At 67.5% G+C, this 54,315-nt stretch carries 60 protein-coding genes (1 of these 60 only partly in view); 38 read left to right on the top strand and 22 right to left on the bottom strand.

Annotated elements, in window-relative coordinates:
• Positions 1-167: 167 nt before the first annotated feature.
• Positions 168-1,085: an AEC family transporter gene (locus JC881_RS30100; RefSeq protein WP_198789518.1), complete on the bottom strand. Its 918-nt coding sequence runs from the start codon at positions 1,083-1,085 to the stop codon at positions 168-170.
• Between the two features lie 119 nt (positions 1,086-1,204).
• On the opposite strand from JC881_RS30100, the gene JC881_RS30105 reads away from it, so the two are divergent.
• Together JC881_RS30105 and xerD are read left to right on the top strand one after the other, a co-directional pair.
• Entirely contained in the window at positions 1,205-2,179 is a 975-nt protein-coding gene (locus JC881_RS30105; protein WP_198789455.1) for a tripartite tricarboxylate transporter substrate binding protein BugE, read from the top strand.
• A 67-nt stretch (positions 2,180-2,246) separates the two neighbouring features.
• Positions 2,247-3,158, top strand: coding sequence for a site-specific tyrosine recombinase XerD (xerD, locus tag JC881_RS30110; protein WP_198789456.1), 912 nt, complete (start codon positions 2,247-2,249; stop codon positions 3,156-3,158).
• A 12-nt stretch (positions 3,159-3,170) separates the two neighbouring features.
• Here xerD and JC881_RS30115 read toward each other — a convergent pair whose 3' ends face one another.
• Positions 3,171-4,055, bottom strand: a complete 885-nt coding sequence (locus tag JC881_RS30115) for a LysR substrate-binding domain-containing protein (protein ID WP_198789457.1) — start codon at positions 4,053-4,055, stop codon at positions 3,171-3,173.
• A gap of 205 nt (positions 4,056-4,260) precedes the next feature.
• Between JC881_RS30115 and phnD the strand changes: the two genes are divergently transcribed.
• The 12 genes from phnD to JC881_RS30175 all read left to right on the top strand — a co-directional run bounded on the left by phnD (position 4,261) and on the right by JC881_RS30175 (position 15,808).
• Complete coding sequence (phnD, locus tag JC881_RS30120) at positions 4,261-5,124, top strand: phosphonate ABC transporter substrate-binding protein (RefSeq protein WP_269823226.1); 864 nt, start codon at positions 4,261-4,263, stop codon at positions 5,122-5,124.
• A complete protein-coding gene (gene phnC, locus JC881_RS30125) occupies positions 5,121-5,954 on the top strand; it encodes a phosphonate ABC transporter ATP-binding protein (protein WP_198789459.1) in 834 nt (277 codons plus the stop codon). The genes phnD and phnC overlap by 4 nt, the downstream gene beginning before the upstream one ends.
• Positions 5,951-6,772, top strand: coding sequence for a phosphonate ABC transporter, permease protein PhnE (phnE, locus tag JC881_RS30130; protein WP_198789460.1), 822 nt, complete (start codon positions 5,951-5,953; stop codon positions 6,770-6,772). Before phnC ends, phnE begins: the two co-directional genes overlap by 4 nt.
• Positions 6,769-8,037, top strand: coding sequence for a phosphonoacetate hydrolase (phnA, locus tag JC881_RS30135; protein ID WP_198789461.1), 1,269 nt, complete (start codon positions 6,769-6,771; stop codon positions 8,035-8,037). The genes phnE and phnA overlap by 4 nt, the downstream gene beginning before the upstream one ends.
• Before the next feature lie 10 nt (positions 8,038-8,047).
• On the top strand, positions 8,048-9,151 hold the full coding sequence (gene psrA, locus JC881_RS30140; RefSeq protein WP_198789462.1) for an iron-containing alcohol dehydrogenase PsrA: 1,104 nt from the start codon (positions 8,048-8,050) through the stop codon (positions 9,149-9,151).
• Positions 9,148-10,608, top strand: coding sequence for a phosphonoacetaldehyde dehydrogenase (gene phnY, locus JC881_RS30145; protein ID WP_198789463.1), 1,461 nt, complete (start codon positions 9,148-9,150; stop codon positions 10,606-10,608). The genes psrA and phnY overlap by 4 nt, the downstream gene beginning before the upstream one ends.
• Before the next feature lie 27 nt (positions 10,609-10,635).
• Positions 10,636-11,382: a DUF72 domain-containing protein gene (locus JC881_RS30150; protein WP_198789464.1), complete on the top strand. Its 747-nt coding sequence runs from the start codon at positions 10,636-10,638 to the stop codon at positions 11,380-11,382.
• A gap of 22 nt (positions 11,383-11,404) precedes the next feature.
• The gene (locus JC881_RS30155; RefSeq protein ID WP_198789465.1) at positions 11,405-12,385 is read left to right on the top strand and encodes a Bug family tripartite tricarboxylate transporter substrate binding protein; all 981 of its coding nucleotides are present in this window, start codon (positions 11,405-11,407) and stop codon (positions 12,383-12,385) included.
• A gap of 21 nt (positions 12,386-12,406) precedes the next feature.
• Entirely contained in the window at positions 12,407-13,399 is a 993-nt protein-coding gene (locus JC881_RS30160; protein ID WP_198789466.1) for a Bug family tripartite tricarboxylate transporter substrate binding protein, read from the top strand.
• Between the two features lie 51 nt (positions 13,400-13,450).
• On the top strand, positions 13,451-14,044 hold the full coding sequence (locus tag JC881_RS30165) for a TetR/AcrR family transcriptional regulator (RefSeq protein WP_198789467.1): 594 nt from the start codon (positions 13,451-13,453) through the stop codon (positions 14,042-14,044).
• A 96-nt stretch (positions 14,045-14,140) separates the two neighbouring features.
• The gene (locus JC881_RS30170) at positions 14,141-15,274 is read left to right on the top strand and encodes a thiolase family protein (protein WP_198789468.1); all 1,134 of its coding nucleotides are present in this window, start codon (positions 14,141-14,143) and stop codon (positions 15,272-15,274) included.
• A gap of 54 nt (positions 15,275-15,328) precedes the next feature.
• Positions 15,329-15,808, top strand: a complete 480-nt coding sequence (locus tag JC881_RS30175; protein WP_198789469.1) for a MaoC family dehydratase — start codon at positions 15,329-15,331, stop codon at positions 15,806-15,808.
• A gap of 11 nt (positions 15,809-15,819) precedes the next feature.
• Here JC881_RS30175 and JC881_RS30180 read toward each other — a convergent pair whose 3' ends face one another.
• Positions 15,820-16,509, bottom strand: a complete 690-nt coding sequence (locus JC881_RS30180) for a pentapeptide repeat-containing protein (RefSeq protein WP_198789470.1) — start codon at positions 16,507-16,509, stop codon at positions 15,820-15,822.
• The gene (locus tag JC881_RS30185; protein WP_198789471.1) at positions 16,506-17,324 is read right to left on the bottom strand and encodes a ferritin-like domain-containing protein; all 819 of its coding nucleotides are present in this window, start codon (positions 17,322-17,324) and stop codon (positions 16,506-16,508) included. Before JC881_RS30185 ends, JC881_RS30180 begins: the two co-directional genes overlap by 4 nt.
• A gap of 38 nt (positions 17,325-17,362) precedes the next feature.
• On the opposite strand from JC881_RS30185, the gene JC881_RS30190 reads away from it, so the two are divergent.
• A complete protein-coding gene (locus JC881_RS30190; RefSeq protein ID WP_198789472.1) occupies positions 17,363-17,887 on the top strand; it encodes a gamma carbonic anhydrase family protein in 525 nt (174 codons plus the stop codon).
• 38 nt (positions 17,888-17,925) lie between these two features.
• Complete coding sequence (hslO, locus tag JC881_RS30195) at positions 17,926-18,924, top strand: Hsp33 family molecular chaperone HslO (RefSeq protein WP_042579482.1); 999 nt, start codon at positions 17,926-17,928, stop codon at positions 18,922-18,924.
• Between the two features lie 12 nt (positions 18,925-18,936).
• Here the strand turns inward: hslO and JC881_RS30200 are convergent, their stop codons facing one another.
• The 8 genes from JC881_RS30200 to JC881_RS30235 all read right to left on the bottom strand — a co-directional run bounded on the left by JC881_RS30200 (position 18,937) and on the right by JC881_RS30235 (position 25,918).
• Positions 18,937-19,920 carry a hypothetical protein gene (locus JC881_RS30200; RefSeq protein ID WP_198789473.1) on the bottom strand — a complete coding sequence of 328 codons (984 nt, stop codon included), beginning with the start codon at positions 19,918-19,920 and terminating at the stop codon, positions 18,937-18,939.
• Positions 19,921-19,958: 38 nt separating this feature from the next.
• The gene (locus tag JC881_RS30205) at positions 19,959-20,639 is read right to left on the bottom strand and encodes an AAA family ATPase (RefSeq protein WP_198789474.1); all 681 of its coding nucleotides are present in this window, start codon (positions 20,637-20,639) and stop codon (positions 19,959-19,961) included.
• Positions 20,636-21,256: a nicotinamide riboside transporter PnuC gene (pnuC, locus tag JC881_RS30210; protein ID WP_198789519.1), complete on the bottom strand. Its 621-nt coding sequence runs from the start codon at positions 21,254-21,256 to the stop codon at positions 20,636-20,638. Before pnuC ends, JC881_RS30205 begins: the two co-directional genes overlap by 4 nt.
• A gap of 154 nt (positions 21,257-21,410) precedes the next feature.
• The gene (gene ftsB / locus JC881_RS30215) at positions 21,411-21,689 is read right to left on the bottom strand and encodes a cell division protein FtsB (protein ID WP_198789475.1); all 279 of its coding nucleotides are present in this window, start codon (positions 21,687-21,689) and stop codon (positions 21,411-21,413) included.
• Between the two features lie 98 nt (positions 21,690-21,787).
• Positions 21,788-23,071, bottom strand: coding sequence for a phosphopyruvate hydratase (gene eno / locus JC881_RS30220; protein ID WP_198789476.1), 1,284 nt, complete (start codon positions 23,069-23,071; stop codon positions 21,788-21,790).
• A gap of 26 nt (positions 23,072-23,097) precedes the next feature.
• Positions 23,098-23,388, bottom strand: a complete 291-nt coding sequence (locus tag JC881_RS30225) for a DUF1330 domain-containing protein (protein WP_198789477.1) — start codon at positions 23,386-23,388, stop codon at positions 23,098-23,100.
• Positions 23,385-24,242 (bottom strand): 3-deoxy-8-phosphooctulonate synthase, encoded by an 858-nt coding sequence (gene kdsA / locus JC881_RS30230; protein WP_198789478.1) that lies wholly within the window; start codon positions 24,240-24,242, stop codon positions 23,385-23,387. Before kdsA ends, JC881_RS30225 begins: the two co-directional genes overlap by 4 nt.
• On the bottom strand, positions 24,239-25,918 hold the full coding sequence (locus tag JC881_RS30235) for a CTP synthase (RefSeq protein WP_198789479.1): 1,680 nt from the start codon (positions 25,916-25,918) through the stop codon (positions 24,239-24,241). Before JC881_RS30235 ends, kdsA begins: the two co-directional genes overlap by 4 nt.
• A 123-nt stretch (positions 25,919-26,041) precedes the next feature.
• On the opposite strand from JC881_RS30235, the gene coaBC reads away from it, so the two are divergent.
• The 4 genes from coaBC (at position 26,042) to JC881_RS30255 (ending at position 28,842) form a co-directional block, all read left to right on the top strand.
• Positions 26,042-27,265, top strand: a complete 1,224-nt coding sequence (gene coaBC / locus JC881_RS30240) for a bifunctional phosphopantothenoylcysteine decarboxylase/phosphopantothenate--cysteine ligase CoaBC (RefSeq protein WP_198789480.1) — start codon at positions 26,042-26,044, stop codon at positions 27,263-27,265.
• Positions 27,265-27,708 carry a hypothetical protein gene (locus JC881_RS30245; RefSeq protein ID WP_198789481.1) on the top strand — a complete coding sequence of 148 codons (444 nt, stop codon included), beginning with the start codon at positions 27,265-27,267 and terminating at the stop codon, positions 27,706-27,708. Before coaBC ends, JC881_RS30245 begins: the two co-directional genes overlap by 1 nt.
• Positions 27,709-27,712: 4 nt before the next feature.
• On the top strand, positions 27,713-28,159 hold the full coding sequence (dut, locus tag JC881_RS30250; protein WP_198789482.1) for a dUTP diphosphatase: 447 nt from the start codon (positions 27,713-27,715) through the stop codon (positions 28,157-28,159).
• A 182-nt stretch (positions 28,160-28,341) separates the two neighbouring features.
• Complete coding sequence (locus tag JC881_RS30255) at positions 28,342-28,842, top strand: glycine zipper 2TM domain-containing protein (RefSeq protein WP_198789483.1); 501 nt, start codon at positions 28,342-28,344, stop codon at positions 28,840-28,842.
• A 63-nt stretch (positions 28,843-28,905) separates the two neighbouring features.
• Here JC881_RS30255 and JC881_RS30260 read toward each other — a convergent pair whose 3' ends face one another.
• The gene (locus JC881_RS30260) at positions 28,906-29,430 is read right to left on the bottom strand and encodes an FKBP-type peptidyl-prolyl cis-trans isomerase (protein ID WP_198789484.1); all 525 of its coding nucleotides are present in this window, start codon (positions 29,428-29,430) and stop codon (positions 28,906-28,908) included.
• A 14-nt stretch (positions 29,431-29,444) separates the two neighbouring features.
• Here JC881_RS30260 and JC881_RS30265 point away from each other — a divergent pair, with 14 nt between their 5' ends.
• From JC881_RS30265 to JC881_RS30275, 3 genes are all read left to right on the top strand, one after another.
• Positions 29,445-30,587 (top strand): cupin domain-containing protein, encoded by a 1,143-nt coding sequence (locus JC881_RS30265; protein ID WP_198789485.1) that lies wholly within the window; start codon positions 29,445-29,447, stop codon positions 30,585-30,587.
• Positions 30,577-31,080 carry a hypothetical protein gene (locus tag JC881_RS30270; RefSeq protein ID WP_198789486.1) on the top strand — a complete coding sequence of 168 codons (504 nt, stop codon included), beginning with the start codon at positions 30,577-30,579 and terminating at the stop codon, positions 31,078-31,080. The genes JC881_RS30265 and JC881_RS30270 overlap by 11 nt, the downstream gene beginning before the upstream one ends.
• A 94-nt stretch (positions 31,081-31,174) precedes the next feature.
• Positions 31,175-31,441: a hypothetical protein gene (locus JC881_RS30275; protein ID WP_198789487.1), complete on the top strand. Its 267-nt coding sequence runs from the start codon at positions 31,175-31,177 to the stop codon at positions 31,439-31,441.
• Between the two features lie 74 nt (positions 31,442-31,515).
• On the opposite strand, the gene JC881_RS30280 is transcribed toward JC881_RS30275, so the two are convergent.
• The 6 genes from JC881_RS30280 to JC881_RS30305 form a co-directional block, all read right to left on the bottom strand.
• Positions 31,516-32,292, bottom strand: coding sequence for an MBL fold metallo-hydrolase (locus JC881_RS30280; RefSeq protein ID WP_198789488.1), 777 nt, complete (start codon positions 32,290-32,292; stop codon positions 31,516-31,518).
• Between the two features lie 5 nt (positions 32,293-32,297).
• Entirely contained in the window at positions 32,298-33,389 is a 1,092-nt protein-coding gene (bamC, locus tag JC881_RS30285; protein WP_198789489.1) for an outer membrane protein assembly factor BamC, read from the bottom strand.
• 143 nt (positions 33,390-33,532) lie between these two features.
• A complete protein-coding gene (gene dapA, locus JC881_RS30290) occupies positions 33,533-34,459 on the bottom strand; it encodes a 4-hydroxy-tetrahydrodipicolinate synthase (RefSeq protein WP_443083382.1) in 927 nt (308 codons plus the stop codon).
• Positions 34,460-34,502: 43 nt separating this feature from the next.
• Positions 34,503-35,072: a class I SAM-dependent methyltransferase gene (locus JC881_RS30295; RefSeq protein WP_198789491.1), complete on the bottom strand. Its 570-nt coding sequence runs from the start codon at positions 35,070-35,072 to the stop codon at positions 34,503-34,505.
• A gap of 16 nt (positions 35,073-35,088) precedes the next feature.
• Positions 35,089-35,229, bottom strand: coding sequence for a hypothetical protein (locus JC881_RS30300; RefSeq protein ID WP_198789492.1), 141 nt, complete (start codon positions 35,227-35,229; stop codon positions 35,089-35,091).
• 17 nt (positions 35,230-35,246) lie between these two features.
• On the bottom strand, positions 35,247-36,470 hold the full coding sequence (locus JC881_RS30305; protein WP_198789493.1) for an MFS transporter: 1,224 nt from the start codon (positions 36,468-36,470) through the stop codon (positions 35,247-35,249).
• 155 nt (positions 36,471-36,625) lie between these two features.
• Between JC881_RS30305 and JC881_RS30310 the strand changes: the two genes are divergently transcribed.
• The 6 genes from JC881_RS30310 to JC881_RS30335 are packed head-to-tail and all read left to right on the top strand — an operon-like array spanning position 36,626 to position 43,801.
• Positions 36,626-38,614 (top strand): DNA topoisomerase IV subunit B, encoded by a 1,989-nt coding sequence (locus JC881_RS30310; protein WP_198789494.1) that lies wholly within the window; start codon positions 36,626-36,628, stop codon positions 38,612-38,614.
• Between the two features lie 34 nt (positions 38,615-38,648).
• Positions 38,649-39,107 carry a hypothetical protein gene (locus JC881_RS30315; protein WP_198789495.1) on the top strand — a complete coding sequence of 153 codons (459 nt, stop codon included), beginning with the start codon at positions 38,649-38,651 and terminating at the stop codon, positions 39,105-39,107.
• 19 nt (positions 39,108-39,126) lie between these two features.
• Positions 39,127-40,017, top strand: coding sequence for a lytic transglycosylase domain-containing protein (locus tag JC881_RS30320; RefSeq protein WP_198789496.1), 891 nt, complete (start codon positions 39,127-39,129; stop codon positions 40,015-40,017).
• A 13-nt stretch (positions 40,018-40,030) separates the two neighbouring features.
• On the top strand, positions 40,031-41,152 hold the full coding sequence (locus JC881_RS30325; protein WP_198789497.1) for a Kelch repeat-containing protein: 1,122 nt from the start codon (positions 40,031-40,033) through the stop codon (positions 41,150-41,152).
• A gap of 52 nt (positions 41,153-41,204) precedes the next feature.
• A complete protein-coding gene (gene parC / locus JC881_RS30330) occupies positions 41,205-43,610 on the top strand; it encodes a DNA topoisomerase IV subunit A (protein ID WP_198789498.1) in 2,406 nt (801 codons plus the stop codon).
• A complete protein-coding gene (locus JC881_RS30335) occupies positions 43,610-43,801 on the top strand; it encodes a hypothetical protein (RefSeq protein ID WP_198789499.1) in 192 nt (63 codons plus the stop codon). The genes parC and JC881_RS30335 overlap by 1 nt, the downstream gene beginning before the upstream one ends.
• Positions 43,802-43,827: 26 nt before the next feature.
• Here JC881_RS30335 and JC881_RS30340 read toward each other — a convergent pair whose 3' ends face one another.
• The gene (locus JC881_RS30340; protein WP_198789500.1) at positions 43,828-44,949 is read right to left on the bottom strand and encodes an MBL fold metallo-hydrolase; all 1,122 of its coding nucleotides are present in this window, start codon (positions 44,947-44,949) and stop codon (positions 43,828-43,830) included.
• 215 nt (positions 44,950-45,164) lie between these two features.
• Here JC881_RS30340 and JC881_RS30345 point away from each other — a divergent pair, with 215 nt between their 5' ends.
• The 3 genes from JC881_RS30345 to JC881_RS30355 are packed head-to-tail and all read left to right on the top strand — an operon-like array spanning position 45,165 to position 47,749.
• Positions 45,165-46,754, top strand: coding sequence for an esterase/lipase family protein (locus JC881_RS30345; RefSeq protein WP_198789501.1), 1,590 nt, complete (start codon positions 45,165-45,167; stop codon positions 46,752-46,754).
• A 40-nt stretch (positions 46,755-46,794) separates the two neighbouring features.
• A complete protein-coding gene (locus JC881_RS30350; RefSeq protein WP_198789502.1) occupies positions 46,795-47,208 on the top strand; it encodes a hypothetical protein in 414 nt (137 codons plus the stop codon).
• Positions 47,209-47,212: 4 nt separating this feature from the next.
• On the top strand, positions 47,213-47,749 hold the full coding sequence (locus tag JC881_RS30355; RefSeq protein ID WP_198789503.1) for a cysteine hydrolase family protein: 537 nt from the start codon (positions 47,213-47,215) through the stop codon (positions 47,747-47,749).
• A 3-nt stretch (positions 47,750-47,752) separates the two neighbouring features.
• On the opposite strand, the gene JC881_RS30360 is transcribed toward JC881_RS30355, so the two are convergent.
• The gene (locus JC881_RS30360) at positions 47,753-48,490 is read right to left on the bottom strand and encodes a metallophosphoesterase family protein (protein ID WP_198789504.1); all 738 of its coding nucleotides are present in this window, start codon (positions 48,488-48,490) and stop codon (positions 47,753-47,755) included.
• Between the two features lie 16 nt (positions 48,491-48,506).
• Positions 48,507-50,210 (bottom strand): hypothetical protein, encoded by a 1,704-nt coding sequence (locus JC881_RS30365; RefSeq protein ID WP_198789505.1) that lies wholly within the window; start codon positions 50,208-50,210, stop codon positions 48,507-48,509.
• 134 nt (positions 50,211-50,344) lie between these two features.
• On the opposite strand from JC881_RS30365, the gene JC881_RS30370 reads away from it, so the two are divergent.
• The 6 genes in view from JC881_RS30370 to JC881_RS30395 are tightly spaced (at most 52 nt apart) and all read left to right on the top strand, a layout consistent with a single transcriptional unit that may run on beyond the window.
• A complete protein-coding gene (locus JC881_RS30370) occupies positions 50,345-51,016 on the top strand; it encodes an amino acid ABC transporter permease (RefSeq protein ID WP_013540636.1) in 672 nt (223 codons plus the stop codon).
• A 25-nt stretch (positions 51,017-51,041) separates the two neighbouring features.
• The gene (locus tag JC881_RS30375; protein ID WP_198789506.1) at positions 51,042-51,695 is read left to right on the top strand and encodes an amino acid ABC transporter permease; all 654 of its coding nucleotides are present in this window, start codon (positions 51,042-51,044) and stop codon (positions 51,693-51,695) included.
• A 52-nt stretch (positions 51,696-51,747) separates the two neighbouring features.
• Positions 51,748-52,545 (top strand): transporter substrate-binding domain-containing protein, encoded by a 798-nt coding sequence (locus JC881_RS30380; RefSeq protein ID WP_013540638.1) that lies wholly within the window; start codon positions 51,748-51,750, stop codon positions 52,543-52,545.
• 27 nt (positions 52,546-52,572) lie between these two features.
• A complete protein-coding gene (locus JC881_RS30385) occupies positions 52,573-53,328 on the top strand; it encodes an amino acid ABC transporter ATP-binding protein (RefSeq protein WP_233102124.1) in 756 nt (251 codons plus the stop codon).
• Between the two features lie 32 nt (positions 53,329-53,360).
• The gene (locus JC881_RS30390) at positions 53,361-54,104 is read left to right on the top strand and encodes a sugar phosphate isomerase/epimerase family protein (RefSeq protein ID WP_198789507.1); all 744 of its coding nucleotides are present in this window, start codon (positions 53,361-53,363) and stop codon (positions 54,102-54,104) included.
• 7 nt (positions 54,105-54,111) lie between these two features.
• Positions 54,112-54,315 carry the beginning of a sugar kinase gene (locus tag JC881_RS30395; protein ID WP_198789508.1) on the top strand. The gene runs 750 nt beyond the window's last position, so only the first 204 of its 954 coding nucleotides appear in the window; it begins with the start codon at positions 54,112-54,114; its stop codon lies beyond the right edge, outside the window.

The following is a 54,315-nucleotide window of genomic DNA, read 5'->3' on the forward strand; positions in this document are numbered from 1 at the left end:
AAAAAGACACGCGATGGACCTTGAGGAATGACCTTCCAAAAAGTCTGAGGCCTGCATGCCCAGCACCATTGCAAACAATGGTCGCACGGCGCCTTTGGCCGGACAAAGCCGGCAAGAGTGCGAAGTAGTTTGCAGATCAGGGCGAGGGGCGCCGCCGCCCCGTCAGGCTATCGCGGCAACGCCAGCGCGAACGGCAGGCTCGCCACCCCCAGCACGGTCGACAGCGTCACCAGCCCCGCCACATACGGCCCGTTGTAGCCCATGCGCGCCGCGAGCACATAGGCGCTCGAGGCGGTCGGCACCGCCGAGAACGCCATCAGCACCGACGCCTGCACGCCGTCCAGGCGCAGCGCACGCGCCAGGCCCCATGCCACCAGCGGAAGGATCAGGTGCCGTATCGCCAGCACCGACACCGCCAGCACCTTGCCCCGTCCCAGCGTCGCGAACTGCATGCCCGCGCCCGCGGCCAGGAGGCCCAGTGCGAGCGAGGCGGCGCCGATGCGCGTGAGCGTGGGCGTGAGCCAGTTGGGCACCGTGAGGCCGAGCACGTTCGCGAGCAGTCCGGCCACCGTGGCCACGATCAGCGGGTTGCGCACCAGCTGCCGCACGAAGCCGGTCTGCGCATGGCGCGTCATCGGCCACACGGCCGCGATGTTGAACATCGGCACGCACACGCCGATCAGCACCGCGATGAGCAGGAGGCCCTCGGGCCCCGCGAGCCGGTCGGCCAGCGCGAGACAGATGAATGAGTTGAAGCGGAACGCGACCTGCGCGCTTGCGGCATGGTCGCGCCGGTCGATGTGCGGGCCGAGGCCCGGCACATAGGGCAGGGCGTAGGCCAGCGCGATGCCGCACAGGCCGATGCCCACGCCCGCGGTCAGCAGGCTGGAGGTGGCACCGAAATCGAGCGGGCTGCGCACGATCGAATGGAACAGCAGAACCGGAAATAGAAAGTAGTAGACCAGGCTCTCGACCTGGTCCCACACGCGGCGGTCCAGCGCGGTGTAGCGACACAGGAGCCAGCCGATGGCGATGAGGGAGAAGTCGGGGAAGAGCAGCTGCGCGTAGTTCACCGTTTCGAGCATAAACCGCACGGACCATGGGTAATCCAGAGCATGGGGCGGCGGCTGGAGCCGCTAGCATCCGGGCTTCGCTTTTTTTCGACATCCGCCGGGCGGAGTCAGTCAAATCAAGGAGTTATTCGATGCAACGTCGTCAATGGAGCGCCCTGATGGGGGCAGTCGCACTGGCCGCAGTCGCGGGCCAGAGCTTTGCACAGGGCTATCCCACCAAGCCGGTCGAACTGAGCGTGCCGTTCGCTCCGGGCGGCACGACGGACATCGTGGCGCGCGTGATCTCCGATCCGCTGGGCAAGATCCTGGGCCAGCCGGTGGTGGTGATCAACCGCGCCGGTGGCGGCGGCATCGTCGGCGCGGCCGAAACCGCACGCGCCACGCCCGACGGCTACAAGCTCGGTGTGGCCACCGTCTCGAGCACGGCCGCCAACCCGGCCATCAACCCGAAGACGCCGTACGACCCGATCAACGACTTCACGCCGATCACCAACATCGCGGCCACGCCGAACATCATCGCGGTGAACCCGAGCTTCCCGGCCAAGAACTACGCCGAGTTCGTCGCCGAGCTGAAGAAGAACCCCGGCAAATACTCGTACGCCTCGTCGGGCACCGGCGGCATCGGCCACCTCCTGATGGAGCTCTACAAGAGCCTGACCAACACCTTCGTCACGCACATCCCCTACCGCGGCGCGGGCCCGGCGCTGAACGACGTGGTGGCCGGCCAGGTGCCGATCATGTTCGACAACATCCCCTCGGCCATGCCCTTCATCACCAGCGGCCGGCTGATCCCGATCGTGGTGTCGGCGCCCCAGCGCCTGGCGGCGCTGCCCAACGTGCCGACGTTCAAGGAAGTGGGCCTGGAGCCGGTCAACCGCATGGCCTACTACGGCATCCTCGGCCCCAAGGGCCTGCCCAAGGACGTGGTCGACAAGGTCGCGGCCGGCGTGAAGAAGGCGGTGGAAGATCCGGCCGTCAAGAAGCGCATCGAAGACACCGGCTCGCTGATCGTGGCCAACACGCCCGAGCAGTTCGCAGCGCAGATCAAGGCCGAATACGAGGTCTACAAGCAGGTCGTGAAAAAGCAGAACCTGAAGCTGGACTGATCCGCCTCTGCCCCCCGAAAGCCGCCCGCACCCCGGGCGGCTTTTTCTTTTTGTTATCTTGCTCCGCATGACCGAGGCCGCCGCCGCACCCACCCCCGAAATCGACGAGTTCATCGACGCCCTCTGGCTCGAGGACGGCCTCTCGAAGAACACGCTGGCCGCCTACCGCCGCGACCTCGCGCTGTTCTCGCAGTGGCTCGGCAAGCAGCGCAGCGGCGTCGCGCTCGACAGCGCACAGGAGTCCGACGTGCAGGCCTACATGGGCGTGCGCCTCTCGACCAAGGGCAAGGCCACCTCGGCCAACCGGCGGCTCACGGTGTTCAAGCGCTACTACCGCTGGGCGCTGCGCGAGCGCCGCATCACGGCCGACCCGACGATCCGGCTCGCGCCCGCGCGGCAGATGCCGCGCGCCATCAAGACGCTGTCCGAGAAACAGGTCGACGACCTCCTGGCCGCGCCCGACGTCGAATCGCCGCTGGGCCTGCGCGACCGCGCGATGCTCGAGGTGATGTATGCCAGTGGCCTGCGCGTGAGCGAACTGGTGGCGCTCAAGGTCATCGACATGAGCCTGAACGACGGCGTGCTGCGCGTGCTCGGCAAGGGCAACAAGGAGCGCCTCGTGCCCTTCGGCGGCGAGGCGCGGCGATGGATCGAGCGTTATCTGGACGAGTCGCGCCCCGCGATCCTCGACGGCCAGCAGACGCCCGACCTCTTCGTGACCGCGCGCGGCGCGGGCATGACGCGCGTGATGTTCTGGATCATCGTGAAGAAGCAGGCCGCAGCGGCCGGCATCCACGTGCCACTGTCGCCGCACACATTGCGGCATGCGTTCGCCACGCACCTGTTGAACCACGGCGTGGACCTGCGCGCGGTGCAGTTGCTGCTGGGCCATGCCGACATTTCGACGACCACCATCTACACGCACGTGGCGCGCGAGCGGCTGAAGCAACTGCACGCGGCGCACCATCCGCGCGGCTGAGCCCGGGGGCGTTCAGCCCTTGCGCTTGCGCGCCTCGATGGCCGGCACCAGCGTGTCGAAGAAGGCGCTGACCATGCGCATCTCGCGCCGCTCGGCCAGGCACAGCACATGCGCGTACGTGAAGATCTCGGTGTCGCTGAAACCGACCATGCGCAGGTCCGGGCTCGGCACGAACTCCACGCTCGACACCGCCGCGATGCCCAGGCCCTGCGCCACGGCTTCGCGGATCACCTCGCGGCTGCTGATCTCCATCACCACATCGACCTCGACCTTCGCCCTGGCGAGCGCGAGTTCGAGCGCCTTGCGCGTGGTCGATCCCTCTTCTCGCATGATGAGCCGCTCGCCCTGCAGCTCCGCCAGGCGGATGTTGCGCCGCCGCGCGAAGCGGTGCGTTGAAGGCACGAACATCACGACAGGGTGCTGGCTGAACGGCACCGAGAGAAAGCGATCGTCGCGCACTATCTGTGCGAGCACGCCGACGTCGGCGCTGTAGTCCAACAGGCTGTCGAGTACGTCCTGCGAATTGCCGGTGCTCACCGTCACTTTCACGCCGGGGTAGCGCAGGCTGAAATCGACCAGCATCTTGGTCACGTGGTACGGCCCCACGGCCGCCACGCGCAGGTGGCCGGTGCGCAGCGTGCCGGCATCGCCCAGGAGCGCGACCGCATCGCCTTCGAGGCTGAAGATCTGCTGCGCGAGCTGCATCAGCTGCTCGCCGATCTCGGTGAGCTGCACGCGCCGGCCGCGCCGGTGGAAGAGCTCGACCTGGTAGGCCTCTTCGAGAAACCGCACCTGCGTGGTGATGGTGGGCTGGCTCACGTGCAGGTGCTCGGCAGCCTTGGTGAAGCTGCCCTCGCGGGCCACGGCATAAAAGGATCGCAGCTGTGTGAGGCGCATAGGGAAGACCCTTTGAATCTATAGGTTCAGCATATAGATTATCGAAAAAAATTGAATTTGTTCGATACCTGGCGCAATGATTTACTTCGCTTCAAGACGGACCAGGCAGCGACAGAAAACGCCGGACGTCCCGAATCTTCCAGCCGCCGCGACCCTGGGCGGCACCGAAGAATTCATGCAACACAGACCACTGGAGACAACCATGATGAAGCGCAGAAAGTTGCTGTTCGGCACTGCCGCCGTCACAGCGTCCGCCTTCGTGCCGATGGCACGGGCACAGCAGGTTCTCACTGTCGGGCTGATTCCTTCCGAGGATTCGCGCGCCATGATCGCCAACAGCCAGGCCATGATGGACATGCTGTCCAAGGCCCTCGGATTCGCGGTCAAGCCCTTCGTGGCGGCCGACTACAACGGCGTGATCGAGGCGCTGCGTTCCAAGCGTCTTGACGTGGCCTACCTCGGCCCGTTCTCGTACGTGCTGGGCGCGACGGTGGCCGACATCGAGGCCTTCGCGGTCGCCGAGACCAAGAAGGCCGGGCGCACCTTCTATTACAGCCAGATCGTCACGCACAAGGACACCGGCATCAAGACGGTGGCCGACCTGAAGGGCAAGACCTTCGCGTTCGTCGATCCGAGCTCGACCTCGGGCCACCTGTTCCCCAAGGCCGGGCTGATGAAGCTGGGCTTCAACACCGACAAGGACTTCGGCCGCGTGATCTTCTCGGGCTCGCACGACTCCAGCGCGATCGCGGTGCAGAACAAGAAGGTGGACGCCGCGGCCGTCGCCGACCGCATCCTGGATGCCGCCGTGGCCAAGGGGCTCGTCAAGCGCGAAGACCTGGTCGAGGTGTGGAAGTCGGACCCGATCCCCGAGTCGCCCACCGTGTGGCGCAAGGACCTCTCCGCGGACCTGAAGACGCGCGTGCAGGCGGCCTTCCTGCAGGTGAAGGACATCCCCTGGTCCGACCAGGGCGAGCTCAACGGTTTCCATCCGACCAACGACGCGGCCTACAACATCATCCGCGACACGGCCAAGGTGCTGAACCTGGACCTGAGGAAGATGAAATGATCGAAATCAGAGGCCTGTGCAAGCGCTACGGCGACTTCACCGCACTGCACCGCGTCGACCTCACGGTCGCCAAGGGCGAGTTCGTCGTCATCCTGGGCGCATCGGGTGCGGGAAAATCGACCTTGCTTCGCTGCATCAACCACCTGGCCGAGCCGAGCGAGGGCGAGATCCATGTGGACGGCGAGCGTTCGCGCGGCGACCGCAGCGGCCTTCGCAAGGTGCGCCGCGACGTGGCGATGATCTTCCAGCACTACAACGTGGTGCCGCGCCTGTCGGTGCTCAAGAACGTGCTGACGGGGCGCCTGGGCTCGATGCCGGCGATCGCCTCGTGGTTCCAGGTCTTTCCCGCCAAGGACATCGCCATTGCCCGCGAGTGCCTGCGCCGCGTGGAGCTGGACCACAAGGCGGACCTGCGCACCGACACGCTCTCGGGCGGCCAGAAGCAGCGCGTGGGCATCGCCCGTGCGCTCGCACAGCAGCCCAAGGTGATCCTGGCCGACGAGCCCGTCGCGAGCCTGGACCCCAAGACCTCGCGCAAGGTGCTCAACTACCTGAAGCAGGCCAGCAGCGAAGCGGGCATCACCGTCATCTGCAACCTGCACCAGGTGGACTACGCACGCGAATTCGCGCAGCGCGTGATCGGTGTCGCGGCCGGCCGCGTGGTGTTCGAAGGGCGGGCCGACGAGCTGACCGAAGAGGTGCTGCAACGCATCTACCCGGGCGGCCTGGAAGACGGCCCGATCGAAGCGCCAGCACCCGTCGCATCGCAAGCCGCTGTCCCCGCGGCCACGGTGCGTCCCGTCCAGCAACTCGCCATGGAGCAATCATGATCGCCATCGGACGCTACAACCTGCTGGTCGCCAAGAGCGGCGGCAATCCGGGCTGGTGGAAGTACGCGCTTGCCGCGCTGGCGCTGCTGTCGGTGATGTGGTGGGCCGCCATCGGCAGCCAGGTCAGCTTCAGCGAACTGGTCAAGGGCATGCCATGGATCGCCGATTTCCTCGGCCGCATGCTGCCGCCCAACTGGGAGTTCATGCAGCGGCTCGTGAAGCCCGCCATCGAGACGGTGCAGATCGCGCTCTGGGGCACGCTGCTGTCGGTGATTCTCGCGGTGCCGCTGTGCTTCTTCGCGGCGCGCAACATCTCGCCGAACCTCGCGGTGTTCCATGCGATGCGGCAGGTGCTGAACATCACGCGCGGCATCAACGAGATCATCCTCGCGCTGATCTTCGTGGCCGCCGTGGGCCTGGGGCCATTCCCCGGCGTGCTGGCCCTGGCGCTGCACGGCGCGGGCATGCTCGGCAAGTTCTTCGCGGAGTCGATCGAGGAGATCGACCAGGGCCCGCTCGAGGCATTGCGCGCCACCGGCGCGGGGCCCATACAGACCATCATCTTCGGCGTCATCCCGCAGGTCGTGACCGCGTGGATCGGCGTCATCGTCTACCGCTTCGAGACCAACCTGCGCCAGGCCACGGTGCTGGGCATGGTGGGCGCGGGCGGCATCGGCTTCGAGCTGGTGGGGAGCATGAAACTCTTCCAGTACCAGGACACCGCAACCTGCATCCTGGTGATCGTCGTCATGGTGATGACGGCCGACTACCTGTCGACCAAGTTGCGCGCATGGATTCAACAAGGAGCGCATCAATGACAGACAAGCCGACCCTCCCGGGCATCGCGGTGAACGGCCGCACCTACAGGTCGCCCTCGCAGCCCGTGGTCGTGGTGTGCGTCGATGGCTGCGAGCCCGACTACATCACGCAGGCGATCCAGGCCGGTGTCGCGCCCTTCATGAAGAAGATGCTGGCCGCCAGCAGCTCGGGCACCTCGCTGGTGGGCGATTGCGTGGTGCCCAGCTTCACGAACCCGAACAACCTCTCGATCGTGACCGGCGCGCCGCCCTCGGTGCACGGCATCTGCGGCAACTACTTCCTGGATACCGCGCAAGGCAAGGAGGTGATGATGAACGACCCCGCCTACCTGCGCGCCGAGACGCTGCTGGCGGTGTTCTCCAAGGCCGGCGCGAAGGTCGCGGTGATCACCGCCAAGGACAAGCTGCGCACGCTGCTGGGCCACCGCATGGAAGGCATCTGCTTCTCGGCCGAGAAGGCCGACCAGGCGACGCGCGCCAACGGCGGCATCGACGACGTGGTCGCGCTGGTCGGCAAGCCCGTGCCCTCGGTCTACAGCGCGGATCTGAGCGAGTTCGTGTTCGCCGCGGGCGTCAAGTTGATGGAGACGCAGCGGCCCGACTTGATGTACCTCTCGACCACCGACTACGTGCAGCACAAGTGCGCGCCCGGCACGGCCGGCGCCAACGACTTCTACGCGATGATGGACGGCTACCTCGCGCAGCTCGACGCGCTGGGCGCGATCATCGCGCTCACCGCCGACCACGGCATGAGCCCCAAGACCGATGCGGCCGGCAACCCGCGCATCGTGTTCCTGCAAGAGGTGCTCGATGCGCGCCTCGGTGCGGAGCGCGGCCGGGTGATCCTGCCGATCACCGACCCGTACGTGGTGCATCACGGCGCGCTCGGTTCGTTCGCGACCGTGTACCTGCAGCCGGGCGTGGACGTGCCCGCGCTGGTCGAAGCGCTGCGGGAAACCGACGGCATCGAAGAGGTGCTCACGCGCCAAGAAGCGGCCGAGCGCTTCGAGCTGCCGCCCGACCGCATCGGCGATCTCGTGGTGGTGTCCGACCACCTGGCCGTGATCGGCACGCGTGCCTCCGAGCACGACCTGAGCGGCCTCACGGTGCCGCTGCGTTCGCACGGCGGGCTCTCCGAGCAGAAGGTGCCGCTCTTGTTCAACCGGCGGCTGCAGGGCGTCGATCCGAAGCGGCGATTGCGCAACTTCGACATCTTCGACCTGGCGCTGAACCACGCTGTCCCCGCGGCACCCGCCGCCACCTGACGAGAAACCCATGAGCGCCAACTACCACAACCCCGTACAGAGCGTGTACGGGGCAGGGGCCCTGTCGTCCCTGCCGAAGCTGCTCGACGGCCGCCGCGCTGGTCTGGTGACCTTTCCGGAGGCCCGCGCCATCGGCCTGCTGGGCCGGCTGGAGTCGGTGCTGCAGGGCGCGCTGGCCTGCACCATCGACCAGACGCGGCCCAACCCCGACGTCGCCGAACTGGCCGGCCTCTACGAATGGTTCTGGAAGGAGCACGCGGATGTGGAAGTGCTCATCGCGGTCGGCGGCGGCAGCGCCATCGACACCGCGAAGGCGCTCATGGTCGCAAACGATGCGGCGAGCTTTGCCGACCTCGTGGCGGGCCTTGCCGGCGAGCGGCCCTTCGTGCCCACGCGCAGCAAGATGCTGATCGCCGTGCCCACCACCGCGGGCACCGGCAGCGAGGTCACGCCCTGGGCCACGGTGTGGGACCGCGAGCGGCAGAAGAAGTATTCGCTGCACCTGCCCGAGACCTGGCCGCGCTACGCGGTGGTCGACCCCGAGCTGATGCTCTCGCTGCCCGCGGCCGTCACGCTGCAGAGCGGGCTCGATGCGCTCTCGCATGCGCTGGAGGCGATCTGGAACGTCAATGCGAACCCGCTCTCGGACACCTTCGCCGTCTCGGCTGTGCGCGACACGCTCGAGGTGCTGCCGCTGTTGATGGGCCAGCTCGACAACGTCGAACTGCGGGGGCGCATGGCGCTTGCGGCGCTGAAGGCCGGCATGGCGTTCTCCAACACCAAGACGGCGCTCGCGCACTCCATCTCGTACGAGATGACGCTTCGCTACGGCCTGCCGCACGGCATCGCCTGCTCGTTCCTGCTGCCGATGGTGCTGGAGCGCGCCATCGGCCGGCGCGCCGACCGCGACGCGGTGCTGCAGGAAGCCCTCGGCATGCCGCTCGCGGAGGCTCCGCAGCAGCTGGCGGCCTTCATCGAATCGCTGGGCGTGAAGACGCGCTTCGCCGACTACGGCGTGGGCGACGACGAAGCCCGCGAGATGCTGCGGCACGCGCAGGGCGGCGCGCGCGGCAAGAACTTCATCGGCAACGACCTCGCGGAGAACCAGGCATGACGAACGTTTCGACACCCCACCGCGACAGCACCGGCTTTCGCGCCGAAGCCCTTCGCATCGGCGGCGAGCGCGTGCGGCGCGAGCGCACGCTCGACGTGTTCAACCCGTACAGCAACGAGCGCGTGGGCACGGTGCCGCTCGCCTCGGTTCAGGATGTGCGCGAGGCCTTTCGCATCGGCCATGCGTACCACTCGACGCTCTCGCGCTACGAGCGCGCGAGCATCCTGCAGCGGGCCTGCGCGCTCTTGCGCGCACGCGCCGAGGAGGGCGCCGCGATCATCACGATGGAATCGGGCCTGTGCAAGAAAGACGCGCTGTATGAAATCGGCCGCGTCGCCGACGTGCTGACCTTCGGCGCGACCGAGGCGCTGCGCGACGATGGGCAGGTGTTCTCGTGCGACCTCACGGCGCACGGCAAGAAGCGCAAGGTCATCACGCTGCGCGAGCCGCTGCTGGGCGTGATCACCGCGATCACGCCGTTCAACCACCCGATGAACCAGGTCGCGCACAAGGTGGTGCCCAGCATCGCGACCAACAACCGCATGGTGCTCAAGCCCTCGGAGAAGGTGCCGCTCTCGGCCTTCTACCTGGCCGACATCCTTTATGAAGCGGGACTGCCGCCGGAGATGTTCCAGGTGCTGACGGGCGACCCGCGCGAGATCGCCGACGAACTCATCACGAACGCGCAGGTGGACCTGGTCACCTTCACCGGCGGCGTGGCCATCGGCAAGTACATCGCGGCGAAGGCGGGCTACCGGCGCATCGTGCTGGAGCTGGGCGGCAACGATCCGCTGATCGTGATGGAAGACGCCGACCTGGACCGCGCCTCCGACCTCGCGGTGCAGGGCTCGTACAAGAACTCGGGGCAGCGCTGCACGGCGGTCAAGCGGATGCTGGTGCACAAGGACGTGGCGAGCGAATTCACCGAGCGCGTGGTCGAGAAGACGAAGCGCTGGAAGCACGGCGACCCGGCCGATGCGAGCAACGATATGGGCACGGTGATCGACGAGGCCGCTGCGCGCCGCTTCGAGCTGCTGGTGGACGAGGCCGTGGCGCAGGGCGCGCGGCTGCTCGCAGGCAACCGGCGCGAAGGCGCGCTCTATTCGCCGACCGTGCTGGACAACGTGCGCCCCGAGATGACGGTGGTGCGCGAGGAAACCTTCGGCCCCGTCTCGCCGATCATCCGCTTCGGCAGCATCGACGAGGCGATCGCCATCTCGAACGGCACGGCCTACGGCCTCTCGTCGGGCATCTGCACCGATCGCATGGACTACGCCACGCGCTTCGCCAACGAGCTGAAGGTGGGCACGGTCAATGTGTGGGAGGTGCCGGGCTACCGCATCGAGCTCACGCCCTTCGGCGGCATCAAGGACTCGGGGCTGGGCTACAAGGAAGGCGTACAGGAGGCGATCAAGTCGTTCACCAACGGCAAGACCTTCACGATGCCCTGGGGCTGAGCCCGACGCAGTGCTTACGATGCGGGGATGACGCCGATCATTCCCGCAACGCCGCGCATCGGGTGCGCGGGCTGGAGCCTGCCGCGTGCCCTGTGGCCGGCGTTTCCGGCCGAAGGCTCGCACCTCGCGCGCTATGCGCAGCGCTTCGATGCGGTCGAGATCGATACCTCGTTCTACCGGCCGCACCGGCGCGAGACCTACGAGCGATGGGCCGCGAACACGCCCGAGGGCTTCCGCTTCGCGGTCAAGCTGCCGAAGACCGTCACGCATGAACTGCGGCTCGTCGCCGCGATGCCGGCTTTCGATGAATTTCTTGCGCAGGTGGCGGGGCTGGGCGACAGGCTCGGGTGCCTGGTCGTGCAATTGCCGCCGAGCCTTGCCTTCGACGCGCCCGTGGTCCGGCGTTTTCTCGCCGATGTGCGCACGAGGCACGCCGGTCCTGTGGCGCTGGAACCAAGGCATCGCAGTTGGTTCTTGCCCGAAGCCGAATCGCTGCTGTCGCGCTTCCAGGTCGGGCGCGTGCTGGCCGATCCGGTGCTGTTCGATGAAGCTGCGGCGCCCGGCGGGTGGCCCGGTCTCGTCTATCTGCGATTGCACGGCTCGCCGCGCCGCTACTGGTCGGCCTACGACGACGCGCTGCTCGAGCGGCTCGCATCGCGTCTGCGCCTGGCGCGCGAGGAGGGCGCCGCGTGCTGGTGCATCCTGGACAACACGGCGGGCGGCGAGGCGGTCGGCAACGCGATGACCCTGGCGCGGCTGCTTCAGAATCGCTGATTCATTCGAGGAGACAAACACCATGAACTTCCACCGACTCTGTGCCGGCATTGCGCTGGCGACCGCCGCGGGATTCGCTGCGGGACTCGCCGCGGCGCAAGGCTTTCCCACCGCCAAGCCGATCCGCCTGATCGTCGGCTATCCGCCCGGCGGCGGCATCGACTTCGCGGCGCGCACGGTGCAGGTGCCGCTGCAGGAGGCGCTCAAGCAGCAACTGGTGGTGGACTACAAGCCCGGCGCGAGCGGCATGATCGCGGCCACCGAGCTCACGCGCCAGCCGGCCGACGGCTACACGCTGCTGCTGGCCAACACGGGTCCCTTTGCCATCGCGCCGTACCTGCAGAGCAAGCCGCCGTACGACCCCATCAAGCAGTTCACCTACATCGGGCAGATCAGCCAGGGCAGCTACATCGCGGTGACGCGGCCCGACCATCCGGCCAAGAACCTCAAGGAGTTCGTCGCCTGGGCCAAGGGGCAGCCGGGCAAGGTCAATTTCGCCTCGGGCGGCAACGGCACCTCGACGCACCTGAACGGCGAGCTGATGAATCAGGTGACGGGGCTGGACATGACCCATGTGCCCTACAAGGGCAGCGCGCCCGCGGTGCAGGACCTGCTGGGCGGGCAGACGCAGATCCTCATCGATGCTGGCAGCGTGCTGCTGCCACAGGTCAAGGGCGGCAAGCTCAAGGCGCTGGCGGTGACCGGGCCGGTGCGCGATCCGCAACTGCCCGACGTGCCGACAGTGAAGGAGCTGGGCCTTGCGGGCATGGAATCGGTCGGCTTCCAGGGGCTGGTGGGGCCGGCCAACATGCCCAAGGACGTGGTCGATCGGCTCTCGAACGAGCTGGCCCGCGCGCTCGCGCAGCCCGACATCAAGGCCAAGTTCGCGACCGCGGGCGCCGAGGTGCATCCGCTCGGGCCGGCCGAGTTCGCGGCCTTCGTGAAGGCCGACAATGAGAAGTGGTCCAGGCTCATTCGTGAGCGCAAGCTGCAACTGGACTGATCCTCGACCGATTCCTTTCTCATGACAGACATGCATTTCAAGTTCAAGCCGTCGTGGCACCTCGCTGCTGCTGCTGCCGCGGCTGCGCTCTGCGCCGCCGCCGGCGCGCACGCACAGACCGTTCCCAAGACCATCCGCCTCATCGTGGCGTACCCCGCCGGCGGCGTGAGCGACGTCGTCGCGCGCGCGCTCGGCGACCGGCTCGCCGCGCAACTGGGCGCGACGGTGGTCGTCGACAACCGCGCCGGCGCGAGCGGCGCCATCGGCATGGATGCCGTGGCCAAGGCCGCGCCCGACGGCGCGACGCTGGGCTTCTCGGCCATCAGCCCGCTGGTGCTGAGCCCGCACCTGGGCAAGCTGCCGTTCGATCCGCTGAAGGACATCGCGCCGGTCGCGAGCGTGATGTATTCGCCGGTGCTGCTGATCGCCACGCCGGCGAGCAAGGCGAAGGATTTCCGCGCGCTGCTGGCCGATGCCAAGGCGCAGCCCGGTGCGGTGCGCTGGGCCACCTCGGGGCCGGCGTCGCTCGGGCACATCGTGCTGGAGCAGGTGAGGGCGGCGACGGGCGTGGACATCACGCACGTGCCCTACAAGGGCGGCGGCCAGCAGCTCAACGACGCGCTGGGCGGGCAGTTCGAGATCCTCTCGACCAACGCGAGCCCGACGCTCACCTCGCACATCCAGTCGGGCAAGTTGCGTCCGCTCGCGGTGGGCGCGCCGGCGCGGCTGGAGAGCCTGCCGCAGGTGCCCACGTTGGGCGAGCTGGGCTACAACGCGGCGAACATCAACTCGCTGTTCGGCGTGTTCGCGCCGGCCGCCACGCCGCCCGCGCTGATCGCCAAATACAACGCCGAGATCAACAAGGCCCTGGCCAGCCCCGAGCTGCGCGCCAAGCTCACGGCCACCGACAACGTGCCCACGGGCGGCACGTCCGCGGCCTTCGCCAAGGAGATCGCCTCGGAGTTCGAGAGCAACGGGCGCATCGTGAAGGCCGCGAACATCAAGGCCGATTGATGATTGACCCTTCGGCTTGCGGTTCGAATTTCCCTACCTTATAGTAGGTAGATGACCAACGCCACCGCCACCCCTGCCGCGCTCGCTGCCGGCAGCACCCGGGACCAGATCCTGGGGGTGGCGCGCGGCCTGATCGAAACGCGTTCGTACCTGGGCTTCAGCTTCCAGGACGTGGCCGACGCGGTCGGCATCCGCAAGGCGAGCCTGTACCACCACTTTCCGACCAAGGAAGCGCTGGGCATCGCGGTGATCCGGCAGGCCACCCAGTACTTCAAGGACTGGGACGCGGCCCGCGAGCGCAAACCCAAGGACGCGCTCGACTCGTATTTCCGCATGTACCGCAACACGCTGAGGGCCGGCTCGGGCATGTGCCCCGCGGGCTCGCTGGCGCCGGGGTGGGACTGCATCAACGACGAGTTGCGCCAGGCCGTGCAGGAGCTGCGCCACACGCAGGTGCTGTGGCTCACCGGCGTGCTGGGCGCGCTGTCGCCTGTGGGCGCGCGAAAGAAGGGCGCCTCGGTCGCTTCGCAGGCGAGCTACGTGTTCTCGGTGTGCCAGGGCGCGCTGCTCGCCTCGCGCATGACGGGGCGCGTGGAGGACTTCGACGAAGCCATCGCGCAACTCAGGAGTTCATTGCCCGGCTGACGGCCGGGCGGCATCGCAGGCACGCATCGGCGTGCTTATTTTTTGACCCGATAGCCTACCGATTGGATGGTAGGTTTTGCCTCAAGGAGCATCTTCATGAAAGCCGTCATTTCCGCCTACGCCCGCTCGCCGTTCCACTTCGCCAAGAAGGGCGCGCTCGCCGAGGTGCGCCCCGACACGCTGGCCGCCGGCGTGGTCAAGGGCCTGCTGCAGCGCACCGACCTGGACCCCGTGCTGCTCGAAGACATCATCCTGGGCTGCGCGTACCCCGAGGCCTCGCAGGGCAACAACGTCGCGCGCATCGTCGGCCTGCTGGCAGGCCTGCCGCACGAGGTGGGCGGCATGACGGTGAACCGCTTCTGCGGCTCGTCGATGCAGGCCGTGCACATTGCCGCGGCGCAGATCGAGGCGGGCATGGGCGAGGCCTTTCTGTGCGTGGGCGTGGAGTCGATGACGATGGTGCCGCAGGGCGGCTTCAACTTCTCGCCCAGCCCCGAGCTGCTGGCGAACACGGATGCCTATATCTCGATGGGCGAGACGGCCGAGAACGTCGCGCAGCGCTGGAACGTGAGCCGCGCCGACCAGGAGGCGTTCGCGGTCGATTCGCACCGCAAGGCCGCGGCTGCGCGCGCGGAAGGGCGCCTGGCGGGCGAGATCGTGCCGGTGCGCCTGGCCTCGGGCGACATCGTCGATGCGGACGGCTGCATCCGCCCGAGCACCTCGGCCGAAGCGCTGGCCAACCTCAAGCCCGCGTTCCGCCCCGATGGCGTGGTGACGGCTGGCACCTCGTCGCCGCTCACCGATGGCGCGGCCGTGGTGCTCGTGACCAGCGACGCCTTCGCCGCGAAGCACGGCCTGCAGATGCTCGCGCGCATCAAGTCGTTCGCGACCGTGGGCGTGGACCCGGCCATCATGGGCATCGGGCCGATTCCCGCGACGCGCAAGGCGCTGGCACGCGCCGGGCTGACCGCGGCGGACCTCGACGTGATCGAGATCAACGAAGCCTTCTCGTCGCAGGCGCTCGCGTGCATCCGCGACCTGGGCCTCGACCCGGCGAAGATCAACCTGGACGGCGGCGGTCTTTCGATCGGCCATCCGCTGGGCGCGACCGGCGCGCGCATCACGGGCAAGGCGGCGTCGCTGCTGGTCCGCGAGAAGGGCCGCTACGCGCTGGCCACGCAGTGCATCGGCGGCGGGCAGGGCATCGCGACGATCCTCGAACGCGTCTGACCCAAGCAAAGTTCGAGAATGCGCTCATGCGCGAACCCACCACAAGGAGACCCCATGACCGCACCCACTGACACCGGCGCCAGGCGCGCGCTGTACCTCGAAGACCTGTCGGTCGGCGACCGTTTCCAGAGCGGCGAGCACACGCTGGACGTGGCGCAGATCAAGGCCTTCGCGCTGCAGTTCGATCCGCAGCCCTTTCACACCGACGAAGAAGCCGCAAAAAACACCTTCTTCGGCGGCCTCGCGGCGAGCGGCTGGCACACGGCCGCGCTCACGATGAAGCTGCTGGTGGAAAGCGGCGTGCCGCTGGCCGACGGCATCATCGGCTCGGGCGGCGAACTGCAGTGGCCCAAGCCCACGCGCCCCGGCGACGTGCTGCATGTGGTGAGCGAGGTGCTCGACATCACGCCCTCGCGCTCCAAGCCCGGCCGCGCGATGGTGACCATGCGCTGCCAGACGCGCAACCAGCGCGGCGAGGTGGTCCAGTACTTCACGCCGAAGCTGGTGGTGCACAGCCGGTCCCCGGCGGCCTGAAGCCCGGCTTCTCAGACCACGCGCAGGCCCAACTCCTCGACCAGCGACGCGGCCTGCCGGTGCGAGATGGTCGCGCCCTTGAACTGCGCCGCGTTCGCCAGGCGCAGGCCGCCCAGGTCGGCATCGCGCAGGTCCGCGCCCTCGAAGCGCGCGAGCTTCAGGTGCGCGTTGCGCAGGCTCCCGCCTTGGAATACGGCCTCGCGGAAATCGCAGCCCGAGAGGTCGGCTTCGGAGAAGTCCAGCTGCGAAAGCGTCTGTTTGCGGAACGACAGGCTGCGCAGGTGCGCATCGACCAGCAGCGAGTCCTTGAAGACGATGCCCAGCGCCGAGACTTCGGCGAAGTGCGCGCCCGTGAGCTTCACGCCCGCGAAATGTGCGGAGGCCAGCTTGGCGCGCGTCCACTGGGTGTTGTTGAGGTCGCAGTCCTGGAAGCGCGCATTCGTGAGGTCGGCGAGGCCGAAGTCGGCCTGGCGTGCCCGGCATCCGGCCCAGCGGGTGTCCGACAGCAGCGCCCGTTCGAACGAGGCTTCGGCGAACTGGCACAGCGTGAACTGCGCGCCGCGCAGGTCGAGTCGGGAGAGGTCCGCGTCGTCGAAGTTGCAGCGCTCGAAATGCACGGGAGCGTCGCGCTCTTGCAGGCAGGCGAGCAGGTCGGCGCGGGACCAGGTCTGGTCGGAAATGACGGAGGCGCTGGGGGTCATGTCGGTGTGTCGGAGCCGGCTGCCAGCATGCGCAGTTCTTCGGCGGTGAAGCCGGCGCGTTCGCGGGCCTCGATGTTGAAGGGCGGCCGGATGCGCGGCGCGTCGTAGCGCGCCACGAGCGCCGGGTAGTTCGCTTCGGCGTCGAGCCCCGCGCGCGCGCAGAGCCAGCGGTACCAGTGGTTGCCGATGGCGACGTGGCCCACCTCGTCGCGCAGGATGATGTCCAGGATCTCCACCGCGCGCAGCGCATCGGGCGTGTTGACGCGCCTGAGCTTGGCCTGGATCAGCGGCGTGGCGTCCAGGCCGCGCGCCTCCAGCGTGCGCGGCACCAGCGCCATGCGGGCGAGCACGTCGTCTTTCGTTTTCTCGCACATGTTCCAGAGGCCGTCGTGGCCGGGGAAGTCGCCGTAGCGCCAGCCCATGTCCTGCAGGTGCGCGTGCAGCAGCGTGAAGTGCAGCGCCTCCTCGTCGGCCACGCACAGCCAGTCGCGGTAGTAGGCCTCGGGCATGCCGTCGTAGCGCCAGACCGCGTCGAGCGCGAGGTTGATCGCGTTGAACTCGATGTGGCAGATCGAATGGATCAGCGAGGCGCGGCCTTCGGGCGTGAAAGGCGAGCGCTTTTGCACCGCGGTGGCCGAGACGCGCACGGGCCGTTCGGGCCGGCCGGGCACGCCCTGGTCGTCGCCTGCGGTGCGGATCGGCTCGGTTGCTATGGAATCGGTAGCGGTCAGCGCCGCGATGGCGTGCGTTGCCGCCACCTTTTGTTCAGGATCGGTCAGTCGCAGCGCGGCGAGCGCGCTCAATCGGGGGTGCATCCCTACAATTCTAGTTTTTGCCCCCGGAGACTCCTGCGATGGCCCTCTACGAACTCGACGGCATTGCGCCGCAACTCGCCCCCGGCGCCTGGGTGGCCGACAGCGCCGAGGTGATCGGCAACGTGAAGCTGGGCGAGAACGCGAGCATCTGGTTCGGCGCCGTGCTGCGCGGGGACAACGAGACCATGACCATCGGCCGCAACAGCAATGTGCAGGACATGTCGATGCTGCATTCGGACCCCGGCAGCCCGCTCACCGTGGGCGAGAACGTCACCATCGGCCACCAGGTCATGCTGCACGGCTGCACCATCGGCGACAACTCGCTCATCGGCATCCAGGCGGTGGTCTTGAATAACGCCAAGATCGGCCGCAATTCGATCGTTGGTGCCGGCAGCGTGGTGACCGAGGGCAAGGAGTTTCCCGACAACTCCCTCATCTTCGGCTCGCCCGCCAAGGTGATGCGCACGATCAGCGACGAAGACGCTGCGCGCCTGCGTCACGGCGCCGAGCACTATGTCGAAAACGCCATTCGCTACGCGAAGGGCCTGAAGAAAATCGCCTGACCCCGCGCAGGCCCAACACAGCGAAAGAAGAATCCGTTTTGAGCGAGCTGCACAAATTCCTGTTCGATGGCCTGCCGGTGCGCGGCATGATCGTGCGCCTGACAGATGCGTGGCAGGAGATCCTCGCGCGGCGCGCCTCCAACACCGCCACCGGCGCCTACCCGCCGCCCGTGGCCGAGCTGCTCGGCGAGATGACCGCCGCGGCCACGCTGATGCAGGCCAACATCAAGTTCAACGGCGCGCTGATCCTGCAGATCTTCGGCGATGGCCCCGTGAAGGTGGCCGTGGCCGAGGCCAAGCCCGACCTGAGCCTGCGTGCCACCGCCAAGGTGATCGGCGACCTGCCGGCCGATGCGCGCCTGCCCGACATGGTCAATGTGAGCAACAAGGGCCGCTGCGCGATCACGCTCGACCCGAAGGACAAGCTCCCGGGCGCCACGCCGTACCAGGGCGTCGTGCCGCTCTTCGGGGACGAAGGCGAGAAGCTCGGCAAGCTGAGCGACGTGCTGCAGCACTACATGCTGCAGAGCGAGCAGCTCGACACCACGCTGGTGCTCGCGGCCGACGACAAGGTGGCGGCGGGCTTGCTGATCCAACGCCTGCCGGTGAAGGGCGAGGGCAACCTCGAAGGCACGTCGGACAAGGATCGCGACCAGGCCAACGAAGACCAGATCGGCCGCAATGAGGACTACAACCGCATCTCGATCCTGGCCTCGAGCCTCACGCGCGACGAGCTGCTCACGCTGGACATCGAGACCATTCTTCGGCGCCTCTTCTGGGAAGAAAAGCTGCTGCGCTTCGAGCCGCAGGCGGGCTTGCTCGGTCCGCACTTCGCGTGCACCTGCGGCCGCGAACGCGTGGCGCAGATGATCCGCGGGCTCGGCGTCGAAGAGGCCGAGGAGATCCTTGCCGAGCGCGGCGACATCGAGGTGGGCTGCGATTTCTGCGGCAAGCAGTACCGCTTCGATGCGATCGATGCGGCGCAGATCTTCAGGCCGCCCACGGACCAGATTCCGGGCAGCCCGATCGTCCAGTAAGGCGCGCCGCGCCTAGCGGGCTTCGTCGTCGAAGCCGCTGAACGCGATGTCGGGCGCGCTCGTGTTGTGCTTGGACGGCAGGCTGCGGCCGAAGCGCACCTGCGTGGCGTTGAGCGACTTCACCTCGGGCAAGGGCATGGCTTGCGGCGCGGCGTCCGGCGATGCCTGCCAGCGCACTTCGCTCATGTCGGCGTTGTCGGCCGCGACGTACATCGAACGCAGCACCGCGAAGGGTTGCGCGCTCGCGGTGGGCTTGGACAGGCTGACGTCCAGCGCGGTGCGCTTGCGGCTGATCTCGTCCACGCGCGCGACGGCGCTGCCGCCGTTCGTGAAGCGCAGGTGGATCGCGAGCGGCTTGGGCACCACGCGGATCGACGCGATGTTCACCACCGGCCGCCCGGCCTGCTCGACCGGGCCGAGCAGGAACGACGAGCCGTACACGCCGTCGCCGAAGCGCGCCTCGGGCAGCGGCTTCAGGCGCCAGTAGCCGTCGGAGGGATACAGCACGATCGCCTCGAGCGCCTTGCCGTTTTCCTTCTTGAACACCTGCAGCAGGTGAAAGCCGCGATCGCTGCGCGCACCCACCTGCACCGGCACGCGCTGCGGCCGCCAGAAGGTCGGCAGCGTCATGCCGACGATGCGCCAGTCGGCGTTGTCCAGCAGCACGACGGTGCGTTTCTTGAAGCGGTGCGCCGGGTCGGTGGGGTGCGCGCCGCCGTCGAAGTTGCAGCCCGAGAAATCGGGCGCGGTGACGTCGTTGCCGATCTTCTCGAGGTAGTCGGGCTGCAGCGCCTCGATGCGCAGGTGGCGGATGCCCTCGCCGCGCAGCACCATGGAGACGTTGTCCTCCTCGGCGCAGGCGGTGGTCGTGGTGCCGTTCTCGACGGTGGCGGCGACGGGGGCCGCGAGGGCCGGGCCAGCCGACAGCAGCGCGGCGACGAACAGGGGCAAGAGGGGCAGGAGGGAGGCGGTGCGCGGGGTGGGGTGCAGGGGCATCAGGTCTCCGTGAATCTCCGTGAAGAACGGCGGCTTGCTTATTCGCGCCGCCCGATCAGGTCTGTGAAAAGGCGATGTTCGCATTCCGGGTCGGAGCATTTCTCGCAAGGCCATGTCCACGCGGCGGGCTTTGCGTCGGCCTTGCCGCGCGCACGCGTGCGGCGTTCGCGGTCTTCGCCGCTGGCGATCGAATTGATGGCGTTCCATGCGTTGGCCAGGCGCTCGCCGCCGGTGCCGTGCACGACGGTGAACGAGAGCTTCGCGCCCGTCAGCGCGGCGCGCACGAGCGTGTCGGTCGGCTGGCGCGCATGGGGGCCGTCGCGCAGGTGGTCGCCGACCCAGGGGATGTCCAGCGCGGTAAGCAGCGTGATGGCGCAGCGCCGCTGGGCCGCGAGGGCCTCGGCGTAGAGCGAGCGGTCGTCGAAGAGCTGCTCGCTGTAGACCGCGGTCATGAGGGCGGTGGTGTCGGCGATCACCACGCCCGCTGCCGCGGCGGCATCGATGCGGCGCGTCTGTTCGTCGGCGATGGCCTGCTGCTCGTCGGGGCGCGGCGTGCGGCCTTCGCGGTCGCACCATTCGCGCAGGTACTCGCCCACCAGCGTCGCCGGAATGCCGCGCTCCTGCAGGCGCTGCGCGATGGCGCGCGCCAGCTCGGTCTTGCCCGTGCTCTCGGCGCCGAGCACGGCGATGACGCAGCCGCTGGGCAGCACCGGTGTCATGCGCGCTCCGCCGCGGGCAGGCGCTGGCGCCACGCCAGGTAGCCGGCCACGCTGAGCACCGCGAACACCGCGTACAGGCCGACCGTGAGCCACAGGCCCTTGTGGATGAACAGGCCCACGCTCACGACGTTCACGGCCAGCCAGACGAGCCAGTTCTCGATGAACTTGCGCCCGAGCAGGAACTGGCCAACGAGGCTCAGCCCCGTGGAGAAACCGTCCCACCACGGCACGTCGGTGTCGGTGAAGCGGTGAAGGAAGAGGGCGATCGCGGGCCACGCAATGGCGCAAGCCGCAAAGGTGAGCATGATGCCGCGCTGCGACAGCCGGCTCACGTGCAGCGCGGTGCCATCGCTGCGATGGCCGCGCAGCCACTGGGACCAACCCCAGAGCGCCACGAAAGCGAAGAACACCTGCAGCGACGCATCGCCATAGATGCGCGCCTTGGCGAAGACCACCACGTAGAGCAGCGAACTGGCGATGGCCAGCGGCCAGCCCCAATGGATCTCTCGCATGTTGCAGCCGACCATGGCGAGCGCGAGGACGGCGGCCACGAGTTCGAGCCAGCTGACAGGAGAGCCCCAGAGCGCAAAAGCGGGGGCCGAGAGAAGCTGGGGAATAAGGCTCACCCCCAGGCTACGCGCACTTCGTGTCGCTTCGCCAACCCCCTTCCGGGGGCAGTACTGGCGGCCCGGCAAAGCCGGTTCCGCGGTACTTCTCGAATGAGCGGGGTTCGGTTGGCCGAGGCCTCGCGAAGGTGGGAGTTCATCCTGTTCAGTGCGCGATCTGCACGAACACTTCGTTCGGCTTGACCATGCCGAGTTCCGCGCGGGCGCGTTCTTCGACCATCTCGAGCCCGTCCTTGAGGTCGTTGACCTCGGAGGCCAGGCGCTCGTTGGTGATCGTGGCCTTGGCGTTCGCTTCCTTCTGGTCGGTCAGCTTGGTCTGCAGTTGCGTGACGTCGCGCACGCTGCCGCGCCCGTTCCACAGCTGCCACTGAAGAACGGCCAGCAGGAGCAGCAGGACGATGGGGGGAACGAAGCGCGCGCGCATGGGCGTCTCTGTCTACGCCACCCGCACGCCGAGGCCGCCGCGCTGCCGTTCCGAAGGGAGCGGCGAAGTACGCGGCCTGGCGAGCCGGGTGGCTGGCATCACTTGAGGTTGTAGAACGCGCCGCGGCCGGGGTAGCTGGCGATGTCGCCGAGGTCTTCTTCGATGCGCAGCAGCTGGTTGTACTTGGCGATGCGGTCCGAACGCGAGAGCGAGCCGGTCTTGATCTGGCCGGCGTTGGTGCCCACGGCGATGTCGGCGATGGTGCTGTCTTCGGTTTCGCCCGAGCGGTGCGAAATGACGGCGGTGTAGCCCGCGCGCTTGGCCATCTCGATGGCGGCGAAGGTCTCGGTGAGCGTGCCGATCTGGTTGATCTTGATGAGGATCGAGTTGGCGATGCCCTTGTCGATGCCCTCTTGCAGGATCTTGGTGTTGGTGACGAACAGGTCGTCGCCCACCAGCTGCACGCGCTTGCCCAGGCGGTCGGTGAGCAGCTTCCAGCCGTCCCAGTCGCCTTCGTGCATGCCGTCCTCGATGCTGATGATCGGGTACTTGTCGACCCAGGTGGCCAGCATGTCGGCCCAGTTGCCGGCCGACAGCGTGAGGTTCTCGCCCGACAGAACGTAGTTGCCGTCCTTGTAGAACTCGCTCGCTGCGCAGTCCAGGCCCAGCGCGATCTGCTCGCCCGCGGTGTAGCCGGCCTTGTCGATGGCTTCCAGGATCAGCTGGATCGCTGCTTCATGGCTCTCGACGCTGGGGGCGAAGCCGCCTTCGTCGCCCACCGCCGTGCTGATGCCGCGGTCGCCCAGGATCTTCTTCAGGGCATGGAACACTTCGGCGCCGTAGCGCACGGCCTCGCGGAAGCTCTTGGCGCCCACGGGGATGATCATGAATTCCTGCAGGTCCAGGCTGTTGTTGGCGTGCGCGCCGCCGTTGATGACGTTCATCATCGGCACCGGCAGCTGCATGCCGCCCATGCCGCCGAAGTAGCGGTACAGCGGCAGGCCCGACTCTTCGGCCGCGGCGCGGGCCACGGCCATCGAGACGGCCAGGGTGGCGTTGGCGCCCAGGCGGGCCTTGTTGTCGGTGCCGTCCAGGTCGATCATCGTGCGATCGAGGAAGGCCTGTTCGCTGGCATCCAGGCCGAGCACGGCTTCGGAGATCTCGGTGTTGATGTTCTCCACCGCCTTGAGCACGCCCTTGCCCAGATAGCGGCTCTTGTCGCCGTCGCGCAGCTCGATGGCTTCGCGCGAGCCGGTCGATGCGCCCGAGGGCACGGCCGCGCGGCCCATGGTGCCCGACTCGAGCAGCACGTCGCACTCGACGGTGGGGTTGCCTCGGCTGTCGAGAATTTCGCGGCCGACGATGTCAACGATTGCACTCATCTTTTGTCTTTCTCAAATAAAACGGATCACAGACCTTCGACAACGATCATGCGCATGATCGCGGCGCCCTGGCGCGAGGCGCGCGCCTTGCCGTATTCGGGCGATTCATTGAATTTTTTGGCGGCTTCCACGCTCGGGAACTTGAGGACAACGATGCGCTGCGGGGCCCAGTCGCCTTCGAGCACTTCGATCTTGCCGCCGCGCACGCACACCTCGGCACCGTGCGCCTTCATGGCTTCGGTTGACCACTTCTTGTAGTCCTCGTACTGCGCGGGGTTGGTGACTTCGATGTTGGCGATGATGTAGGCGCTGCTCATTGCTGAAAGATGTCCTCGAGGAAAGCGTTTTTCTTGGTGACCCGGTCGAGCGCCAGGAGCGTCTCGAGCAGGGCCTTCATGTGCTTGAGCGGCACGGCGTTGGGGCCGTCGCTCAGGGCCTTGGCCGGATCGGGGTGCGTCTCCATGAAGAGACCCGCCACGCCCACGGCCACGGCCGCGCGCGAGAGCACGGGCACCATCTCGCGCTGGCCGCCCGAGGTCGTGCCCTGGCCACCGGGCAGCTGCACCGAGTGGGTGGCGTCGAACACCACGGGCGCCTTCGTCTCGCGCATGATCGCGAGGGAGCGCATGTCCGAGACGAGGTTGTTGTAGCCGAAGCTCGCGCCGCGCTCGCAGGCCATGAAGCTGTCTTCGTCCAGGCCCGCTTCCTTGGCGGCCGCGCGCGCCTTGTCGATCACGTTCTTCATGTCGTGCGGCGCGAGGAACTGGCCCTTCTTGATGTTGACCGGCTTGCCCGACTGCGCCGCGGCGTGGATGAAGTCGGTCTGGCGGCACAGGAACGCGGGCGTCTGCAGCACGTCGACCACCTTGGCGGCCTCGGTGATGTCTTCGGTGGTGTGCACGTCGGTCAGCACCGGGAGGCCGAGTTCGCGCTTGACCTTGGCCAGGATCTCCAGGCCCTTGTCGCGGCCCGGGCCGCGAAAGCTCGTGCCCGAGGAGCGGTTGGCCTTGTCGAAGCTGCTCTTGAAGATGAACGGAATGCCCAGCGCCGAGGTGATTTCCTTCAGCGTGCCGGCGGTGTCCATCTGCAGCTGCTCGGATTCGACCACGCAGGGGCCTGCGATCAGGAAGAAGGGCTGGTCCAGGCCAATGTCGAATCCGCAGAGTTTCATGCCACGGCCTTCAGGCTTTTCGCGCCGCCCGCGCTCTGGGCCTTGTGATCGAGCGCCGCCTTGATGAAGGCGTTGAAGAGCGGGTGGCCGCCCCACGGCGTCGACTTGAACTCGGGGTGGAACTGCACGCCCATGAACCAGGGGTGCACGTCCTGCGGCAGCTCGACGATTTCGGTCAGGTGCTCGCGCTGCGTGAGCGCCGAGATCACGAGGCCGGCGGCGCGCAGCTCATCGAGGTAGTTGACGTTGGCTTCGTAGCGGTGGCGGTGGCGCTCGGTGACCACGTCGCCGTAGATGCTGTGGGCGAGGGTGCCGGGCGAGACGTCGGAGCTCTGCGCGCCCAGGCGCATGGTGCCGCCGAGGTCGGACTTCGCGTCGCGCGTCTTCACGGTGCCGTCGCTGTCCTTCCACTCGGTGATCAGCGCGATCACGGGGGTGGGCGTCTCAGGGTCGAACTCGGTGCTGTTGGCGTTCTTCAGGCCCGCCACGTGGCGCGCATATTCGATGGTGGCCACCTGCATCCCGAGGCAGATGCCCAGGTAGGGCACCTTGCCTTCGCGGGCGAAGCGGGCGGCGGAGATCTTGCCCTCCACGCCGCGCTGGCCGAAGCCGCCGGGCACGAGGATGGCGTCGTACTTCGCCAGGCGCGAGACGTCCTGCGCGGAGATGGTTTCCGAGTCGATGTAGTCGATCTTCACGCGCGCATGGTTCTTCATGCCGGCGTGGCGCAGCGCCTCGTTGAGCGACTTGTAGCTGTCCGAGAGGTCCACGTACTTGCCGACCATGGCGATCGAGACTTCCTGCTGCGGATGCTCGACTTCGTAGACCAGGTCGTCCCAGCGCTGCAGCTTGGCGGGCGGGGTGTTGATGCGCAGCTTGTCGCAGATGAGGCCATCCAGGCCCTGCTCGTGCAGCATGCGGGGCACCTTGTAGATGGTGTCCACGTCCCACATCGAGATGACGCCCCATTCGGGCACGTTGGAGAACAGCGAGATTTTCGCGCGCTCGTCGTCGGGAATCGGGCGGTCGGCGCGGCACAGGAGCACATCGGCCTGGATGCCGATGGCGCGCAGTTCCTTGGCGGTGTGCTGGGTGGGCTTGGTCTTGAGCTCGCCGGCGGCGGCGATCCAGGGCACGTAGGAGAGGTGCACGAAGGCCGAATTGTTCGGGCCGTTGCGCAGGCTCATCTGGCGGACGGCCTCCAGGAAGGGCAGCGATTCGATGTCGCCCACGGTGCCGCCGATCTCGACGATGGCCACGTCGACCTCGTGCGAGGTGCCGATGCCGGCGCCGCGCTTGATGTATTCCTGGATCTCGTTGGTGATGTGCGGGATCACCTGCACCGTCTTGCCGAGGTAGTCGCCGCGGCGTTCCTTCTCGAGCACGGTCTTGTAGATCTGGCCGGTCGTGAAGTTGTTGGCCTTGCGCATGCGCGTGTTGATGAAGCGCTCGTAGTGGCCGAGGTCGAGGTCGGTCTCGGCGCCGTCATCGGTGACGAACACCTCGCCATGCTGGAACGGCGACATCGTGCCGGGGTCGACATTGATGTACGGATCGAGCTTGATGAGGGTGACTTGGAGGCCGCGCGATTCGAGGATCGCGGCGAGCGAGGCGGAGGCGATTCCCTTGCCAAGGGAAGATACGACACCACCGGTGACGAAGACAAATTTGGTCATGCCAGTTCCGGACTTTGCAATCCGGGCAGTGGGAAATTCCGATTATAGGTGTGCCCTTTGCGACACCGGCCGCCATAGGCTTGTTCGCATTGGTTCGACGGCCCATGAGCAACAATACGGCCCATGCAAGATCTCGCCGGAAAACACATCGTCCTGGGCCTCACGGGCGGCATCGCCTGCTACAAGTCGGCCGAGCTGTGCCGGCTGTTCGTGAAGGCGGGCGCCACGGTCCAGGTCGTGATGACCGAGGCGGCCGAGCAGTTCATCACCCCGGTGACGATGCAGGCGCTGTCGGGCCGCACCGTCTACACCTCGCAGTGGGACACCCGCGAGCCCAACAACATGCCGCACATCAACCTGAGCCGCGAGGCCGATGCGATCGTGCTGGCGCCGTGCAGTGCCGACTTCATCGCGCGGCTGGTGCAGGGCCGCTCCGACGACCTGTTGAGCCTCATGTGCCTCGCGCGTCCCATGGACCGCATTCCCCTCCTGATCGCCCCGGCCATGAACCGCGAGATGTGGGCCCACCCGGCCACCCAGCGCAACCTGATGCAGGTCTCGGCCGATGGCGCGACCGTGCTGGGCGTGGGCAGCGGCTGGCAGGCCTGCGGGGAAACCGGCGACGGGCGCATGCTCGAGCCGGCGCAACTGCTCGAGGACATCACCGCGTTTTTCCAGCCCAAGCTGCTGGCAGGGCAGAAGGTGCTGGTCACCGCGGGGCCGACCTTCGAGGCGCTCGATCCGATTCGCGGCATCACCAACCACTCGTCCGGGAAAATGGGCTTTGCCATCGCGCGGGCGGCGCGCGAAGCGGGCGCCGAGGTCACGCTGGTGGCCGGCCCGGTGCACCTGGCCACCCCGCGCGGCGTGACCCGCGTCGATGTGCTGTCCGCGCAGGACATGCTCGAAGCGACCGTCCGAGCGGCGCAGAGCGCTAGCATTTTTGTAGCGACGGCCGCCGTCGCCGACTGGCGCCCGGCGACGCACAGCGACCAGAAGATCAAGAAGGACGGCAGCGGCAAGACGCCGGTGCTCGATTTCGTCGAGAACGCCGACATCCTGCTCACCGTTGCCAAGAGCGAGCGGGCGCAGGCGAAGAAGCTGTTCTGCGTCGGCTTCGCGGCCGAGAGCGAGAACCTCGTCGAGCACGCCAAGGCCAAGCGCGAGCGCAAGGGCATTCCGCTCCTGGTCGGCAACATCGGACCGCTGACCTTCGGTCAGGACGACAACGCACTGCTGCTCGTGGACGCCCAGGGCGTGCGCGAGCTTCCCCGCGCATCCAAGCTCACGCTGGCGCGTGAACTGATGACCGAGATCGCCGCGCGACTTCCCGACTGGAGGGTCTGATGAACACCGAATCGAACACACCGCCCAATGGCGACTTTGCCCGTTACGTGGAGCAGCTCTCGGCACGGGCCGCGCAGCCGGGGCGCGTGGCGCAATCGGGCGAGCACGGACTGGACGTCGGCATGACGCCAGGCCCCGGCGCCCAAGGCACCGCGGCCACGGCCGCCCAGCGGCGCGAGTCGTCGAACGGCGAAGGGGCCAAGCCCCTGATCGGGCCCACCATGCTCAAGGTGTTCGGCGGCGTGGGTGCGCTGCTGTTCCTGGTGCTCTGGGCGGCCGGCGTGCCGTTCTTCGTGCTGGTCCTGGCGGTCGGCGCAGCGCTCTGGCTCGGCAAGAGTTTCTTCAAGGGGCTGAAGCTGACGCCGGGCGTGGCCAAGTGGCAGCAGGTGCTCGAAGAGGCGGCCCGCAGGCAAAGAGAACAGCAACAAAAGCAAGGCAAGTAAACAAGTGAAAGTCGACGTTCGTATCCTCGATCCGCGCATGGTGGATCAATTGCCCGCGTATGCCACCCCCGGAAGCGCCGGCCTCGACCTGCGGGCCTGCCTCGACGCCCCGATCACGCTGGAGCCCAACGGATGGCAGCTGGTGGGCACCGGCATCGCGATCCACCTGGCGGACCCGGCGTTCGCGGCGTTGATCCTGCCGCGCTCGGGCCTGGGCCACAAGCATGGCATCGTGCTGGGCAACCTGGTCGGCCTGATCGACAGCGATTACCAGGGCGAGCTCAAGATCAGCGCCTGGAACCGCAGCGACACGCCCTTCGTGCTGGAGCCGATGGAGCGGCTCGCACAGCTGGTGATCGTGCCGGTGGTGCAGGCCCAGTTCCGGGTGGTCACGGAATTCGAGGCGTCGCAGCGCGGCGAGGGCGGCTACGGCTCCACGGGCAAGCACTGAGCGCCCAAGCTGAAGCGAACCTGAGTAACCGCGAGGTAAGCGAGGGGTAAAGAGCGGAACCCGGCTGGCATGGCGTTCTCGAAAGTTTCAGCATGTGTCTTGCGTCATCGCGGCGAAAGCTGTGGCGTTATTCACAGGCAGCGCACTTTTCTCGCGCAGTTTTATTCGAAGAGCCTCTCAACATGAAGATCTCAATGCGCTTCGTATCCGTCACCGCCTCCGTGCTGGCCCTGGCCACGCTCACCGCTTGCGTTGCACCGGCGCCGATCTACCAGACCTCGCGCTACCCGTACCAGGCACCGCCGCAGGCCATCCAGTACCGCGAGGCCGCCTACGTCGAATATGGCCACGTGGCCAACATCGAGGTGCTGCGCAGCGAAACGGCCGGCACCGGCACCTCCGGCGGCGGTGCTGTCGCCGGTGGCGTCATCGGCGGCGTGGTCGGCAACCAGTTCGGACGCGGCAACGGCCGCGCGGCGGCCACCGCGCTGGGCATCGTGGGCGGTGCCCTGCTGGGCAACACCATCGAGGCCCAGCAGAACGGGCCGCGTGCCTATGAAAGCTATCGCGTGTCGGTGCAGACCGACCGTGGCGGTTTCCGGGCCTTCGACGTGCAAAGCCCGGGCGACCTGCGCATCGGCGACCGCGTGCGCATCGACAACGGCCAGATTTCGCGCATGTAGGCTGCCCCTGCGGGCACAAACAAAAAAGCCGGGCACTGCCCGGCTTTTTGACGTCGGCAGTCCTCAGTGCAGCATCTGGTTGCCCGGGGCCATCGGCGGCACCTTGAAGAAGGCCGTACCGGCCGTGCCGCGGCCGACTTCTTCTTCCGTCGCCTCGCGCACCGAGCGCACGGTGATGTCCAGGCGGATCGCGATGCCGGCCAGCGGATGGTTGCCGTCGAGCACCAGGTGGTCGGGATAGACCTCGGCCACGGTGTAGATCGCATCCTTGGGGATGGCGTCGCTCACACCCTTGGGCAGCGCCGAGCCGTCGAAGGTCATGCCTTCTTCCGTGCCCTCGGGAAACAGCGAGCGCGGCTCCAGGAAGAGCAGCTGGTCGTTGAAGTCGCCGAAGCCCTGTTCGGGCTCGACCTGCAGTTGCACACGGGCGCCGGGCTCATGGCCCTGCAAGGCCGCCTCGATGACGTCGAAGAGATCGTCGCCGCCCACCATGAATTCGACCGGCTCGTCGAGCACGTCCAGCACGTCGCCGAGCGTGTCTTTCATCGTCCAGGTCAAACCGACCACGCATTGTTCAGAGATTTCCATTGCAGAATTCTCCCATGGAGATTACACAACCGCTGCCGTTGCTCGGCGGCCTGAGCGCCGCGCAGTTCATGCGGCGGTACTGGCAGAAAAAGCCGCTCTTGGTCCGCCAGGCCATTCCCGCCATGGTGCCACCGATCGACCGCAGCGCCCTGTTTGCGCTGGCCGAGCGAGAAGAGGTGGAATCGCGCCTCATCCGCCACGGCAAGGCCGGCTGGTCGCTCAAGCACGGCCCGCTGCCAAGGCGTGCCCTGCCGCCCCTGAAGCAACCCGCCTGGACGCTGCTGGTGCAGGGCGTCGACCTGCACCACGGGGGCGTGCACGACCTGCTGCGGCAGTTCCGCTTCCTGCCCGACGCGCGCCTGGACGACCTGATGATCAGCTATGCGAGCGACACCGGCGGCGTCGGCGCGCATTTCGACAGCTACGACGTGTTCCTGCTGCAGGCGCAGGGCCGGCGCCGCTGGTCGATCGGCAAGCAGGGCGACCTCAGCCTGCAGCCGGATGTGCCGCTCAAGATCCTCGAGAACTTCGAGCCCGAGGAAACCTTCGTGCTCGAGCCCGGCGACATGCTCTACCTGCCGCCGAAGTACGCGCATGAAGGCGTCGCGGTGGGCGACGACTGCATGACCTTTTCCATCGGCCTGCGTTCGTCCGCCATGGGCGAGCTCGGCGCCGACCTGCTCGCGCGCATGGCGCAGGCCTATTCGGAAGACCTCGAGGACGCCGGCCCCGCGGAACTGGCCCGCTACCGCGACCCGGCGCAGCCCGCGGTCGACGCCCCGGCCGCGATGCCCGCCGCACTGCGGGATTTCGCGCGCAAGGCCGTCGAGGCCGCGCTGCGCGACCCGGACGCCATCGACCGCGCCCTCGGTGAATCGCTGACCGAGCCCAAGGCGAACATCTGGTTCGACGAAGGCGGCAACATGCCCGGCGCGATGCAGCACGTGGCGCTCGACCGCCGCACGCGCATGCTCTACGACACGCGCCACATCTACATCAACGGCGAGAGCTTCCGCGCAGGCGGTGCCGATGCGACGCTGATGCGAAAGCTGGCCGACCAGCGCGCGCTCGGCGCGCGCGAACTGGCGCGGGCCAGCGAAGGCGCACTGGCGCTGCTGGGCGAGTGGTGCGAGGCGGGCTGGGTCCATGCCGGCTGATGACACTTCGCCACTGCTGCTGGAAGGCCGCTTCGACGGCCGCGAGGCGTTCGGCGAGATCGTGCGCAATGCACTGTCGGCCGCGGCGCGCGAAGGTTGGAAGGAGATCGTCTTCAGCGACACCGATTTCGCCGACTGGCCCCTGGGCGAGCGCGCCAGCATCGAGGCGCTGCAGGCCTGGTCGGCCAGCGGCCGGCGCTTCGTGCTGCTGGCGCAGCGCTTCGACGTGATCGAGCGCGGCCACGCGCGCTTCGTGCCGTGGCGCCGCATGTGGGACCACATCATCGAATGCCGTGCCACCGGCAAGGCGCCAGGCGCCCAGGTGCCCAGCGCGATCTGGACGCCCACGTGGTTCGCGCACCGCATCGACCCCGAGCGCAGCCGCGGCGTCTGCGGCGCAGATCCGCGCGCGCGCCGCGAATTGCGCGAAGCCATCGACGAGAGCTGGCGCCTCGCGCGGCCGGCATTTCCGGCATCGACACTCGGCTTGTAAGCCAATGCCGCGAATGCGGCCGCGAGACACATTCAGGCGGAGATGCGGGTCTAGAATTTTTTCGTTCCAGACATTCTTTGCCAAAGGAGTTCTCATGAAGAAGTCGTCGTCCGTCCTGATTGCCTCGTTGATCGCCGCTGCCGCACTCGTTGCCTGCGGCAAGAAAGAAGACGCCGCACCGGCAGTCGTGACCCCGCCGCCCGCGCCCGTGACCGAGCCCGCGGCACCGCCCCCCGCCGCCGCACCGGCACCTTCCGCAGATCCGGCCGCAAGCGCGCCGTCGCCTGGCGCTTCGTCGGCCCTGGACAACGCGAACGCAGCGACGGAAGCCGCGAAGAAGAACGAAGCACCCAAGCAATAAGCCGGGTCTTCACACAGCAGAAAGCCGCCCCAGGGCGGCTTTTCTATTTGGATCTTTGACCGGTCAGCTGGCGGTCAGACATCCAGCCAGGGCGAGCCCTCGGCGGCGGTGGCGGTAAGCATTTCCGCCTCATGTCCGCCGAGCGCCTCGGCCATCAGGCGCCGCACGATGTCGGGCCGGTTGTTCTGCTCGCTCAGATGCGCCGCGACCACGTGGCGCAGGCCCTCATGACGAATCGCGCGCGCGATGTCGGCTGCCGCTGAGTTCGACAGATGACCATAGTTGCCCCCCACGCGCAGCTTGAGGAAGGGCGGATAGGCCGAGCCGGCCAGGAGGTCGCTGTCGTGATTGAACTCGAGCAGCAGCGCATGCACGCCGGCCAGGCGGTTCAGGACGTGCGCGGTGGCATGACCGAGATCGGTCAGCACCCCGAGCGTGCGTGCGCCATCGGTGCAGCGCAGTTGCAGCGGCTCGCGTGCATCGTGCGGCACGGTGAAGGGCTGCACGCCGATGTCGCCGACCGCGAATTCCGCATCATCGCGCGCCAGGTTCAGCCGGCCTTCGAAATCACGTCCGCCCGTGGCGAGCCAGGTGCCTTCGCTCATCCAGACGGGAATGCGGTTGCGCCGCGAGAGCGTGTGGGCGCAGCCGATGTGGTCGCCGTGCTCGTGGGTGATGAAGATCGCGTCGATGTCGGCGGCGGCGAGGCCCGCCAGGGCCAGCCGCTGGTCGAGCTGCCGGATGCCGAAGCCGCAGTCCACCAGGAGCCTGGAGGTGCGGCCGCCGCTGGTCGCTTCGACCAGCGCGGCATTGCCCGTGCTGCCGCTGCCGAGGCTTCGGAAGCGGAGCATGCGGGTTACTTCAGGTCGTCGGCGATGACCTTGACGATGCGCTGCGCGTTGGCCGAGCTTTCGGGCGCGCCGGCTTCATTGAGCACCGAGACGGTGGTCGATTCGCCCTGGCTCTTCACGAGGATGCGGAACTTGATCGGCTTTTCGTCCTTGGACGAGCTGCTGAACAGCTTGCCGAAGAAGCCTTCTTCCTTCTTGTCGGGGTTCGGCGTCACGTAGCGCACGAAGTAGATGCCGGCGCTGCGGTCGCGGTCTTCCACGGTGAAGCCGGTGCGGTCCAGGGCGAGGCCGACGCGGCGCCATGCGCGGTCGAACCCTTCGCTGATCTGCACCACGGGCTGGTTGCCCACGCTGGCGATGGTGGCGGTCTTCGCCGGTGCCGAGGTGGCGGCCAGGATCTTCGACTGCTCTTGCGAGACGCCCAGCTTGACCATCAGGCGGCGCAGGAACTCGGTTTCCAGTTCGGGGTCGCTCGGGCGCGGCTGCCACACGGTCTGGTCCTGGCGCGAGTTGTTGTAGACCTCCTGCATGCCGCGGTGGCTGATGAAGATCTCGGTGCCGTTCGTCGTGCGTTCGATGCGGGTGCGGAAGCGGTCGAGTTCGCCGGTCGAGTAGACCGAGTCGACCAGCTTGCCCAGCGTGCCGCGGATGATGTCCTGCGGCAGCTTGGCTCGGTTCTCGGCCCAGTCGGTTTCCATGATGCCCAGGTTGCGCTGCTCGGTGGTCAGGAGGAAGCCGCTTTCCTGCCAGAAGTCCTTCACCGGGTCCCAGAGCTGGTCGGGCGTGCGGTTGACGACGATCCAGCGCTGCGTGCCTGCGCGCTCCATGCGCACGTCGCCGATGTTGGAGACGGCGGTGGGAACACCTGGTGCGTTCGCGACGCCGGCCTGGTAGGCGTTGGCGGTGACTGCGCCGCCGGGCACTGCGTAGCGGTTGTCGCGCGAGAGCTGCGACAGGTCGGGCGGGACTTCGAGCGTCGGGGCCTTGCCGGCGCTCTTGTAGTCGATCTTGTCGCTCTCGAGCACGGAGCAGGCGGCGAGGCTGGCAACCAGGGTGGCCAGCAGTGCATATCGCGAAAGTTGCGAAAGGTTCTTCAACGTCGTCTTCCTTGTTGGAATGGTTCGGTCAATCTATGGGCCGCAGTGCCCGCCATCTCTGAGCACAGTTCGGGCAAAAGGTTGCTTAACCTTGTTGCGGCCAGGGAAACATCAAATCGCGAGGCGTGTGTCGGGGAGGGCGCTCAGTCCTTGAGCAAGCCGGTGGCGCGCAGCGCACCCTCGACCGCCGGACGGCTGGCTTCACCGAGTTCGGTGAGCGGCAGGCGCAGGGTGCCACCGCACAGGCCGAGCCGGGCCATGGCCCACTTGAGCGGAATCGGATTGGGCTCGACGAACAGGTTGCGGTGCAGCGGCATGAGCTCGAACTGGATCTGCATCGCGCGCTTCACGTCGCCGGCAAGCGCCGCCACGCACAGCTCGTGCATCTTGCGCGGCGCGATGTTGGCCGTGACGCTGATGTTGCCCTGGCCGCCGCAGAGCATGAGCGCGACGGCGGTCGGGTCGTCGCCCGAATAGACGGCAAAGTTCTTGGGCAGGTCGCGAATGAGCCACTGGGCGCGTTCGATGTTGCCGGTGGCTTCCTTGATGCCGATGATGCCGGGCACTTGCGCCAGGCGCAGCACGGTGTCGTGCGCCATATCGGCGACGGTGCGGCCGGGCACGTTGTACAGCACGACGGGCAGGTCGCCCACGGCCTCGGCGATGGCCTTGAAGTGCTGGTACTGGCCTTCCTGCGTCGGCTTGTTGTAGTAGGGCACGACCTGCAGCTGCGAATCGGCGCCCACGCCCTTGGCGAACTTGGCCAGCTCGATCGCTTCCTTCGTCGAATTGGCGCCGCAGCCGGCCATCACGGGCACGCGGCCCTTGGCTTGCTCGACCGAGACGCGGATGATTTCGCAGTGCTCTTCGACGTCGACCGTCGGCGATTCGCCGGTGGTGCCGACCACGCCGAGGCAATCGGTGCCTTCGTCGATGTGCCAGTCGATGAGTCGCCGCAGGGCGGGGTAGTCGACACTGCCGTCGTCGTGCATCGGCGTGACGAGCGCGACGATGCTGCCTGTCAGTTGCTCCAAGGGGGAATCTCTTTGTCGGTGGACGAAAGCGCCGATTCTACTTACTCCGGGCCCCGCCAAGACAGCCGGCCCTGTCCCCTCAGTTTCCCTTCAGGAGGGCGCGCGGGGGCTGGCCGGTCACCGGGGCCGACGGGCGGATGGCGGCAATACGCTGCACGAAGCGGGCCGGTTCGGCCAGGAACCCGTCCTCGTAGGCCACCACGCGCAGACCCCGGCAGGCGGCCAGCAGCTCGCCGGGCTGCAGCAGGAAGTCGGCCCGCGACGGCTTGCCCACGGTTTCGTTGCCCGCGGCGAAGGTCTCGTAGAGCAGCACGCCGCCAGGGGCCACGGCGGCCACGATGTCGGCCATGCGGTCGCGCCACAGGTAGTTGGTGACGACCACTGCGCCAAAGGTCTGGCCTGTGAAAGGCCAGGGGCCGGACTCGATGTCGGCCATGACGGTCTGCCCGAAGGCGCGTGCTGCCCCAGTGGCTTCCGGCGACCGGTCGACGCCCGTGACGGGATGCCCGCGCCCGGCAAACCACTGCATGTGCCGGCCCGAGCCGCAGGCCACGTCGAGCACGGTCGCGTCAGTGGCCAGCAGGTGCGACCAGCGCACGATCCATTCCGAAGGCGCACCCGTTCCGTGCAGTGGCGCTGCATCTTTCATGGCAGATCGACCCGCCTCAGAAGCACGACCACACCTGGTCGACCAGCGTCACGAGAAATTCCGGATGGGTATAGAGCATGAACACGCCCCCCAGCGCCGCCAGCACGGCCGCGAGCCAGCCGGCGTGGGCGAGGTGGTGGCGCATTTGCGAGGTCATGGTCCGATTGTCCGCAATCAGCCCGGCACCGCCGCCGGTCCGGTCCCGCGGGCGATGGCGTGTTCCTTGACCGGCAGGTTGATCAGCGCCGCGAACACGCCCAGCGCGATCGCGATGTACCAGACGATGTCGTAGCTCCCGGTGGTGTCGTACAGGTAACCGCCCAGCCACACGCCCAGGAACGAGCCGACCTGGTGGCTCAGGAACACGAAGCCGCTCAACATCGACAGGTGCGCCACCCCGAAGATGCCCGCCACGATCGCATTGGTCGCGGGCACGGTCGAGAGCCAGAGGAAGCCCATCGCCGCCGAGAACACGTACACGCTGACCGGCGAGATCGGCACGATCAGGAACAGCGCGATCGACACCGCCCGCGCGAAGTAGATCGCCGCGAGGATCTTGCGCTTGGCCAGCGTCTGCCCCAGCAGGCCGACCGTGTACGTGCCGAACACGTTGAAGAGCCCGATCAGCGCCAGCGCATAGCCGGCCACGTCGGCCGACAGGCTCCGGTCGCGCAGGTACGTCGGCATGTGGATGCCGATGAACGCCAGCTGGAAGCCGCAGACGAAATAACCCGCCATCAGGAGGCCGAAGCTCGGGTAGCGGAAGGCTTCGCCCACCGCCTGCAGCACCGACTGCTCACGATGGCCGGCCAGGGCCTCGCGCCGCGGCTCGCGCAGGCCGAAGGCCAGCGGCACGATCACCAGCACCAGCACCGCGAGCACCGCTAGCGCGGTCTGCCAACCCAGGTGGCCGATCAGGCGCCCCTCGATGGGCGCCATCAGGAACTGGCCGAACGAGCCGGCGGCGGCCGCCACGCCCATCGCCCAGGAGCGCCGCTCTGCCGGAATCTGCCGCCCGATCACGCCGTAGATCACCGCGTAGGTGGTGCCCGCCTGCGCCGCGCCGATCAGCACCCCCGCGCTCAGGGTGAACAGCAGCGGCGTCGGCGAATGCGCCATGCCCAGCAGCCCCAGCCCGTAGAAGATCGCCCCGCCGATCAGCACCCGGAACGCGCCGAACCGGTCGGCCAGCATGCCCGCGAACACGCCGAAGATGCCCCACGAGAGGTTCTGGATCGCGAGAGCGAAGGAGAAGGTCTGCCGGCTCCAGTCCTGCGCCTGGGTGATCGGCTGCAGCCAGAGCCCGAAGCCGTGGCGGATGCCCATCGAGAGCGTGACGATCATGGCGCCGCAAAAGAGCACTTGCTTGATCGATAGGGTGGGCGTTGGAGCTTGCATGCCGTCGAATGTAGCCACTTGCGTGCTGTGGCAGGCGGGCGGGCGGCCGAAGCCATTGATGATTTATCGGGGGCGTTTCAATGCGCATCCGGCATCAAAGCGCCTGCTGTATGGGTATCCAGTTGTTTGGCGGCGACTGACTACAATCCGCCCCCATGGCGACTTCCCCCAAGACCTCCTCAGATTCCGCTTCCGGCTACTCGGAAGGCTCCATCCGCGTGCTCAAGGGCCTCGAGCCCGTCAAGCAGCGCCCGGGCATGTACACCCGGACCGACAACCCCCTGCACGTCATCCAGGAAGTGCTCGACAACGCCGCCGACGAGGCGCTGGCCGGCCACGGCAAGAAGATCAAGGTCACGCTGCATGCCGACAACTCGGTGAGCATCGAGGACGACGGCCGCGGCATCCCGTTCGGCCTGCACCCCGAAGAAAAGGCCCCGGTGATCGAGCTGGTGTACACCCGCCTGCACGCCGGCGGCAAGTTCGACAAGGGCTCGGGCGGCGCCTACAGCTTCTCGGGCGGCCTGCACGGCGTGGGCGTGTCGGTGACCAATGCGCTGTCCAGGCGGCTCGAAGTCACCACCCACCGCGAAGGTTCGATCGCCAAACTCACCTTCAGCGGCGGCGACGTGATCGAGCCGCTCGAGATCCGCAAGCTCGAAGCCGGCGAGCGCAAGCAAGGCACCACGGTGCGCGCTTGGCCCGACGCCAAGTACTTCGAGACCGCCGCGCTCCCGATGAGCGAGCTCACGCACCTCCTGCGCAGCAAGGCGGTGCTGATGCCCGGCGTGAGCGTCACGCTCACGGTCGAGAAGACCAAGGACACGCAGCAGTGGCTCTACAAGGGGGGGCTGAGCGACTACCTCATGCAGACGCTCAACGGCGACCCGGTGATCCCCCTCTTCGAAGGCAGCGGCCATGCCGACAAGAACGCCGACAACTTCGCCGAAGGCGAGGGCGCCGACTGGTGCGTGGCCTTCACCGAAGACGGCCAGCCGGTGCGCGAGAGCTACGTCAACCTGATCCCCACCAGCGCGGGCGGCACGCACGAGAGCGGCCTGCGCGACGGCCTCTTCACCGCCGTGAAGGGCTTCATCGAGCTGCACTCGCTGCTGCCCAAGGGCGTGAAGCTGCTGCCCGAAGACGTGTTCGCGCGGGCTTCGTATGTGCTCAGCGCCAAGGTGCTCGATCCGCAATTCCAGGGCCAGATCAAGGAGCGCCTGAATTCGCGCGACGCGGTGCGGCTGGTGTCCAGCTTCGTGCGCCCGGCGCTCGAGCTCTGGCTCAACCAGCACGTCGATTACGGCAAGAGGCTGGCCGAGCTGGCCATCAAGGCCGCGCAGACCCGCCAGCGCGCCGGTCAGAAGGTCGAGAAGCGCAAGGGCTCCGGCGTGGCCGTGCTGCCCGGCAAGCTGACCGACTGCGAGAGCAAGGACATCAGCCACAACGAGGTCTTCCTGGTCGAGGGCGACTCGGCCGGCGGCAGCGCCAAGATGGGCCGCGACAAGGAAAGCCAGGCCATCCTGCCGCTGCGCGGCAAGGTGCTCAACACCTGGGAAGTGGAGCGCGACCGGCTCTTCGCCAACACCGAAATCCACGACATCTCGGTGGCCGTGGGCGTCGATCCGCACGGCCCGAGCGACACGCCCGACATGAGCGGCCTGCGCTACGGAAAGATCTGCATCCTCTCCGATGCCGACGTGGACGGCTCGCACATCCAGGTGCTGCTGCTCACTTTGTTCTTTCGCCATTTTCCGAAACTCATCGAAACCGGCCACGTGTATGTCGCCAAGCCGCCGCTGTTCCGCGTCGATGCGCCCGCGCGCGGCAAGAAGCCGGCCTCCAAGGTCTACGCGCTCGACGAGGGCGAACTCACCGCCACGCTCGACAAGCTGCGTAAAGACGGCGTGCGCGAAGGCGCCTGGAGCATCAGCCGCTTCAAGGGCCTGGGCGAGATGAGCGCGGAACAATTGTGGGAAACCACGCTCAATCCCGATACCCGGCGCCTGATGAAGGTCCAGCTGGGACGCTTCGACTTCACATCCACCCAGGGCGAGATCACCAAGCTCATGGGCAAGGGCGAAGCGGCCGCCCGGCGCGAGCTGATGGAACTGCGCGCCGACGACGTCGATATCGACGTCTGATTTCCCGGACCCGAGGCATTCTTCACGACAGGGCATGAACAGGCACCAGATCATCTGCGGTTCGTTGGCATGGGCTTGCGCCGCGGGCGCGATCCTCATGGTGGCGCGCGCCCATCCGGTGGTCACGCCGCCGGACATGCTCTTTGCCGGCCTCGTTGTCCTGCTGGCAGTGCTGTTCGTCTGGATGGGCTGGTGGGACGACGCGGCCAACGACGGCCCCGAACCCAGCTGGCTGGAGCGCGCCGTGGCCACCGGGTGGCTGTGGATGCGCCGGATCGTCTGCTGGACCGCGGCCGCCGCCTTTCTCGCGGTCGCCGTGAGGCTGCTCGCCGATGGCATCGAAGTGCGGCAGGTGCCGTTCTTCCTCGCCGCGGTGATGCTGGGCGTGCTGCTGATCTGGGTCGGCCTGAAGGGCACGGGGCGCGTGCGCAGCCTGAGCGACGACGCCGCGGTCCACGCCGGGCGCCGCAAGCGCTACGGCTGGTGGTTCTGAGGCAAGGGCCCGCATCGCCATGACACGCTGGCTTCGTCCGTTCCTCCTGTGTGCGGCCCTCGTGCTGTCGCAGCAGGGCGCGCACGCCGCTGACATCTACGGCTACATCGACAGCAAGGGCGTCGCGCACTTCGCCTCCGAGAAGATCGACGAGCGTTACCAGATCTTCTTTCGCGGCGGCCAGAGCTTCGACACGGCGCAGGGCATCTCCCCGCTTGGGCGCAACGGCCGCAAGATCGACGGCAAGGTGCCGCCCGCCTCGCAAACGTTGCTCGCGCTCTTCGAGGCCTCGCCCAGCTACAAGACCGCCAAGTCGGCATTGCGCGATGCGTCGAACAAGCACTCGATCGACTACGAACTGCTGCAGGCGCTGATCGCCACCGAATCGGGCTTCGACGCGCAGGCCGTCTCGCCCAAGGGCGCGATGGGCCTCATGCAGCTCATGCCCGCGACCGCGCAGCGCTACGGCGTCGCGGCGGACAAGCGCAGCACCATCGAGAAGAAGCTGTTCGATCCGCGCATCAACATCGCCGCGGGTTCGCGGTACCTGCGCGACCTGATCGCGATGTTCCCGGGGCAGATCGAACTCGCGCTCGCCGCCTACAACGCGGGAGAGGGCGCGGTGCAGCGCGCGGGCAACAAGATCCCGAACTACAAGGAAACGCAGAACTACGTGCAGACCGTGCTGCAGCTGTACGCCTACCTCAAGCCCTCGGTGGCAACGGGCGGCGGCGGCGCGCGCGGCGGCAAGACGCCGGGGCGCATCCGCATGGAGCTGGTGGTGCCCAAGGGCGGGGCGCTGGGCCGTGGCAACATGCCGCCCGATTCGCCCGGCGGCATGCCCGCGATGCCAGACATTCCCGAGCAACCGCAGGTGCCGGCCGGCGCGGTCGAGCCGCCCGTGTCCTGAAGAGGAGCCAGCCATGCACCGTCGAAGCTTCGTCCTCGCGACCGCCGCCTGCGCGGTGGGCGGCGCCGCGCGCGCCCAGCATGCGGCCACGCACGACACGCTGCCGGCAGCGCCTTCGTCGAAGGAACCCTACGCGCGATTGCAAGGCGGCGTGCCGCACCACATGACGCCCGAGCAGGAGTCGCAACGCGTCACCGACAGCCCCGCGCCTGCCGGCCCGCAAGGCCGCTGGATGGCGCGCGCCGCCTTGCCGATCCCGCGCAGCGAAATGGCCTGGGCGACCGCCGCGATGGGCCGCATGCACGTGGTCGGCGGCTACGGCGAAGGCGCGGTCAACCGCGACTACCACCACATCTACGACCCGAAGGCCGACCGCTGGCTCGACGGCGCGCCGCTGCCGCGCGGCGCCAACCACGTCGCGGTGACGGCAGAGGACGGTCGCGTCTACGCGCTCGGCGGCTTCGTCGAGCAGAACCGCCGCTCGGACACCAACGCCTACGTCTACGACATCGCGGCCAACCGGTGGACCGCGATTGCGCCGTTGCCGCGTCCGCGCGGCGCGGCGGCCGCGGTGATGCTCGGCGGCGCGCTGCACCTGATCGGCGGCGCCTCGGAGCCCGCGGTCGAGCGCGCGAGCGTCGGCTGGCACGAGGTGTACGACCCGAAGGCCGACCGCTGGACGGCACGCAAGCCGCTGCCCGGCGCGCGCGACCACGTGGGTTGCGTCTCGCACGGCAACCAGATCCACGTGATCGGCGGGCGCTTCAACACCTTCGAATACAACACCGACCTGCACCACGTCTACCTGCCCACGCGCGACACCTGGGAGCTGCGCGCGCCGCTGCCCACCGCGCGCTCGGGCCATGGCCTCGTGGTGTACCGGGGCCGCTTCTTCGCCATGGGCGGGGAGGGGGGCTTCCTCGTGGGCGGCGTGCCGCGCCAGGCCAAGGTGTTCGGCCAGATGGAAAGCTACGACCCCGTGGACGACACCTGGCAGCGCCATGCCCCGATGACCACGCCGCGCCATGCCGTCGGCGCCGCGGTGATCGGCGATTTCATCTACGTGGCCGGCGGCGGCGCGGTGCTCGGCGGTGCCGTGCAGTCCGCGGTGCACGAGGCTTTCACACTGGGCTGAGCGCAAACCAAGCGCACGGCCTGCAGCAACTGTTTTTCTTTCTCTCTTCTTCATGGACGACTCCCAACCTCCGCTCGATCTCGCCGGTCCCACCGACGGTGACACCACCCTCACGCTGGCCGACTACGCACAGACCGCCTACCTCGAATACGCGCTCAGCGTGGTCAAGGGCCGCGCGCTGCCCGATGTGTCCGACGGCCAGAAGCCGGTGCAGCGGCGCATCCTGTACTCGATGTCGCGCATGGGCCTGGGGTTCGGCGGCACCAACGGCACCGTGGGCGCCAAGCCGGTCAAAAGCGCGCGCGTGGTCGGCGACGTGCTCGGCCGCTTCCACCCGCACAGCGACCAGGCCGCCTACGACGCGCTGGTGCGCATGGCGCAGGACTTCTCGCAGCGCTATCCGCTGGTCGACGGCCAGGGCAACTTCGGCAGCCGCGACGGCGACGGCGCCGCGGCCATGCGCTACACCGAGGCGCGTCTGGCGCGCATCACCAGCCTCTTGCTCGACGAGATCGACGAAGGCACGGTCGACTTCATTCCCAACTACGACGGCAGCACCGAGGAGCCGCGCCTCCTGCCCGCGCGGCTGCCCTTCACGCTGCTCAACGGCGCGAGCGGCATCGCCGTGGGCCTGGCCACCGAAATCCCGAGCCACAACCTGCGCGAGATCGCCGACGCGTGCGTGGCGCTCATCAAGTCGAATGGCAAGCTGAGCGAAGAAGAACTCCTGGCCATCGTGCCCGGCCCCGACTACCCGGGCGGCGCGCAGATCATCAGCGGCGCGAGCGACATCGCCGACGCCTACCGCACCGGCCGCGGCTCGCTCAAGGTGCGCGCGCGCTGGAAGATCGAAGACCTCGCGCGCGGCCAGTGGCAGCTCGTGGTGAACGAGCTGCCGCCCGGCGTGAGCACGCAGAAGGTGCTCGAAGAGATCGAGGAAATCACCAACCCGAAGGTCAAGGCCGGCAAGAAGGCGCTCTCGGCCGACCAGACGCAGCTGAAGGCCGCGATGCTCTCGGTGCTGGACGTGGTGCGCGACGAATCGAGCAAGGACGCCGCCGTGCGCCTGGTGTTCGAGCCCAAGACCTCGCGCATCAGCCAGGAAGAATTCATCACCACGCTGCTCGCGCAGACCTCGCTGGAGACCTCCTCGTCGATCAACCTCACGATGGTGGGCATCGACGGCAAGCCCACGCAGAAGTCGCTGCGCCAGATGCTCAACGAGTGGATCGCGTTCCGCGAGATCACCGTCGAGAAGCGCTCGCGGCATCGCCTGAACAAGGTGCTCGAGCGCATCCACATCCTCGAAGGCCGGCAGCTGGTGCTGCTGAACATCGACGAGGTGATCGCGATCATCCGCGCGGCGGAAGATCCGAAGGCGGCGCTCATCGCGCGCTTCAATCTCTCTGACGTGCAGGCGGAAGACATTCTTGAAATCCGGCTGCGCCAGCTTGCGCGGCTCGAAGCCATCAAGATTCAGCAGCAGCTCGACGAGTTGCGTACGGAGCAGAAGAAGCTCGAAGACATCCTGGGCAGCCCGGCCACGCTGCGCCGCCTGCTGATCAAGGAAATCGAGTCCGATGCCAAGACCTTCGAAGACCCGCGCCGCACGCTGATCCAGGCCGAGAAGCGCGCCGTGGCCGAAGTGAAGGTGGTGGACGAGCCCGTCACCGTGATCGTGTCGCAGAAGGGCTGGGTCCGCGCGCAGAAGGGCTGGGCCAGCGAGAAGGCCGGTGCGAACGGCGGCAACGGTTCTGCAACGCCGGAGTACAGCTTCAAGTCCGGCGACGCGCTCTACGGCGCCTTCGAGTGCCGCAGCGTCGACACGCTGCTGGTCTTCGGCTCCTCCAAGGACAAGTCGGTGCGCGTCTACACCGTGCCCGTGGCGTCGCTGCCCGGCGCGCGCGGCGACGGCCAGCCTGTCACCACGCTCATCGAGCTCGACGCCGGCACGCACGTCACGCACTTCTTCGCGGGCCCGGTGGGCGCGAGCGTGCTGCTGGCCAACACCGGCGGCTACGGTTTCATCGCGACGGTGGAAAACATGATGTCGCGCCAGCGCGGCGGCAAGGCCTTCATCGACGTGGGCGAGGGCGAACAGCTGTGCCGCCCGTCGCTCGTGGGCGGTGCGAGCGGCGCCGAACCGATGCCCGCGGCCACGCACGTGGCCTGCGCCTCGACCGGCGGCCGCATCCTGACCTTCGACATCGCCGAGCTCAAGAGCCTGCCCAAGGGCGGCCGCGGCCTCACGCTGATCGACCTGGAACCCAAGGACACCCTGGCGGGCGCCGCGGCCTACACGCGCAGCGTGAAGATCGAAGGCATCGGCCGCGGCGGCAAGGAGCGCGACGAGACGCTGGAGATCCGCACCCTCAACAACGCGCGCGGCACCCGTGCGCGCAAGGGCAAGGCGGCCGACCTGGGCTTCAAGCCGGCCAGCATCGTGCGGGTGTTGTGATGGGCGGCATCGACATCAGCGTCATCGGCCTTTTCATCGCGGTGGTGACCGGCCTCGCCAGCTTCCTGGTGGGCCGGCACTTCCGGATGAAGCGCGCGGCCAAGCGGCGCGAGAAGGACCGCGCCGCGGCGCAGGCCATCGAGACGCGGCAGGTGCGCCGGGCGCGCGAGCGGCGCGAAAGCGGCAAGTAAGTAGGGGCGGGGCGCGCAGGCAGTGGCTAGCGCAGCCCCTGCCACCACCGCGTGTTCGTCCGGGCCTGCCCCACCGTCACCACCTCGCCGATCACCGGCGTCGCCAGCTCGATCTTCCTGGCTTCCGTGAGGCTCGCGATGCGGTCCAGCGGGTCGTGCCAGGTGTGGAACGAGAGGTCGAAGGTGCTGTTGTGCACCGAGAAGAACACCTTGCCGCGCAGGTCCTCGAAGGCCTGCACGCTCTGCTCGGGCGTCATGTGCACGCCGGGCCAGTAGGCGTCGTAGGCGCCGTTTTCCATCAGCGCGAGGTCGAAGCCGCCGAAGCGTTCGCCGATCTGCTTGAAGCCCTGGAAGTACCCCGAGTCGCCGCTGTAGAAGATGCGCTGCTCGCCGCTTTGCACCACCCATGAAGCCCACAGCGTGCGGCCGCGGTCCGAGAGCGTGCGGCCCGAGAAATGCTGGGCCGGCGTGGCGGTGAGCTTCACGCCGTCGTGCTCGGCGTCCTGCCACCAGTCCAGCTCGGTCACGCGCTCGGCCGGCACGCCCATCACCACCAGCCGCGAGCGCACGCCCAGCGGCACGAAGTAGCGCTTGACGCTTTTCGAGAGGTACTCGATGGTCGCCACATCCAGGTGGTCGTAGTGGTCGTGCGAGAGGATCACGCCTTCGATGGGCGGCAACTGCTCCAGCGTGAGCGGCGGCTTGTGAAAGCGCTTGGGCCCGGCCCACTGCACGGGCGATGCGCGCTCGCTGAAGACGGGGTCGATCAGCCAGTACTTGCCGCGCAGTTTGAGCAGGTGCGACGAGTGGCCCAGCCGCACCACGTGGTTGGCCTTGGCGTCGAGCGCGTCCAGGTCCTTGGCGCTGATTTCGCGCACGGGAATCGCATCGACCGGCACCGTGTCGACCTTGCTGCCGACGATGAAGCGCGACCAGATGCGCCAGGCGCTGGCCGAGGGTTTCTCGTCGGGGTTGGCCATGTTCTGGAAGACGCCGTCGCGGAACTGCGGCGAGTTCTCGTAGCGGGTTTCACCGCCGCCGGCGGCGCTGCAGCCCGCGACGAAAGCGCAGCCGGCCGCGGCGAGCGCCGTGCCCCGGCGCAGGAGTTGGGGCAGGTAGGACCCCTGCGAAGCCGAATCGTCAGCCATGGAAAGAACCTCTGGACGTGTGTTTGTGTTGGGCGCGAGACTATCCCGGGCGCATGTTTCAATGGTTTCAGCGACAGAAACATTCGGCCGGCAGGGGGATTCGCAACCGGGCGCACCGAGCCCGCCGGGCCCGCTCCTATGCCATGCGCTCTATGGCACGCCGCGCGCCACCCCGGCACACTCGGGCCCTTCATGGCCATGAGAAGGCGATACACATGAGCGGCAACCGCTATCCCATCATCTACGTGCGTGGCTACGCCATGACCGAATCGGAGCGCGACGAGACCGCGGCCGACCCCTTCTGCGGCTTCAACATCGGCTCCACGGTCTACCGCGCCACCGTCAAGAAAGACGCGCCCGCGCAGAAGTTCGTCTTCGAGTCGCCGGTGGTGCGCCTGCTGGCCGACTTCCAGTACCAGAGCGTCTACCAGAACGGTCTGGACATCCTGGACGACGACTGGAAGCCCTCGCCCGACGAGACCGGCAAGGACGTGGACGGCATCCCCTCGGCCTCGGTCATCATCTATCGCTACTACGACACCGGCTCGGAGCTCCTGGGCGACGGCAAGTCGCGCAACATCAAGTTCTATGCGCAGGGGCTGAGCAAGTTGATCCTGCGGGTGCGCGACCTCGTGGCGCAGCGCGAAGGGGCGGCCGCCGCACCGGGTTTTCGCTGCTACCTCGTGGCGCATTCGATGGGCGGGCTGGTGGTGCGCGCCTTCCTGCAGAACCCGGCACTGGGCGACCCTGCCGCGCGGGCCTGCGTCGACAAAGTGTTCACCTATGCCACGCCGCACAACGGCATCGACATGGGCGGCGTCAACATCCCGGCCTGGCTCACGGCCAACGAGATGAACACCTTCAACCGCGAGAAGATGTCCGAGTTCCTCGCCACGCCGGCCGTCAACGGCCGCATGGACTACCTGCCGGCCACCGCCTTTCCGGCCGAGCGCGTCTTCTGCATGGTCGGCTCCAACCGCGGCGACTACGAGACCGCCAAGGGGCTCTCGCGCATGTTCGCGGGCCACGGCAGCGACGGGCTGGTGCGCATCGAGAACGCCTCGCTCTGGTCCATCGACGCGAACAAGAAGACGCAGCCCGTGGCCACCGCCTACGCCTTTCGTTCGCACTCGGGCTACTTCGGCATCGTCAATTCCGAGGAGGCCTACCAGAACCTGGTGCGCTTTCTCTTCGGCGACGTGCGGGTGGACCTGTGGTTCGACGTCGACGGCGTGACCCTGCCGCCCGATCTCCCCAAGGACGCCGACATCGATGCGCTCTACCAGGTCGAACTCCTGGCCGCGCCGCGCGGCAAGCGCTGGTACCTGAGCCGCCGCGTGGCCGAGGAAGACTCGCCCGCCTGCCGCACGCACAAGGAGCTGACCGATCCGAAGACGATCGAGCGCCGCTCGATCTATCTCTCGACCGTGTTCCTCGCCAACAAGGCCCGCGTCAACCAGGACCGCCCGACGCTCGCCTACGCCATGACGCTGGGCGTGCGCGTGCCCGACTACCAGGTGAACAAGAAGTTCTGGCTCGACGGGCATTACGAAGGCAGCTCGCTCTTTCGCGACACGCTCATCATCGAGATCGCGCCGCCCCAGGCGGGCGACGCGGCGCAGAACTGGAACGTCAAGTACGGCTGGCAGACCGACACCGCGGGGCAGGCGTCGCTGCCGATGAGCCCCAAGCAGCTGGCCGGCGGCAAGCAGCAGTTCATCGTGCCGCTCTCCAGCCTGGGCGCCGGGCCGGGGGCGCCCGGCATCACGGGCAAGGTGCGGCTGGAAGTGAGCGCCTGGAGCTGAGACCTTGGCCGGTGCGGAAGGCCCCACAATCGCACCTCACATGCATTACCTCCTCTTCATCGGCGCCTTCGTCTTCTTCGCCTTCATGGCGCCGCTCAAGCTCACGATCGCGGTCTGTGCGCTGGTGCTGTTCGTGACGGTGGTGGTGAAGATCTCGGCGCAGGTGGTGGCGGGCGTGTCGCCGAGCCTGGGCGAATCCTTCAAGTCGGTCTTCTACGCATCTCTTTTCGTGGCACTGGCCCTGCTGGCCTACATGAGCTTCTTCGCCGCGGCAGGCATTCACCACGTGAACGGCACACCGGCGCTGCTGGCGATGGCGGCGCTGTTCGTGGCCTACACACTGGGCTTCCAGATCGGCATCGGCACCTCGTTCGGTGCCAGCGCTGTCGTCGCACTCATCTCCACGCTCTTGTCCGGCGCCATCCTCTGGTCGGTCAAGGGCCTTGCCTTCTGACGCCATGACAACTGCGGTTCTGGTCATCGATGTGCAGCGCGGGCTTTGCGACGATCCGCCCCGGCCGCACGAGGCGAAGGAAACGATCGAGCGCATCAACGCGCTCACCGCGCGCGCCCGCGAGGCCGGCGTGCCGGTGGCCTTCATCCAGCACGAGAACGCGGTCGACCTGGAATTCGATTCCGAGCGCTGGCAGCTCGCCGATGCGCTCGAGGTCGATGCGGCCGACACGAAAATCCGCAAGACCACGCCCGATTCCTTCCTGCGCACGCCGCTCGAGGCATGGCTCATGGGGCAGGGCGTGCGGCGCGTGGTGATCTGCGGCTACTCGTCGGAGTTCTGCGTGGACACCACCGCCCGCCGCGCCGCGGCGCTCGGCTACGAGGTGGTGCTCGCGGCCGATGCGCACACGTCGCACGACAAGCCGCATGCCACCGGCGCGTTCATCCGCGCGCACCACAACGCGACGCTCGCGGACATCACGAGCTTCGGCGTGCGCATCGGCGCCATCGACAGCGCACGGATCGCGTTCGGCGATTGATCCTCAGGGCATGCGCCCGGTGGCCAGCGCATGGGCCCAGTCCGGCCGCCCGTTCTCCTGCGCCAGTCTTGCCATCGCCGTGTGGTCGTACGGAACGGAGATCAGCCTGGCGCTCCAGTCGCCGTCGCGCTGCTCGACGATCGCATAGCGCGCATTCGGCGAGCCGGTTTCGACAACGTGCGGGTAAGGATGGATGTCGTCGTAGGCCGGCAGGCCGACGCTGCCCGGGTTGACGATCAGTTGCCCGCCCGATGCATGCGCCACCCGCGGCACATGCGTGTGGCCGCAGGAGATCAACGCCGCATCGACATCGCCGGTCCGCGCATCGATCTCCGCCTGCGTGGCGGCGCGGAAGTCATCGGGCTCGACGGTCTCCAGGAAGTATTCGAGATCGCTCGACGGCGTGCCGTGGCACAGCATCACGTCCGCGCTCAAGCGGTGCGTGTGCGCGAGCGATGCGATCCACGCGAACTCCTTTGCGCCGAGGCGCGCATGCGCGAATGCATCGGACGCGCCGCGCCGGTCCGCAGGCACGGTGAGCAGCTGGCGCTCATGGTTGCCCGCAAGCTGAACCCAGTCCTGCGCCATCAGGAACCGCGCAGTCTCCAGCGGCATCAGCGGGCCCGAGAGGCTGTCGCCCAGGTTGACGATGGCATCCGCGCCGCGGCGCTCGATGTCCTCGACCACGGCTTCGAGTGCGGGGAGGTTGCCGTGAATGTCCGAGACGATGGCGATGCGCATCGGCCGACTCTAAATCCTAATCCGCCCCCGGCCGCCACACCCGCGCGAGCGCCGCCATCTTGCCGCGGAACCCCAGCCGGTCGTTCGACAGCGCATCGATGAAGTCCGACAGCCGCTGCGACTTCACCATCGTGTAGATCGTGAGCCAGGTCGTCGCGACGAACACCACGCCGAACCAGATCGCCTTTCGCCACAGCGGCGCATCGGCCTCGGCCAGCAGGTTCATGCCGAGAAAGCCCGTGGTGATGGTGCCGATCAACCCGAACAGCGTGACCACCGTGAGCCGCACGACGGTGCTCGCTTGCCGGCGCAGGCTGTCGGCATCGAGGTAGGTGTTCATGTCGGCGATGCGCGACTTGACCTCGTCGTACAGCGGATCGAGCCCGAGGTGCGCGGCGCACATGTGCGAGAGCGCGCGCACCTGCGCCTGCTCGGAGATCTCGTGGAACCAGTAGCGGTGCGTGAAGCGCAGGAACCGCTCGAAGCTCGAACGGATCGCGCGCTTGAACTGCTTCACGCTCGGCGTGCTGCGGATATCGAGCCGCTTGAGCGCCTCGACCAGCTGGTCCGAGAACATCAGGAGCGATGCCTTCTGGAAATGCGCGATGAGAAACAGCAGGAAGTGCTGGTGCCTGAACTGCGCGAGCACGCCGCGGTCGCGGCAGCAGAAGAACTCCGAATGCGCATCGCCCACCACGACCAGCGCGTGGCCGTTGCACAGGTACCGCGTGTTGGGCGCGGCGCCCGCATCGACCCAGAAGCGGTCGTAGCAGTACTTGTGCTCGAAGTCCGCGAGGTGATGGTCGGCGTAGGGCAGGTGGGCATCGGTCGTGCCCGCGCCCGTCACGAGCGCCAGGCGCACGAAGTCGTCGCGCGTGAGGCGGCGCGGATCGTCCATCGACAGGTACGCCATCACCGGCATGCGGTAGTACTCGATCTGCCGGTAGCGCAGCGCGCCAGGGTCCTCCGAATGGTCGCTCACCAGCGGCTGCATCAGGTAGGCCCAGTGCGAGGAGATGCGCGGTGCGCGGTGCTGCGCCACGTGCGAGAGAAAGCTCTCGCGCTGCTGCGCATCGGAACTCGCGAGCACGCGGCCGTCGGCCCCCAGCCACTCGACGCTCGCCATGCAGTGCAGCGCGGAGCCGTCAGGCTCCCAGCCCGAGGGGTAGGCGCGCCCGAAGCGGTAGAGGATGTCCTGCGCCTGCGCAAGGCTCAGGTGGTTCGCCCCGACCTCGAGGTTGAGCAGCACCACGTCGATGTCGAAGAAGAAATAGAGATCGCAGTGCACCACGTCCAGCGTGATGGGCGCATCGCCGGGCTGCGACACCACGCGCACGGCGGCGATGTCGTGGCGGCGAAAGATGCGCATCGGCGAATCGCCATCGCTGCCGGAAGCGGCGTCGTCGCCCTTGGTGCGCGAACGCCCTTCGCCGTAGAGAAAGCGCTGCACATACGGCAGGAAGCTCACGAACTCGTTGTAGTGCCGCTCGTGAAAGCGGCTGCTGTCGCCGGTGTATTCGTCGACCTCCTCCCGCCAGGGCGAGGCATCGCCCATGTCGCGCAGCACCTGCCAGGGGCCGTGGTGCGCGTACCTCGCATCGGGCGAGGGCATGAGGCGCAGCGGCCAGAGCAGGGCCTGCCGGAAATGCTGAACGACGGGAGCACCGGGGGCAGGTGCATGCGCCTCTGTGGTCAAGGTAGCCGCGGGTGGGTTCAGCATCGCGCCAGTGTAGGCAGAAGGTAGGTCAAAACGCCCACCTAGGGGAATCCCTAGTCAAGTCTGAAACCGGTTTCATATAAGCTGCAAGCATTCTTTTGGAGGCCTGCGCACGGCCCTGCCGTGTACGCCGAACCATGAACTACCAGTTTCAATTCGACGCCGTTTTCGCCGCCTGGCCGCTCTTGCTCAAGGGCACGTGGATCACGGTCCAGCTCTCGCTCATCGCGACGGTGCTGGGCCTGGTGGTCGCGATCTTCTGCGCCTGGGGCAAGACCTCGGGGCCGGGGTGGCTGCGCTTCATCGTCAATGCCTACATCGAGGTGATCCGCAACACGCCGTTCCTCGTGCAGCTGTTCTTTTTCTTCTTCGCGCTGCCGGCCATCGGCCTGCGCTGGTCGCCGCAGACGGCCGCGCTGGTGGCGATGGTGGTGAACCTGGGCGCCTACGCCACCGAGATCATCCGCGCGGGCATCGAGTCGATTCCCAAGGGGCAGATCGAGGCGGGCCGCGCGCTCAACCTCAAGCCCTGGGAGATCTTCCGCTTCGTCATCATCAAGCCCGCGCTCAAGGCCATCTATCCGGCGCTCACGAGCCAGTTCATCCTCTTGATGCTGAGCTCGGCGGTGGTGTCGGTCATCTCGGCCGACGACCTCACTTCGGTGGCCGCCAACCTGCAGTCGCAGACCTTCCGCAGCTTCGAGATCTACATCGTGGTGGCCGCCATCTATCTCGCGCTGGCGCTGGCCTTCTCGGCGATGTTCAAGCTCATCTACAAGCGCACGCTCAACTATCCGGACCGCCGGTAACGAGCGCCGAACGGAAGAAAACATCATGCGCACCTTCGGCTTTCCCGAATTCCTTTTCATCCTCGAAGCGGCCCAGTGGACGCTGGCGCTGTCGGCCATCGCGTTCGTCGGCGGCGCGGTCCTGGGCCTGGTCATCGCGCTCATGCGCACCTCCGATTCGACCTGGGCGCGCAATGCCTCGATGGTCTTCATCCAGGTGTTCCAGGGCACGCCGCTCCTGCTGCAACTGTTCCTCATCTTCTTCGGCGCGCCGGTGCTGGGGCTGGACATCAACCCGTGGATCGCCGCGGGCGTGGCGCTCATCCTGAACAGCGCGGCGTTCCTCGGCGAGATCTGGCGCGGCTGCATCGAGGCCATTCCGCGCGGCCAGTGGGAAGCGGCCGAGGCGCTGAGCCTGAAGTACGGCGCACGCATGCGCGACGTGGTGCTGCCGCAGGCCTTCAAGATCGCGCTCGCGCCCACGGTGGGGTATCTCGTGCAGATCATCAAGGGCACCTCGCTGGCGGCCATCATCGGCTTCACCGAGATCACCCGCGCGGGGCAGATCATCAACAACGCCACCTTCCAGCCGCTCATCGTGTTCTCGGTGGTGGCGGCGATCTACTTCGTGATCTGCTGGCCGCTGTCGCTCCTCGCGGCGCGCATGGAGCGCAAGCGCGCCCGGGCCCTCGCACGCTGATTCATTTCCGTTTTTCTCGTCGCTTCCTTTCTTTATTCAGGAGACACATCCCATGACCCGTACCTCTACCCGCCGCGCAGCGCTCGCAGCCCTTGGCCTCGGTGCCGCCCTCACCGTGTTCGCGCCTTTCGCCTCGGCGCAAAGCGTGGCCGACATCAAGAAGAAGGGCGAGATCACCATCGGCATGCTGGTCGACTTTCCGCCCTACGGCACCACCGATGCGAAGAACCAGCCCGACGGCTACGACGCCGACGTGGCCAAGCTGCTGGCCAAGGACTGGGGCGTGAAGGCCAACATCGTGCCGGTGACCGGCCCGAACCGCATTCCCTTCCTCCTGACCAACAAGGTCGACCTGCTGGTCGCCTCGCTGGCCGTGACGCCCGAGCGCGCCAAGCAGGTGCAGTTCTCGCAGCCCTACGCGGCCGCCACCATCGTGCTGTACGGCGCGACCAAGACGCCCATCAAGGCAGCGACCGACCTGAAGGGCCTGCGCGTGGGCGTGGCTCGCGCCTCGACGCAAGACGTGGCCGTGACCAAGGCCGCACCCGAGGGCACCGAGATCCGCCGCTTCGACGACGACGCCTCGGCCATGCAGGCGCTGATCTCGGGCCAGGTCGATGCGATCGGCTGCTCGGTCACCGTCGCCGCGCAGATCGCCAAGCGCGTGCCCGCCGGCACCTACGAAAACAAGTTCACGCTGGTGCAGCAGTCGATGGGCATCGCGATGCGCCCGGGCCAGGAAGAGCTGACCAAGGCGGTGAACGAGTTCGTGCAGAAGAACACCGCCAACGGCGAGCTGAACAAGCTCTATCAAAAGTGGCTGCAGGCCGACCTCCCGAAGATGCAATAAGCCAGAGCGCTTGAAGGAAACCCTGGCATGACGACGGAATCGATCATCCGCATGGAAGCGGTCAACAAGTGGTACGGTGAATTCCAGGTGTTGACCGGCATCGACCTGTCGGTGCGCCAGGGCGAGCGCATCGTGATCTGCGGGCCTTCGGGCTCGGGCAAATCGACGCTCATCCGCTGCATCAACCGGCTGGAGACGGTGCAGAAGGGCCGCATCGTGGTCGACGGCATCGACCTCACCGCCGGCGGCAAGAACGTGGACGCGGTGCGCGCCGAAGTGGGCATGGTGTTCCAGCAGTTCAACCTGTTCCCGCACCTCACCATTCTTGAGAACTGTACGCTCGCGCCGATGCGCTCGCGCGGCATGACGAAGGCCGAGGCCGAGGAGGTGGCGATGAAGTACCTCACGCGCGTGCGCATTCCCGAGCAGGCCAAAAAGTACCCGAGCCAGCTCTCGGGCGGCCAGCAGCAGCGCGTGGCGATCGCACGCGCGCTGTGCATGTCGCCCAAGATCATGCTGTTCGACGAGCCCACCTCGGCGCTCGACCCCGAGATGGTCAAGGAAGTGCTCGACACCATGATCGGCCTGGCCGAGGACGGCATGACCATGCTGTGCGTGACGCACGAGATGGGCTTTGCCCGCAGCGTGGCCGACCGCGTGATCTTCATGGCCGAAGGCAAGATCGTCGAACAGGCACCGCCCGAAGAATTCTTCGGCAACCCGAAAGACGAGCGCACGCGCCAGTTCCTCGGCCAGATCCTCAGTTCCCACCAAGCCCATTGATCGCCCACTGATCGCCCACTGATCGCCTATTGATGTCCTTCGAGGTCCTGATTTCCCTGTCCTCCTTCGGCGCGGCCGAGGTGGGGCGGCACGGCCAGCTCTGGTGCTCGCAGCTCGCGCGCACGGCTGGCGCCGATTCGGTGGAAGTGCGCGGCGAGATGCTGCGCGATGCCGAGGCCGAACTGCCTGCGCTCAACGGTCTTGCTTCTGTCTATTCGAGTCCCGAAGGCCTGTGGGCCCAAGGCGGCTGGCTCGACAGCGCGGCGCTCAAGCGCGGCATCGCCGCCGCCACGCGCGTCGGCGCGAAGCGGCTGAAGATGTCCATCGGCGATTTCCAGGCGTCCTCGCACGGCTCGCTCTGGGGCTTGAAGGTGGAGCTCGCCGAGACCCGCGTCGAACTCCTGATCGAGAACGACCAGACCGTGCGCGCCGGCACGCTGCCCGCGCTGCAGGCCTTCTTCGACGCGGCCGACCGCGCCGGCGTCTCGCTCGGCATGACCTTCGACATGGGCAACTGGCACTGGCTCGGCGAATGCCCGCTGCAGGCCGCGCAGGTGCTCGGCCATCGCGTGCGCTATGTGCACTGCAAGGGCGCGCAGCGGCTGCCGCACAAGTGGGTGGCGGTGCCGCTGGGCGATTCGGTCGCGCCATGGCGCGCGGTGCTCCGCGCGTTGCCCGCCGATGTGCCCCACGCCATCGAATACCCTCTGGTGGGCGACGACCTCTTGGCCGTCACCCGCACGCAAATCGAATTCATCCGCGCCGCACGGGCGTAGACCCCACATGCCAGAACCCACCGCTTTCGATGTCGCCCTGTTCGGCGAGGCCATGCTGCTGCTCGTGGCGGACCGCCCCGGGCCGCTGGAGGACGCACAGGCGTTCCACAAGCGCACCGCGGGCGCCGAGACCAACGTGGCCATCGGCCTTTCGCGGCTTGGCCTGAAGGTGGGCTGGGCCAGCCGCCTGGGCACCGACTCGATGGGGCGC

Origin of the sequence: Variovorax sp. IB41 (assembly GCF_016405905.1) — a bacterium.
Lineage (GTDB): Bacteria > Pseudomonadota > Gammaproteobacteria > Burkholderiales > Burkholderiaceae_C > Variovorax.

Bases quoted from the DNA above. Each gene is read 5' to 3' on its own strand.
- JC881_RS30335 (WP_198789499.1), top strand. From the start codon at position 43,610: ATGGGCGGCATCGACATCAGCGTCATCGGCCTTTTCATCGCGGTGGTG.
- JC881_RS30340 (WP_198789500.1), bottom strand. From the start codon at position 44,949: ATGGCTGACGATTCGGCTTCGCAGGGGTCCTACCTGCCCCAACTCCTG.
- phnY (WP_198789463.1), top strand. From the start codon at position 9,148: ATGACGAACGTTTCGACACCCCACCGCGACAGCACCGGCTTTCGCGCC.
- JC881_RS30345 (WP_198789501.1), top strand. From the start codon at position 45,165: ATGAGCGGCAACCGCTATCCCATCATCTACGTGCGTGGCTACGCCATG.
- phnD (WP_269823226.1), top strand. From the start codon at position 4,261: ATGAAGCGCAGAAAGTTGCTGTTCGGCACTGCCGCCGTCACAGCGTCC.
- JC881_RS30100 (WP_198789518.1), bottom strand. From the start codon at position 1,085: ATGCTCGAAACGGTGAACTACGCGCAGCTGCTCTTCCCCGACTTCTCC.
- JC881_RS30105 (WP_198789455.1), top strand. From the start codon at position 1,205: ATGCAACGTCGTCAATGGAGCGCCCTGATGGGGGCAGTCGCACTGGCC.
- phnA (WP_198789461.1), top strand. From the start codon at position 6,769: ATGACAGACAAGCCGACCCTCCCGGGCATCGCGGTGAACGGCCGCACC.
- JC881_RS30305 (WP_198789493.1), bottom strand. From the start codon at position 36,470: ATGCAAGCTCCAACGCCCACCCTATCGATCAAGCAAGTGCTCTTTTGC.
- JC881_RS30315 (WP_198789495.1), top strand. From the start codon at position 38,649: ATGAACAGGCACCAGATCATCTGCGGTTCGTTGGCATGGGCTTGCGCC.
- JC881_RS30225 (WP_198789477.1), bottom strand. From the start codon at position 23,388: ATGAGCAGCGCCTACATCATCGCCAACATCGAAGTCACCAACCCCGCG.
- JC881_RS30365 (WP_198789505.1), bottom strand. From the start codon at position 50,210: ATGCTGAACCCACCCGCGGCTACCTTGACCACAGAGGCGCATGCACCT.
- JC881_RS30160 (WP_198789466.1), top strand. From the start codon at position 12,407: ATGACAGACATGCATTTCAAGTTCAAGCCGTCGTGGCACCTCGCTGCT.
- JC881_RS30190 (WP_198789472.1), top strand. From the start codon at position 17,363: ATGGCCCTCTACGAACTCGACGGCATTGCGCCGCAACTCGCCCCCGGC.
- parC (WP_198789498.1), top strand. From the start codon at position 41,205: ATGGACGACTCCCAACCTCCGCTCGATCTCGCCGGTCCCACCGACGGT.
- JC881_RS30375 (WP_198789506.1), top strand. From the start codon at position 51,042: ATGCGCACCTTCGGCTTTCCCGAATTCCTTTTCATCCTCGAAGCGGCC.
- JC881_RS30175 (WP_198789469.1), top strand. From the start codon at position 15,329: ATGACCGCACCCACTGACACCGGCGCCAGGCGCGCGCTGTACCTCGAA.
- ftsB (WP_198789475.1), bottom strand. From the start codon at position 21,689: ATGCGCGCGCGCTTCGTTCCCCCCATCGTCCTGCTGCTCCTGCTGGCC.
- eno (WP_198789476.1), bottom strand. From the start codon at position 23,071: ATGAGTGCAATCGTTGACATCGTCGGCCGCGAAATTCTCGACAGCCGA.
- JC881_RS30235 (WP_198789479.1), bottom strand. From the start codon at position 25,918: ATGACCAAATTTGTCTTCGTCACCGGTGGTGTCGTATCTTCCCTTGGC.
- JC881_RS30325 (WP_198789497.1), top strand. From the start codon at position 40,031: ATGCACCGTCGAAGCTTCGTCCTCGCGACCGCCGCCTGCGCGGTGGGC.
- JC881_RS30350 (WP_198789502.1), top strand. From the start codon at position 46,795: ATGCATTACCTCCTCTTCATCGGCGCCTTCGTCTTCTTCGCCTTCATG.
- JC881_RS30300 (WP_198789492.1), bottom strand. From the start codon at position 35,229: ATGACCTCGCAAATGCGCCACCACCTCGCCCACGCCGGCTGGCTCGCG.
- JC881_RS30155 (WP_198789465.1), top strand. From the start codon at position 11,405: ATGAACTTCCACCGACTCTGTGCCGGCATTGCGCTGGCGACCGCCGCG.
- JC881_RS30295 (WP_198789491.1), bottom strand. From the start codon at position 35,072: ATGAAAGATGCAGCGCCACTGCACGGAACGGGTGCGCCTTCGGAATGG.
- phnE (WP_198789460.1), top strand. From the start codon at position 5,951: ATGATCGCCATCGGACGCTACAACCTGCTGGTCGCCAAGAGCGGCGGC.
- JC881_RS30255 (WP_198789483.1), top strand. From the start codon at position 28,342: ATGAAGATCTCAATGCGCTTCGTATCCGTCACCGCCTCCGTGCTGGCC.
- psrA (WP_198789462.1), top strand. From the start codon at position 8,048: ATGAGCGCCAACTACCACAACCCCGTACAGAGCGTGTACGGGGCAGGG.
- JC881_RS30245 (WP_198789481.1), top strand. From the start codon at position 27,265: ATGAACACCGAATCGAACACACCGCCCAATGGCGACTTTGCCCGTTAC.
- JC881_RS30275 (WP_198789487.1), top strand. From the start codon at position 31,175: ATGAAGAAGTCGTCGTCCGTCCTGATTGCCTCGTTGATCGCCGCTGCC.
- JC881_RS30165 (WP_198789467.1), top strand. From the start codon at position 13,451: ATGACCAACGCCACCGCCACCCCTGCCGCGCTCGCTGCCGGCAGCACC.
- JC881_RS30270 (WP_198789486.1), top strand. From the start codon at position 30,577: ATGCCGGCTGATGACACTTCGCCACTGCTGCTGGAAGGCCGCTTCGAC.
- JC881_RS30385 (WP_233102124.1), top strand. From the start codon at position 52,573: ATGACGACGGAATCGATCATCCGCATGGAAGCGGTCAACAAGTGGTAC.
- JC881_RS30200 (WP_198789473.1), bottom strand. From the start codon at position 19,920: ATGCCCCTGCACCCCACCCCGCGCACCGCCTCCCTCCTGCCCCTCTTG.
- JC881_RS30280 (WP_198789488.1), bottom strand. From the start codon at position 32,292: ATGCTCCGCTTCCGAAGCCTCGGCAGCGGCAGCACGGGCAATGCCGCG.
- coaBC (WP_198789480.1), top strand. From the start codon at position 26,042: ATGCAAGATCTCGCCGGAAAACACATCGTCCTGGGCCTCACGGGCGGC.
- JC881_RS30115 (WP_198789457.1), bottom strand. From the start codon at position 4,055: ATGCGCCTCACACAGCTGCGATCCTTTTATGCCGTGGCCCGCGAGGGC.
- JC881_RS30355 (WP_198789503.1), top strand. From the start codon at position 47,213: ATGACAACTGCGGTTCTGGTCATCGATGTGCAGCGCGGGCTTTGCGAC.
- JC881_RS30360 (WP_198789504.1), bottom strand. From the start codon at position 48,490: ATGCGCATCGCCATCGTCTCGGACATTCACGGCAACCTCCCCGCACTC.
- JC881_RS30380 (WP_013540638.1), top strand. From the start codon at position 51,748: ATGACCCGTACCTCTACCCGCCGCGCAGCGCTCGCAGCCCTTGGCCTC.
- JC881_RS30170 (WP_198789468.1), top strand. From the start codon at position 14,141: ATGAAAGCCGTCATTTCCGCCTACGCCCGCTCGCCGTTCCACTTCGCC.
- JC881_RS30185 (WP_198789471.1), bottom strand. From the start codon at position 17,324: ATGCACCCCCGATTGAGCGCGCTCGCCGCGCTGCGACTGACCGATCCT.
- kdsA (WP_198789478.1), bottom strand. From the start codon at position 24,242: ATGAAACTCTGCGGATTCGACATTGGCCTGGACCAGCCCTTCTTCCTG.
- JC881_RS30310 (WP_198789494.1), top strand. From the start codon at position 36,626: ATGGCGACTTCCCCCAAGACCTCCTCAGATTCCGCTTCCGGCTACTCG.
- JC881_RS30260 (WP_198789484.1), bottom strand. From the start codon at position 29,430: ATGGAAATCTCTGAACAATGCGTGGTCGGTTTGACCTGGACGATGAAA.
- JC881_RS30180 (WP_198789470.1), bottom strand. From the start codon at position 16,509: ATGACCCCCAGCGCCTCCGTCATTTCCGACCAGACCTGGTCCCGCGCC.
- JC881_RS30320 (WP_198789496.1), top strand. From the start codon at position 39,127: ATGACACGCTGGCTTCGTCCGTTCCTCCTGTGTGCGGCCCTCGTGCTG.
- JC881_RS30390 (WP_198789507.1), top strand. From the start codon at position 53,361: ATGTCCTTCGAGGTCCTGATTTCCCTGTCCTCCTTCGGCGCGGCCGAG.
- xerD (WP_198789456.1), top strand. From the start codon at position 2,247: ATGACCGAGGCCGCCGCCGCACCCACCCCCGAAATCGACGAGTTCATC.
- JC881_RS30265 (WP_198789485.1), top strand. From the start codon at position 29,445: ATGGAGATTACACAACCGCTGCCGTTGCTCGGCGGCCTGAGCGCCGCG.
- JC881_RS30370 (WP_013540636.1), top strand. From the start codon at position 50,345: ATGAACTACCAGTTTCAATTCGACGCCGTTTTCGCCGCCTGGCCGCTC.
- JC881_RS30150 (WP_198789464.1), top strand. From the start codon at position 10,636: ATGACGCCGATCATTCCCGCAACGCCGCGCATCGGGTGCGCGGGCTGG.
- JC881_RS30205 (WP_198789474.1), bottom strand. From the start codon at position 20,639: ATGACACCGGTGCTGCCCAGCGGCTGCGTCATCGCCGTGCTCGGCGCC.
- phnC (WP_198789459.1), top strand. From the start codon at position 5,121: ATGATCGAAATCAGAGGCCTGTGCAAGCGCTACGGCGACTTCACCGCA.